Here is a 57,671-nt window from a genome sequence, read left to right as displayed (position 1 = left end):
GTACTCATTTGTTTCTAACTCACAGTATTCCCAATTCCGACAAACAACTGCATCATTAACGGCATAAGTTGTACGAGTATATACTCGATTGAGGCGTTTTGTTTAAGCGAAATGCCTTTTTTTATTTTAATTATCATGAACATGAGCGCACCTAACAGCAAGAACGCCTCGAGGATTTTCTCTTTCTCCTGCCCTTTCACATATATGTGCGTAATGATTAGCGTATTAGTCAAACTCGCCGCCCGTTAAGAAGGTCCGATATACTTCCCACCGTTTGTACTTTCAGTTGAAAAAAATTTTCGCATTGCTCCTTTATTAGAAGTCGTTAACCGCGAATATTTTCCACCGACTTACCTTCGCATTTTCGCTCATTGCTTTCGTCGATACTCTGTCGTCGTCACCCATACGAGGTTATATCAATGCCATTCGTTGAGGTCTTCACGTCGTCTAAAGATAATCGAATAGTCGCCGTCTTCTTATTGCTGTAGTATCTAGCAACAAAAGTAGTCCAATGACTTTTAAAAGTTAGCGAGTATTCATTTGTACTTCGGATATGCCCATGGAAAGCGAACGTTATCCCTATTTAATACATTTGATGACTGTCCGCTAATAATGCACGTTGAACAATTCGAGGCATTTGCTTCGATGAATTTACGTTTTTTTAAATACATTTATTCGTCCTCCTTCGTTAACCTATAAGATTCTTTTTCGTAAACCCAAGCACCCTTCAACCATATTTCATAATATAAAAAGACAATTTTTTTACGGAGGTGATTATTATGGAGCTAGGATTTGATATTCTCCTCGTTCTCTTACTTTTATTCCTTGTAACTATTTTCTTTTTCTCTGCTACTTTTGCCGTTATCTTTTTATTCCAAAGAGGTAAATGCGACAAAAAAGATAACTGCCTATGTTTTATCGGTCCATTTATAGCAATAGCTGCTGTAGCAATTGCTTTAGGACTCATAATTGCTGGGTTAGAAGTTGGCAATCCTCTACCTAATGAAGTTTCTAGCACTCTCATTCTCCAGAAATTTATTTAATATCATTTATTGAATCTCGGGTTAATTCCGAGTTTTTTTTGTATTAGAAATATCAACTCGTGCACCATTCGAATTCCACAATATCGTGCGGGATTAGATACTTTACTGTTTCTCTTATTTTCCGCGACTTTTGCCGTTATCTTTTTATTTCAAAGAGCCAAATGCGACAAAAAAGATAACTATCTATGTTTTCTTGGACCATTTTTAGCAATAGCCGTCGGAATCCTTATAGCTATTGTATTTATCATAATTGAGCAACAAGTTCAGATAGCCTCTGGCGTACATCTTCTTCAGCAATTTATTTAATAATATCTTTTAATCTTGGGCTCGCTCCAAGATTTTCTTATTGCATGCCTGCTTTCGTAAATAATGTGGGCATTAGCTACTGCCATATGATAGCTTAAAGTAGGCATGTAAGGGGGGATTGAGATGTGGCGAAAATGTGTATCAAGCTTATTATTATTTTCTGATGATGAATAGAAATAGTTTATTAGGGCGATAGAGCGTGATAACAGTACCAACAGAATCCAAATTATTCAAGATAAAGATATAAATAGATACGAAGCATTCCATTATTTCGCACAATCTGTCGTTACCGCTAAACACTCCAATCCGATAATTATCGCCTTATTAGCGTATAATAAACGAGTCAACATCAATAGTTAAATGTACAATTATCCTTATAGTACAAGCCGTTATAGCACTCTTTTCATATAATCTATTAATGCTGATTATGAAGAGAGGTTTACGAAATGGTATTACGAGTTGTACCTTCGGTTATACATCCAACCATGCAGGCTGCGATTGATGATTCAAGCTCAGGCGATAGTATAAAGATACTCGCTGGGACATTCGATGGATTTGAGGTAGACGTGGAAAACTTGAAAATCTTCGGTTGTGGAATAGGTCGGACGATTATTGCTGGAGCTCCTGCGCAGGGTAGTAACAACGGTGTAGTTGTGGATGCTGATTGAACAACATTACAAGGGTTTTCAGACAACTAAATACAGGTGTTAACACTAGTGGTATGTTGATAAATGGAAACAACAACGTAATTATCGAGTGTTCTACCTTGATGAATCAGAGTGAAGGAATTGTTATCTCTTCTGGACAAAATAACTGTGTAATAAAATGTGAAAGTAATAATAATAACAATGATGGGTTCTTTATTAATAGTTCACCTAATACAATATTCGGAAACATTTCTATTCAAAGTAAAAACAGAGGTATTCTAGTTATGGCTTTTACCAGTAATAATAATATTGTTAAGAATTTAATTTGTAATAACAGTAGAAGTGGAATTGAAATTGAAGGTTTTGCTGTTGTAAACGTCATCGATTCCAATATCGTAAGCATCAACGGTACAGATATGACAGATGCTGGTATCCTCGTTCAAGATATCGCAATCGACAACACTATCCGCTTTAACAAAGCGACAAATAACGTCGATTTTGATATCGAAGCTGAACTAGGTGCAGAACCACCAAAAATACTTTCGACGGCAACCAATGTGGAAATAGTGACCCGCCTGGACTGTGTACCTAAACAAACACTGGGTGTGTCAACTCGACGCGTACTCATTTGTTTCTAACTCACAGTATTCCCAATTCCGACAAACAACTGCATCATTAACGGCATAAGTTGTACGAGTATATACTCGATTGAGGCGTTTTGTTTAAACTAAATATATTTATCATACACATGAGCGTACCAACCGTCAGTATCACCTACGATATTGGATAACTCAACGCTTGAATTATATGGACTAACGGCATGAACGCCTCGACAATTTTTTCTTTCGCCTTTTAAGAAAAGCCCACGAAAAGCGAACGGTTTCCCAATTCAATACACCGTTTAAGCTGCCCGTTGACCGATTCGGGGCACTTGCGTCCATGATTTTGCGATTGTTTAACGCCATTTATTCGTCCTCCTTCATTAATCTATAAAATTCATTTTCGTAAATACAACTACATATACAGTTCATTAACCCAAACACCCTTCAACCGTATTGCATACTATAAAAAGACAAACTTTCCCACGGAGGTGAACATTGTGATTGGATTTGATATTCTCCTCGTTCTCTTACTTTTATTCCTTGTAACTATTTTCTTTTTTTCTGCTACTTTTGCCGTTATCTTTTTATTCCAAAGAGGTAAATGCGACAAAAAAGATAACTGCCTATGTTTTCTCGGTCCATTTATAGCAATAGCTGCTGTAGCGATTGCTATAGGAATTATTCTTGTTGGGTTAGAGATTGGTGGCCCTCAACCTGATACAGTCTCAAGTACTCTCCTTCTCCAAAAATTTATATAATCGTACTTTTTGAATCTCGGAATCATTCCGAGATTTTTTATATTATAAATATCAACTCTAACTTCAAACGCATTCAACAAATTCCCGATTTCGACCGCAATTAATACGTTGTCTTTAACCCAAGCACCCTTTAATTATATTGCATAGAATAAAAAGACACGTTTTCTATGGAGGTGAGCATTGTGTTAGGATTAGATATTTTACTGTTTCTCTTATTTTTCTTCCTCGTAACTATCTTCTTATTTTCCGCGACTTTTGCCGTTATCTTTTTATTTCAAAGAGGCAAATGCGACAAAAAAGATAACTGTCTATGCTTTCTTGGACCATTTTTAGCAATAGGTGCTGTAGCAATAGCAGTCGGAATCCTTATAGCTGTTGTATTTATCATCATTGAGCAACAAGTTCAGATAGCCTCTGGCGTACATCTTCTTCAGCAATTTATTTAATAATATCTTTTAATCTTGGGCTCGCTCCAAGATTTTTTTATTGCATTTTGAGCTCGAGCGTCAAACGCATTCAACATACATCAAACAAAAAAAGACGTCTCCTATTCACCAAATATAGACCTGTAAATAAAAGTCCTTCGTCGGCAATTCTCCGATATGTCTGTCGGTAAGTAGCGAAAACTTTTTAAGAAAAAAACTCCTAGCATTTACATAAATACACTCCACAAAAAGTCCAGCCTTGTGACATCTCTTTTTGATAAGGGGAACGAGAGGAAACGAGGGAAGAAAAAATTTAAATAAGTCTTACCCTCCTCATCATAGTGGAGGGGCTATTATTATTAACGAATATAACTATCGAAATTATTTGAGATAACGCTAAAAATAGATACGAAGCATTCCATTATTTCGGGCGTACTGTTGTCACCGCAAAACATTCCGACCCGATGATCGCAGCCTTATTAGCATATAAAAGACGAGCCAACATCAATAGTTAAACATACATTTACCCGCATAGTACAAGCCGTTTTAGCACTCCTTTCATATAATCTAGTAACTTTAATTATGAAGGGAGGTTTACGATATGGTATTACGAATTGTACCTTCGGTTATGCATCCAAACGTGCAAGCTGCGATTAATGATTCAAGCCCGGGGGATAGCATTAAAATCTTAGCTGGGACGTTTGATGGGTTTGAGGTAGACGTGGAAAACTTGAAAATCTTCGGCTGTGGGATTGGTAGGACGATTATTGCTGGTGCTCCAGCCCAGGGAAGTAACAACGGTGTGGTTGTGGATGCTGATCGAACAACATTGCAAGGGTTTACCGTGCAAGGGTTTGATCAAGATGGTATTCTCGCAAACTCAAATAACAACGTCTTAAAGGAGATCGAATCAAACTTTAATTTAAGTATCAATATCGCAGGGAACAATAATTTAATCCTGAATTGTCATTCAAAGTTCAGTGAAACTGGGTTCGACATAAATGGTGATTCTAACTGTGTAATTCGTTGTGAAAGTACTCAAAATGGGGATGGTTTTCAAATTTCTAGTATAATTAACAAAATTATTAATAACCATTCAATAAATAACGAATTTTCAGGGGCTTTAGTGCTCAGTAGTCAAATTATCCTCAACAACAAAATTATAGGTAATGGGGAAAATGGCTTATTCGTTGGTACTGAAAATAATATGATGATTGATAATATGGTTTGTAATAATGGAGACTCAGGTATCTTTATACCAAGTAATACAAATACAATCGACTCCAACATCGTACGTAACAACGGTACAGATATTAATAATGCAGGTATCCTTGTCTTAGCAGGCTCAACCGACAATATTATCCGTTTCAACAAAGCGAGAAATAACGTCGATTTTGATATCGAAGCTGATCCACCTGCTGATATGAATAACACCTTTGACGGCAACAAATGCGGAAATAGTGACCCTCCTGGACTGTGTACCTAAACGAACACTAGGCGTGTGGACTTAACGCGCCCTTCTCCGAATTCGCACCTTTATCCCGCAACTACTCGTCAGCACCTTCTTCGGTTGTTCCCGCTTCATCGAATTCACAAACTCCGAAAACAAATGCGCCTGGAACAATTGAATCGGATATTCACCGTCTAGCCCATATCGTTGTTCAGCGATTATCAACACAGCGGCACTATGTCGCCAAGAACGCCACTTCTATATAAATCGATCTTTTCATGCATCTGCTTCTCCTAGTAGATGCTTCTTTGTACTTCAATAAAAAACGGTGTACGAGGAAACACGCAATACACATCGGGCTCAGCCGTTCCCTTTCCACCATACTTCGGCTCAACTTGAAATTTTCGAACGTGCCTAACTTGCGACTCTCTTTGTACACGGTAAGAATAGCGAGAAAGTGGCCAACCTTTTGCGAGTTTTTCTTCATTGATGATTCTAACTCGAAGTACTGTTTGCCGAATAGACGGAATTCTTCACCCCTTCGAAGTTTATTTCTGCAATGGAATCCCGATCCATTACTTGAAAACGATTAAGGTCGTCTATAATCGCCTTGTGGCGTTTAGTTAATGACATCGTTGAACACATTTTTTCGGTTAATGGTGGCGTTGTTGATTTGACTCACTTGGCGTCCTTAGCTACGTAAAATGGTTCCAGTAATTTGCGTGCTTTGTCTTGCGTTAAGTATGGCGCTTGCAACTCCTGCAATTTGTCGCTGTTCAAAACGAACCGCCCTGCCGTTCTAACTCGTCAATACAAACGACTAGGTACGGAAGTCTGTGTATAATCAGCAACTCATCTACGTGCGACACTTCGAACGTTTCCGTTAAATCACTTTTTTAAATTTGCTAAAATATAGTTATATTCCCCTAAATTTCTTCAGTTTTTCATCTTATCCCTCTTTTTCTATTATAAGTCTTCGGAAATTAAGTTAATTTCTTCGGGATTTAGACAACCAAACTGTGTTATCTTCTTTCATGTTATTACCTCCAATCATAATACTTTCGGTTCCTTCATACAGTGTAAGAGTGTTATTTATTCGCAAATGGGGGATGTTATGAGTGCATCAAAACGAAACAGCTTTTTTCTGATTGCCATTGTTTTCACCACGCTCTTCTTTTTAACTATCCTCACCGTAATAGGTATCATAATCTTTAACGAAAAAACAATCGTTGTGCCAGATGAAGAAGACACGATATCAGGTGCAGTTGGTATGGCTGATCCTGGTGATATTATCTTAGTTAATGCTAAAGAGGATGGGACTCCTTATGAGGAAGAGGTTATGATTAATAAAGAAAATATTAAATTAATTGGAACTGGGAAGGAGCAACCTGAATTAGATGGTACTGGGTTTTTAAATGGAATAACCATTGAAGACACATCACGTGTACTGGTGAAAAATTTTATGATACGAGATTATAGTGGTGAAGGTATTTTCTTAGATAATTCTACAAAAAACATGATTATAGAGAATATTGTAATCGGTAACGGTGGAGATAGTTCATTAAATGCTGGAATTAGACTAATGGATGCTGATGAAAATATTATTAAAAAAAATAAAATCAATGATAATGTTGAGCATGGTATTCGATCATTTAATTCAACTAGCAATATGATTAAAGAAAATACTGTTAATGGGAATATTAATCAAGAAGGTATTCATTTAATTCTGTCAAATAACGACATGATTACAGATAATATAATTAATGTAAACGATTTTATTGGCATCCTTATAGAGGATTCATCTAATATAAAAATAAAAAGAAACACTGCTAATAATAATGGTGAGTTTGGTATTGTATTATTCGAATCGAATGACAGCCTGGTATATAGAAATATCGCCAACAATAATGGTGATGGCATTGGTGATGGCAATGGCATCACTATTAACGAATCAAACAGGAATGCGATTATAAAAAACAGCACAAACTTAAATAGCATTGTTGGTATTGATTTAGAGGATGGCTCTATTGATAATGATGTTTTCTTTAACAAGGCTTTCAGCAATGGAATGTTTGATATCATAGATGAAGACGGCAACAACCATAAAGGGAACGAATGTAACACAAGTAACCCTCCCGGTCTTTGTAATTAGTATTCTTCTGGAGGTTTTGTTAAAACTCGAATTGACTTGCCGCTGCCTCGCCCGTTGGAAACTCATTCAAAATGCCGTATTCAAATAGCACAATTACACAATTAGTTCGGTATAAAATCCTCGCCACCATTACGCCCTTTCTCCACGCCTAACATGGAGATCCCTTCTTTTGCTACGGAATCGAAGCCGACTAAATTGTCGCAATATCTAGGAGCCTTTTGCTCGTTTTTTCCTGATTGCGTGTCGGCAATTTGAGTTCACGTTTGCTCGTAACGTCATTTCGTTCTTCTTGACAGGGATTTACTTTCGCAACACATCATAAAATTATCCCCCTCCAAAAGCAAAAAAAGACGCCTCCTATTCACCAAATGTAGACCGGTAAATAAAAGACGTTCGTCGACAACTCCCCGATATATTTGTCGGTATGACTTGGACGTTTATCGGTAAATAGCGTAAGCTTTACAATTGCTAAAACTTCGAAAAATCCCGAAATACAAACGTTTAACTAGCGCGATGTTCTAGGCGTAGCTTGTCTGCAACCATTGCGATGAACTCGGAATTTGTAGGCTTTGCTTTTGACATACTGACAGTATAACCAAATAACGAAGAAATAGACTCAATATTCCCTCGACTCCAAGCGACTTCAATTGCGTGTCTAATAGCACGCTCGACTCGTGAGGCAGTCGTATTGTATTTCTTGGCGATATCTGGGTATAACACTTTTGTAATCGAACCTAGCAGCTCAATATCATTGTAAACCATTGAGATGGCTTCTCGTAAATATAAGTAACCTTTAATATGAGCTGGAACACCTATTTCGTGAATAATACTCGTGATGCTTGCATCTAAGTTTCTAGCTTTAGGCTCACTTTTTGGTATGGATGATTTTTTTACTAAAGGATTTGATTTTCCACTCATTTGACGAATATGATTAACTAAGTTCCCCATATCAAATGGCTTTAAAATAAAGTAAGCAGCACCTAAGTCCACGGCTTTTTTCGTAACATCCTCTTGGCCAAAGGCTGTAAGCATAATAACATTAGGAATATTCCCTTTTTCTCTTTCTCTTAAGCGTTCTAGCACAGCTAGCCCGTCTAAATGAGGCATTATAATGTCTAACAGCAGTACATCCGGCTCTACTTCAGCAAGAAGCTCTAAACAGTCTTGACCATTGTAAGCGACTCCAACTGTTTCCATATCATCCTGTGCTGCAATATATTCTTCAAGCAACGAAACAAGCTCACGATTATCATCCACAATAGCAACTTTCACTTTTTTCAATGCTATTTCCTCTCAATGTCCATTTTTATTCTCTCTATTTTTCATAATTGTACAAATTCGACAACGGAGCGAAATTTCCTCTAATTTTTGAAAATAACTAAAAAAAGACAAACTTCTCTCGTGTATTCTCTATATTCTTCTTATTTTCGACTTCATTCATCCCTCTACTCCATTTGTCGAAAAATATCTTGATATTTCTATTATATCATAAGAATTCAGGCGGTTACCCGCCTGATAAATTAACTCGCTTTGTTCCCTTTCTTATATATATCGATACCTGCTTCTGAAAGCATCCATTCAATATGAACACCATATCCTGATGTAGGATCATTTACAAAAACATGCGTCACGGCACCGATTACTTTTCCTTCTTGAATAATAGGGCTTCCGCTCATTCCTTGAACGATACCACCTGTTTTCTCAAGTAACTTAGGGTCCGTTATCTTTATAACCATTCCTTTCGTAGCAGGAAACTTTTGCGGGATTGTACTTATAATCTCTATGTCGTACAATTCTACTTCGTCTCCTTCTACTACGGTTAAAATTTGAGCTTTCCCTTCTTTGACTTGATGGGAAAGAGCAATAGGCATTGGTTTCGATAATAAGCCGTTGTTAATATCTTGATTCAATTTTCCAAAAATTCCAAACGGACTATTTCGATTGATGTCCCCAATGACTTTTCGGTCCTTTGAAAATCGAGCTAATTTTTCTCCCGGTTCTCCATTCGTTCCTTTCTCAATAGAAGTAACCGTTGAACGCACAATTTGTCCATCTTCGACCACAATTGGCTTTTTCGTATCCATATCTGATATAACATGTCCTAATGCACCATATTTTTTTGAAACCGGATCGTAAAAAGTCATTGTTCCTATTCCAGCAGCTGAGTCACGAATGTACAAACCTAACTTAAAATTACCGTCTTCTCCTTTAACTGGTGTTAAGTTCGTTTTTACTTCTTCAGATTCCCGAAGAAGAATAACTTCGACTGCACCTCTCGTTTCTGCTTTTTTCATTGCAGTAGCGACATCTTCTAGCTTTTCAACCTTCTCCCCTTCAATTTCAGTAATTAAATCTCCCACTTCAATCCCAGCTTCTTCTCCAGGAGATTGTTTTTTACCATCTTTCTCAACTAAATGATGTCCAACTACTAGTACACCGACTGTATTCAATTTCACTCCGATGGATTGCCCACCAGGAATCACTTTAAAATCTTTAATTACTTCTACATTGACCTTCTTTATTGGAAACCCTGCTAGTTCCAACATGACTTCTTCATTTCCAGTATTCATCCCTTTCATTGCTAATGTACTTTTCCGATCAGCAACTTGAAGGGTAGAAGAAGCAGTAACTGCGTCTATATTATAGGGTTTAGAGACTGAAATTTCGTCTCCTTCCATAATTACTATTTTTTTTGGAATGGCTAATACGTTAGAAAACGAATTATTCATTCCAATTAAGCATAGCGAAACAAGGAGAATTCCACCAAGCCATTTCCTTAGAGCTTCCCATTTCAAATTTTTTCACTCTCCTCGCTTCTAATCCACACACACTTTTTGAAATTGGCTACAGTTATAATTTAGCCTTCATTAGGCTGAAATATAAGTGTTTGAATAAGAAAAAAGCTACCCTATTATGGATAGCTTTTTCAGGTATTTTTAATGGAATTCGCAATTTGTAATAATTCTTTTGCATGTTCTTTTGTTAAATCGGTAATCTCAACACCGGAGATCATTCTGCCTATTTCTGAAATCTTCTGTGCAATTTCAAGCTTTGTAACCGAAGTACTAGTACGACCATTAGAAGTCTTTTTCGCAATAAACAAGTGTGAATCTGCCATTGCGGCAACTTGAGGTAGATGCGAAATACACATGACTTGAGAATGAACGGAAATTTGATGTATTTTTTCTGCAATAGCTTGAGCGACTCTCCCACTTACACCAGTATCTACTTCATCAAAAATGATTGAAGTAATCCCTTGATGTTTAGAGAAAATGGTTTTTAAAGCCAGCATAATGCGTGATAACTCTCCCCCAGAAGCAACCTTTGACAACGGTTTTAGTGGCTCCCCTGGGTTTGTTGTAATATAAAATTCCACATTATCCATTCCATCACTTTTAAACAAATCGTCTTTCGTTGGCAAAAAGCGAACATCAAAAACTGTTTTATCCATATACAGCTCTTTAAGCTGAGCTAGAATCTTTTGTGTTAGTTTTTTGGCCCATTTTTTTCGAATACTTGTTAAGTTTCTCCCTTCAAGGCGTAAATCTTTTTGAAGAGAAGCTATTTTTTCATCTAATTGACGTATTCTTGATTCTCGATTGGTAATAGATTCAATTTCCTCTTCAATTTGTGAAGCGTATTCTATTATCTCTTCAATTGTCGACCCATACTTTCGCTTTAATGCATTAATTTCATTTAACCGAGCTTCAATAGTATTTAATCGTTCTGGGTCAAATTCCAATTGATTTAACTGAGCACTTACTGAACGAGCCGCATCCTCTAAGATGTAAAATGAATGGGATACGCCTTCTAAGATTTTCTCAAATTGAGTATCAATTTCTGCAGCTGTTTCTAAATGACTCATGGCAAGACCTGTCCAATCGAGACCTTTTTGTTCTCCTTGTAAACTTTCGTAGGATGTTTTTAAAGCATCAAATAATTTCTCAAAATTGCTAAGCTTTTCTTTTTCGTTAAAAAGCTCTTCATCTTCATTTAACACTAGTTTTGCTTTTTGAATTTCATTTAGTTGAAACTGAATTAAATCTAGGCGATGTGCCATTTGTTGCTCATTTTCGTTTAGCTTCTGAATTTGCTTTGATGTTTCCTCATATTCGTTATATAAATCAAGATAGCTATCATGTGCCGTTTGAACCTCTTTGCCACCATATTGATCTAAAAGACCTAGGTGAAAGCGGTCATTCATTAATTCCTGATGCTCGTGTTGGCCGTGAACATCAATTAAGGCTGACCCAATTTCTCTTAATGTAGAAAGCGTAACTAATTTACCGTTAATTCGGCAGACGCTTTTTCCTTGAGAAGAAATTTCTCGTCGAAGAACAACCATTTCGTCTTCAACTTCAATTCCCACTTCCCGTGCTTTTTCATAGCAAGGATGGTCACTTCCGTCTAATAAAAACAGGCCCTCAATTTCTGCTTTTTTTTCTCCATGGCGGACAAACTCTGACGACCCACGCCCTCCAACAAGTAAGTGAATGGCATCAATGATAATTGACTTTCCAGCACCGGTTTCTCCTGTCAGGACCGTTAACCCTTCCTCAAATGATAACGAAAGGTAGTCAATGATTGCAAAATTACGTATAGTTAACTCTTTTAACAACTCTTATCACCTCAACCTTACAGCATATCTAAGAAACGTTGAGCGATAAGCGCCGTTTCATCCTCTGTACGACAAATAATTAAACACGTATCGTCGCCACAGATGGTTCCTAAGATTTCATCCCAATCTAAATTATCAATAAGTGCTCCAATGGCATTAGCATTGCCAGGCAGCGTTTTCATCACTAATAAATGACCTGCTTGATCGATACGGACAAATGCATCAATTAAGGTTCTCTTTAATTTTTGCAAAGGATTGAATCGCTGGTCAGCTGGAAGGCTATACTTATATCTGCCATCGACCAAAGGCACTTTGACTAAATGTAATTCCTTTATATCTCTGGACACAGTCGCTTGTGTTACGTTAAAATCAGCACTCTTTAAGTGATCAACTAGATCATCTTGTGTTTCAATATCATAGTTGGCGATAATTTCTCGGATTTTAATATGTCTTTGTCCTTTATTCACCATTGTGTACACCCCTAAAATTATTAACTTCTGTATATTTATACTTCTCCTCACATATTAGCGTAATATGGAACATTTGTACAAGTTCTAATCAAGGTTATATTACATTTTTTTCTCATAAATAACAAATTAAGATTATTGTGTATACGGAACGCTTCAACAGAGGTAAAAGCAGCAAAGAATAAAAGGAGCACGGTGACCATTTACACCGTACTCAATTAGTGAGTAAATCTATAGATTTATCTACTTTATAAAGCTTATTTTTGACTACGTCGACCCAGCCTACCCTTTATTTTCTATCTTTTTCTTTAATTCTGCCATAAATGCGTCTAATGGCATTTCTTCAGATTGTTCATGACCATATTTTCTAACGTTGACTGATCGATGATTACATTCTTTGTCGCCTACAACAAGAACATACGGTATTTTCTTCATTCGTGCTTCTCTCATCTTAAAGCCCAATTTTTCATCTCGCAAATCCTCTTCAACTCGGATTCCATCTTGTTTTAATTTTTTTGTAATTTCGTCAACATATTCCTTATGAACCGCATTGGATACAGCTATGATTTTAACTTGAATTGGTGCTAACCAAACGGGAAATGCTCCGCCATAATGTTCAATTAAAATTCCAAGAAAACGATCAATTGAACCGAACACTGCACGATGGATAACCACAGGACGCATTTTTTCGTTGTTTCTATCGATATAACTTAGATCAAATTTTTCGGGCAGTTGAAAATCTAACTGAATTGTTGCACATTGATGACTCCTTTTTAAAGCATCTTTTATATGAATGTCAATCTTTGGACCATAAAAGGCTCCATCTCCTTCATTTAACTTATAATCATAATGAAGTTTAGTTAATACATTCCGTAAAGCCCCTTCTGCTTTATCCCACAAAGCTTCACTACCTAAATAGTCATCCGGTCTAGTCGACAGCTCTACTTCATATTGAAAACCAAATGTACTATAAACCTCATGAACTAATCGTAGCGCTGAAGTGATTTCACCTTCTATTTGATCTGGTGTCACGTATAAGTGGGCATCATCCTGGCAGAATGTACGAACGCGTAACATCCCATTCAATGCACCACTAAATTCATGACGATGAACTTGCCCGAATTCAGCCATTCGTATTGGTAGATCGCGATAGGAATGCCGCTTATTTTTAAAGATAAGCATATGTCCCGGACAATTCATTGGCTTTAAAGCATAATTTTGATCGTCTACTTTTGAAAAATACATATTTTCTTTATAATGATCCCAATGTCCAGATTGCTCCCACAACCTTTGATTCATCATCATTGGCGTACGAACTTCTTGATAATCATAGAAACGCTGTATTTTTCGTAAAAAAGACTCTAATTCATTTCTAATAACTAGACCATTTGCTAAATAAAATGGCATTCCGGGTGCTTCCTCTGAAAACATAAATAATTCTAATTCATTTCCTAATTTACGGTGGTTTCTTTTTTGAGCCTCTTCTAGGAAATGAAAATACTCCTCTAAATCTTTCTTTGAAGCAAAGGCCACACCGTAAATTCTCTGTAATACTTTATTTTGATTATCTCCTCGCCAATACGCTCCAGATACATGAGTTAATTTAAATGCTTTCAAATACCTTGTTGATGGTAAATGGGGGCCACGACATAAATCAACAAACTCTCCTTGACGATACACGGATATGACTTGGCCTTGTGGAATTTCTTCAATCAACTCTAGCTTTAATGGCTCATTGGCAAAAAGTTCCTTTGCCTCCTTATGAGATATCTCTTCACGGATAATCTCAAGATCTTCAGAAATAATGCTATTCATCTCTTTTTCAATGAGCTTCAAATCATTTATAGTCAGACTATTTTCTATATCAATATCATAATAAAATCCGTTTTCAATAACTGGCCCTATGCCTAACTGAACATTCCCATAGAGTCGCTTTAACGCTTGTGCTAATACATGAGCTGCTGTATGCCTCATAATTTGTAAACCTGCTGGATTACCAAGATCAAATAACTCTATTTCTGCATGTTGCTCAATCTTTCGTCTATAATCATATGGTGCCTTGTTTACTAATCCCGCTACAGATTTCTTTTGCAAGCTTTTACTAACTGAGTTTGCAATTTCTTCTAAAGTTACCCCTTGTTCATACTCTTTTTCCTGACCATTTGGAAACTTAATCACAATATTTTTTGGAAACATGATTCAACACTCCTTATTTTTGAATATAAAAAACACACTCATCCCTGAAAACAAAGGGACGAGTGTGTGTACTCGTGGTTCCACCCAACTTCCCATCACACTTTTGCATGATGGCTTCATTGTCGCTGTATCGTAGCTCATACGGTATTGATTACTATGATTTCACCAATACTGCTCTAAGGCGGTAAGCTTTTCTGCTGCGTTAGGAAGGTTTCAGCCTTGCCTCCCCTCTCTGTGAACCGTTCAGAATTACTCATATCCTCTTCATCGCATTGCCTTGATTTTTTTGTAACAAAAAACACACACATCCCTGAAAACAAAGGGACGAGTGTGTGTACTCGTGGTTCCACCCAACTTCCCATCACACTTTTGCATGATGGCTTCATTGTCGCTGTATCGTAGCTCATACGGTATTGATTACTATGATTTCACCAATACTGCTCTAAGGTGGTAAGTTTTTCTGCTGCGTTAGGAAGGTTTCAGCCTTGCCTTCCCTCTCTGTGAACCGTTCAGAATTACTCATATCCTCTTCATCGCATTGCCTTGATTTTTTTGTAACAAAAAACACACCCATCCCTGATAAACAAAGGGACGAGTGTGTATACTCGTGGTTCCACCCAACTTCCCATCACACTTTTTTTCATGATGGCTTCATTGTCGCTGTATCGTAGCTCATACGGTATTGATTACTATAATTTCACCAATACTGCTCTAAGGCGGTAAGCTTTTCTGCTGCGTTAGGAAGGTTTCAGCCTTGCCTCCCCTCTCTGTGAACCGTTCAGAATTACTCATGTCCTTTTCATCACGTTCTTTTTTAATTCTTTATAATATATAAAATTATTAATTAATAGTCAATACCTTTTTTATATTTTTGATGAATTTACTCCTCGTAGTACAAGTTTTTTCAAAGTGGAATATATACAGAATTTTCTGTATATATTTACTTTACATCATGCAATTGCGGGTTATTTCTTTTCAAAACGCTTCATTGCATGATTTTCAATTGATTATCAAACTTTTTAAGGAGGGGAAATATGGAATTACATAAGGCTTTAAAGCCGAGCGTGTTTTTCATTATTTTATTCATCTGTTTGTTTTCTTACCTACCTGAGGCTAAAGGTGAAAGCGCTACCAACAAGAGTGACTTTGAATATTATGTTGGTGCTGGTATTTATGACATTACGGGACCACCAGCAGAAGTAGTAATGATGGGGTATGCTAACTCTTCACAACAAACAGAAGGTCTTCATTTCCGTTTAAGATCGAGAGCGTTTGTGATGAAAGAACGTAATACTGAGCAAAATGTGGTATTTGTTAATGCTGACTTAGGTATGGTATTTCATTCCGTCAAACAAGGCGTAATTGAAAAGTTAGCCCAAAACGGTTACGGAGATTTGTACAATTACGAAAATGTTATTTTAAGTGCCACACATGGTCACAGCGGACCAGGGGGTTATGCACATGAGGGATTGTACAATGTTTCTACTTATGGTTTTCATGAAGAAAATTATGAAGCCATTGTCAATGGAATATATGAATCCATTGTTTTAGCTCATCAAAATCTTGAGCCCGGTTATATAGAAATAATCGAAGGTACTGCAGAAGGCACAAGTTCCAACAGGTCTATTGACGCTTACAACAATAACCCAGAAAATGAAAGACAACAATACGACTCTAGTGTTGATAACACTATGACGCTTCTAAATCTTCGAAATACACAAGGCGAATTACTTGGCGTTATTAACTGGTTTGCGGTTCATCCTGTATCAATGAGCCAGGACAATCACTTAATTTCCGGAGACAACAAAGGGTATGCCTCGTATTTATTCGAGCAAGAGATGGGGACGGACTATACAGCAAGCAGTACATTTGTTGCTGCCTTTGCTCAATCGAATGAAGGGGATGTAACACCGAACATATTCGGGGACGGAAAAGGCTATGGAGATAATGAATTCGACAGCACGAAAAAAGCAGGGGAAATACAATTTACTCAGGCGAAAGCTTTAAGTGATTCAGCTTCTAAACGACTATCGGGATCTATCTCTTATAAACATCAGTTTACAGATTTTTCAACCCTCTCTATCTCGAAAGAATATACAGATGGGGAAGAAAGAAGAACGTACCCGGCTGTAATGGGGTATTCATTTGCAGCAGGTACAGAAGATGGACGAACTGATTTACCTATATTTAAGGAAGGAATGGTTCAAGACGATTACGCACTAGATGGCTATGATAATTTGGTGAGATATGTACAAAACTTACTGCCAATCATCCCGCAAATTGGCGAAATGAGCGGTGTGCTTTACCCTGACCTTTGGGAGCAGCACTATCCGAAGCCAGTTTTATTAGCTCCCTCACAAGTAACACCAGATCCATGGACACCAGAAATACTTCCATTACAAATGGTACAAATAGGGCAATTATCAATTGTTGCTGTTCCGGCTGAATTTACAACTATGGCTGGACGAAGAATGAAAGAGCTAGTGAAAGAAAAAATGGCGAAGCAATACGATGAGGAGAATTATGTAGTATTAGCAGGATTATCCAATTCTTATAGTAGTTATGTAACGACACCTGAAGAATATGACATCCAACATTATGAGGGAGCGTCAACCCAGTTTGGAAAGTGGACTTTAAGTGGATATTTACAAGAATTCGATAAACTATCCAATGCAATTATCAATAAGGAAGAAGTCGCTCTCGGTCCTATACCGAAGGATTTAAGTGATGAACAAGTATACTTTGATATCGGGATTATCTTTGATGCAGCACCTATTTTTAGAAGTTTTGGTGATGTAAAAAATGAAGTACTGTCCGATTATCAAAAAGGGGATGTTGTTAGCGTTAGCTTCTGGTCGGGACATCCGAACAATAATTTCAGAACACAGTCCACCTATTTGGAAATTCAAAAATTTGATGGTGAGAACTGGATTACAATCGCAAATGATGGTGATTGGGAAACAAAATTTAAATGGAATAGAGAATCGACCCTTTTAGGAACATCCTCCTCTTTAATTGAGTGGAGTATTCCTGAAGATACGGCAACCGGAACGTATCGAATTAAACATTTCGGAGCTTACCAAACACTATTAGGTAATGTATATGAGTATGAAGGAACATCCTCCACGTTCACAGTAAAATAGGGCGTTTGGACTGTCGTTTTACGGCAGTCTTTTTTTATTGGTCGTAATCCTATAAAAAAATGCACCTCCATTGTAACCAATAGAGGTGCTTGTCACCCTGCCAGATGAATTCTCTCATCAGGACGATCGAGTATACCATTCAAAACTATTTTGTTTCTTGTTGATCTAGTTCTTTCTTCGTTTTCAATTCTCGATGAGCTTCTTCCACCACTTCTTCTACTGAAGGGGAAAATAAGCTTTCACCCTTTTCCTTTTCACCACTCCAATGTAAATGAGCAAGAAATTCGATATTACCCTCTCCACCTTTTATCGGAGAAAAAGTTAGACCCTTTATATCGTAACCCTCATTTAATGAAAAGTGGATAATTTTATTTATCACTGCATGATGAACTTTAGGGTCCCTCACAATCCCCTTTTTCCCAACCTGATCTTTTCCTGCTTCAAATTGTGGTTTAATTAAGGCAATGACATCTCCACTTTTCGCCAATAACGTTTTTAATACTGGTAAAATTAACGTTAACGAAATAAAGGAAACATCAATTGAAGCAACATCAGGTACTCCTGCTTCAAGATCCTCAGGTTTTACGTAACGAAAGTTGGTTCTTTCCATCACAATTACTCGCTCATCCTGCCTTAATTTCCATGCAAGCTGATTGTAGCCTACATCTAATGCATAGGACCTTTTTGCCCCATTTTGTAAAGCACAATCCGTAAAGCCCCCAGTTGAAGAACCGATATCTAATAAGATTTTTTCATTAATCGTGATGTCAAAAAGCTGAAGCGCTTTTTCTAACTTATAACCGCCTCGACTAACATAGGGCATCACATTTCCTTTGATTGATAAAGGGATATTCTCTTTTACTTTTTCTCCAGGCTTATCTAACCTTTGTTCGTTACTATATACTAACCCAGCCATCACAGCTCGCTTTGCTTTCTCCCTTGTTTCAACCAAACCTCGTTCCACAAGTAGCACGTCTATCCGTTGTTTTTTAACTTTCATTCTTACGCCCTTTTTTGTTTTTTTGGTGTAATAGCATGAATTTTATCTACTACTGCTTCTTTTGTTAGTCCAATCTCATTTAATAACTCTTTTACACTACCATGTTCAATATATACATCTGGAATTCCCATTCTTTCAATCACATGGTTATGAGCACCATTGTTATGAGCAAATTCAAGAACTGCACTGCCAAAACCGCCTTGCAATACCGCTTCCTCTATAGTAAGAATTGGCATATTCTTATCTAAAATCTCACAAAGCATTCGTTCGTCTAAAGGCTTAATAAATCTCGCGTTCACCACTTTGACAGAGATCCCTTGAGCTTCAAGTTCATTTGCCGCTTCCATTGCCATTGGAATCGTTGTTCCAAAAGTTAATATAACGGCTTCTGAACCCTCCTTTAACACTTCCCACGTTCCAATTGATATTTCTTTTAAAGATTGATCCATTGGTACTCCATAGCCATTTCCACGAGGAAATCTCATCGCTATTGGGCCATCGTCATAATGCAAGGCTGTATTCACTAAATGCTGCCCTTCATTTTCATCCTTAGGCATCATTAATACCATGTTTGGAATATGGCGTAGAAAAGCAATATCAAACACACCTTGATGAGTTTCTCCATCCGCTCCAACTAGCCCTGCTCGATCAATCCCTATAAACACGTTAAGGTTTTGACGACAAATATCGTGGACTACTTGATCGTATGCCCGTTGTAAAAAAGTAGAATAGATTGCAAGGAAGGGCTTCATTTTTTGGGTTGCTAAGCCCGCAGCCATCGTTGCAGCATGCTGTTCAGCAATCCCAACATCATACATTCGACTTGGAAATTCTTCTGCAAAATCTGTTAATTTTGATCCTACCGGCATGGCTGGAGTAATTGCTACGATCCGCTCGTCCTTACGAGCGAGCTGCTGGACGGTATTTGAAACTAACCCACTCCATGATGGAGCTGTAGATACTGGTTTTATCAAGTCACCCGTTTCCATTTTATAAGGTCCTGTTCCATGCCAAGTACCTGTTTTATCAGATTCTGCAGGGTGAAAACCCTTTCCTTTTTTGGTAATCACATGAAGTAATACAGGGCCTTTTGTTTTCTTAGCATATTGGATATTCTCTTGAAGCTGTTCGAAATCATGTCCATCAACTGGACCTAAGTAAGTAAAGCCTAATTCTTCGAAAAAAACACCTGACACTAGAAGGTACTTCAAGGAATCTTTTACTTTCTCCGCAGTATGAGCAAGCTTACCACCAACCGCTGGAACTTTTTTCAGTAAATATTCTAATTCATCTTTAACCCAGTGGTATTTTCCAGCTGTTCGTAAACGACCTAATACTTTGTGAAGAGCTCCTACATTAGGTGCAATCGACATTTCATTATCGTTTAACACGACAATCATATCTTTTTGTTCATGCCCTATATGATTAAGCGCTTCAAGTGCCATACCACCAGTCAGAGCACCGTCTCCTATTATAGGGACTACAAATGATTTTTCCTTCTTAATATCTCGAGCAGCTGCCATTCCCATAGCTGCAGATAATGAAGTTGAACTGTGTCCTGTTTCCCAAACATCGTGTTCGCTTTCCACCATTTTTGGAAATCCACATAACCCTTGATATTTGCGAAGCGTATCAAATTGTGAAGCACGGCCCGTTAGAATTTTATGGACGTAGGATTGATGTCCAACATCCCATAAAAATTTATCTTCTGGACTATTGAACTGCTGATGAAGAGCAATCGTCAACTCTACTACACCTAAATTAGGACCAATATGTCCACCGGTCTTTGATAGCTTTTCAATTAAAAAATCCCTTATAGTTTGACTTAATCCTTCAAGTTGTTCATTAGACAACCCCTTTAAAAATGAAGGATCTTTTATAGCTGTTAGATCCAACTGGACCACTCACTTTCATGACAATGTATTTTTCCGTGTTTTTCCTCGTTTTTTCTTTTTTTTATCTTTAATCACAACGATATGAAATTTTTCCTCAAAAAATTGTAACACTTTTCCTACCTGAAAGATGATATCGCGTGAATATTGTATCGCTACAGTCTTGCCAAAAGCTTTTCCCCCAACGGTTAGAGCGGCAATTATACAGGTTAGTACGACACTTATGGCATACTCAGTTGTTGAGCCTTCATTAACGTCATAGCTGGTCGCCAATTGGATCACGACAATGGCAGAAGCAGTTCCACTAATAATTCCAGAGATATCGCCAATCACATCATTACAAAAGCTTGCAAATCGGTCTGCATTTCGAACAATTCTAATCGAATGCTTTGCACCATACACTTTTTTTGATGCCATCGAGTGAAATGGCATTTCATCGGCGGCTGTTGCCGCTATTCCAATCATATCAAAAAATATTCCTATTAAAACAATTATTATTACAACGAAGAAGCCCATAAACCAAGTAACTCCATTTAATACAACGCTAGAAGAAATGGAAAAAATAGCCGCTAACACAGATGTGATAACGGCAATAGTAATACTCCATCTTATTGATTTCTTTATTAATTCTCTCATAATTTATCCTACACCGTTTCTATTATATGTATACATTAGCTTTTAATAACATTGGATGGTCATATAAAGGGTAAAAATTACGGCTTAGGTCCAGTAGGTTTTCCCAGACGGATACTGGATGTCGCCATACCAGCGGTTTCCCTTTAAACCCATCTTAGTCGTGTCACCACTGACTAGACTGGATTACCACTTAGTCCGTACTATAATCCCCTTTATATGTCCTGACGGAACAGCCTAGGAGTTTTCCTCAACAGCCTTTAACCATTTCTTAGCCTCTTTTGCAAAGAAGATTTCATATGGACGTAAAAGCACATATCAATGGCCAACTAATGTGTACTTTGTTACCATAATCCCCTCAAACTTCACTCAAGGCAGGCTACGCTGTAAGTGCCAGTAGCACGTTACAGGTCTATCAATTGTGTTTCGATGCCCTATTAGTAACGAAACAACAAAAGCCTCCGCGGTGTAAGGGTCAACGCCCACATGCCATTGTGGATCGCCCTTACACCTTACTCCCAATTTCGACCCAAGGCTGGGCGCCTCAAGCCAAAAGCAGGAACTTCATCGATGTGCCCTTTTGTGGATTTTTAGGCCCACCTTCAGAAATGGAGGGCTGACTAGAATACAGCACCATCCTAATAATAATACTATTATAACATATAGTATTCAATTTTCTCAATGGTGATATTAATGATCTCTTTTTACAATGAGATCGACAATTTCCATTAATAAATGAGTATGAAGACCTGTTTTAGCCAGAATTTCTTTTGCCAATCTAGAATGCTCGGCCAACTTTGCTTTTGCTTCCTCTAACCCTAACAAAGAGGGGTAAGTGCTTTTCTGATTAATTTCATCGCTCCCAACTGGCTTTCCAATTTTCTCCTCAGACCCCTCAATATCTAAGATGTCATCTTGAATTTGAAAAGCAAGGCCAATATGTTTAGAAAATTCTTCTAATTCGTCAATCACCTGCTCAGAGGCACCACATAAAATGGCAGCACTTACGACGCTAAACGTTAGGAGGCGACCGGTTTTATTTTCGTGGATAGACATTAAGTCTTCAAGTGACAAGGATGTATCTTCGCCTTCTATATCCGCAACTTGTCCACCGACCATCCCTTCTGGACCGGCTGATTGGGCTAAGTATCGAATTAATCTAATCTTATCCGAAGCAGAAACACCGTTCATCTCAGACAAAACTTGAAAACTATAGGTTAATAATCCATCCCCTGCTAAAATGGCTAGGGCTTCTCCAAATACTTTATGATTCGTTGGCATCCCCCTTCTTAAATCGTCATCATCCATACTTGGTAAATCATCATGAATTAATGAATACGTGTGAATCATTTCTACTGCACAAGCAACAGGGTAGCCTTTTTGCACGTCTTGTTGAAATGCTTCCATTGTAGCTAACATTAATAACGGACGAATCCGCTTTCCTCCAGCTCTCAGCGAATAAAGCATCGCCTCTTTTAACGATTTGGGTGCATCAAGAATATGGATGGTACTTTCCAATTCATCTTCCACGACACGTTTTTGAACATTCATAAATTCTTGTAAAGAAGAGAGACTCACTGCCCTTCCTCCTTATTTATCGAGAATTCTACTTCTTTTCCATCCTCCGTAAGTACACTTGCTAATTCATCCTCTACCATTTGAAGCTTATCATGACATATTTTCGATAATTCCATACCATCTTTATATATTGCAATGGCTTCTTCTAAAGGAACATCTCCTTCTTCTAAACGTTGCACGATTTTGTCTAACTGTTCCATCGCCTCTTCAAAACTTTTTCCTTTTATTTCACTCATCTTCTACCCTTCTCCTTTACTTCGATTACTTTACAATCCAAAGCACCATCAGCCAGTTCAACCGTCACATTGTCCCCGATTGCTACAGACTCTTTGCTTTTTACGAGCGTTTCATTTTCCTTATACACGACACTATATCCTCGCTCTAAAATCTTTAACGGGCTCAAAGCATCTAAAGCAACGAGCAACCTTTCAAAATCATTGGAATAATTTTTCCACTGACTAGTCATGTTTTGATTCAATTGTTTATTCAGACGCTTGTACTCCTCGTTTTTCTGTTGGACTTGAGCACGTGGGTGCTGCATATATAACCTTTTTTGTAAATAGGACAAACTATCCCTCAACGTCACTGCTTTCCGCTGATACTCTCCATATAACTTTTCATTAAGACGATCAAGTCGTTCCATTTTCTGTTGGAACAACCGCATTGGATTTCGAAACACGTAAGATTTCTCAAGGTTTTCTAGTTTCACTTTATTTTCTTTAACCTTAATCGTTAATGCCTGAGCCAAACGGCGTTCTTTCTGTAACACCCGCTCCTTTAGCTCATCGATATGAGGTACAGCTATTTCAGCAGCTCCAGTAGGGGTAGCTGCTCTAATATCTGCAACAAAATCTGCTATCGTAAAATCCGTTTCATGACCTACTGCTGAGATGACGGGGATGCGAGAAGCAACAATCTCTCTCACAACTACTTCTTCATTAAAAGCCCAAAGTTCTTCAATAGAACCTCCACCACGTCCAACAATCAGAACATCAATTTCTTTTCTTTCATTTGCTGTTTTAATTCCTTTTACAATAGACGGAGCGGCCTGTTCACCTTGAACTAAGGCTGGAATTACTACTACTTTCCCAATTGGATAACGACGCTTTATCGTCGTAATAATATCCCTAACGGCGGCTCCAGTTGGAGATGTAATAACTCCGATAACCTTTGGAAATGGGGGGAGTGCTTTTTTTCGCCCTTGTTCAAACAGCCCCTCTTTCTCTAATCGTTCCTTTAGTTGCTCATAGGCTAAATACAATTCTCCAATACCATCTGGTTGCATCTTTTTTATATAAATTTGATATTGTCCACTGGATTCATATATGGAAATATCGCCTTGTACTAGTACATTCATTCCGTTTTCTGGAGCAAATTTTAACTGCCTATTTTGAGAAGAAAACATCACACTTAATAGCCTTGCCTTGTCGTCTTTTATCGTAAAATACATGTGACCACTAGAATGCTGTTTAAAGTTTGAAATTTCCCCACGAACATGAACATTTGATAAGTGAGGGTCCACGTCAAATTTTCTTTTTATGTATTTAGTTAAAGAATGAACCGATAAATATCGGTCATGCGACATTTTTTCCCATCCTTTCTATCAACGTACAACTTTTATACGCTACCTTTTTCATTAAAAAAGCTACCTCCCCTTAATATAACGGAAGGTAGCTTTGATTGCCAATATTGCTTTACTTTTCCAGTGTTGCTACTTTAGATAGAATAAAAGAATTTGAACGTTTGGCAGATATCAGTGTATTGTTCATTAACATGGTTATGGTCATCGGTCCTACCCCGCCAGGAACAGGCGTAATATAGGCTGACTTTTCCTTAACCGATTCATAATCAACATCTCCGCAAAGCTTCCCATTTTCATCACGGTTCATTCCTACATCAATCACAATCGCACCATCTTTAATATGGTCCTCTTTAAGTAGTTTTGCTTTTCCTACCGCCATGACGATAATATCTGCTCTTCGAGTATGTACTTCCAAATCTTTTGTTCTTGAATGACAATACGTTACGGTAGCATTTTGCTGAAGAAATAATTGACCTGCTGGTTTTCCTACAATATTACTTCTTCCAACAATCACTACATGCTTTCCTTCAACTGAAATATTTTCAAATTCAAGCATCTTCATAATTCCGAAAGGGGTGCAAGGTAAGAAAGTTTCTTGACCTGTCATCATTCGACCAATACTAATTGGATGAAGACCGTCAACATCTTTCTCTGGTGCAATGGACTCAATGATCTTAACTTCTGAAAGATGTTCTGGCAAAGGAAGTTGAACGAGTATACCATGTATAGATTCATCTTCATTTAATTCCTGAACTTTTGCCAACAATTCCTGTTCAGTTAATGATTCAGGGTACTCAAATAATATGGAATGCATTCCTAATTTCTCACAAGCTTTTTGCTTCATCGTAACATACGTTTTAGAGGCTTTATTATCTCCTACTAAAACGACTGCTAAGCCTGGAGTTACTCCTAGACGCTTTAGGTCATCTACTTCTACTGAAATCGACTCACGAATCTTTTCTGAGATTTTTCTACCATCAAGAATATTAGCCATTTTCTGCATCCCCCAATAAGAAATATTATTTATTTATTGTATTTTGAACCTTTGAGAGAACACCATTGATAAATTTACTTGATTTTTCATCTCCGAAGGTTTTTGCAATCTCAATCGCCTCATTGATGATGACTTTATTAGGGGTGTCCTCGTCAAATATCATTTCATATACAGCCAAACGTAAAACATTTCTATCCACTTTTGCTAATCGATCAAATGACCATCGTTCTAAATGTGTCTTAATCATTTCATCAATTTTTGAAAGGTTTTCATTTGTTTGAAGAACTAGTGTTGTTAAGAACTCATCCTTCTCTTCCCCTTCAGTAATATTAGCAAGTGCTTGTTGCGCATCTATTTCGCTCATGTCCATTTGAAAAAGAGCTTGTAATGCTTTTTCTCGTGCCGTGCGTCTTTTCATCTATAAATACTCCTTTGACTCTCATAATATAAGAAGATAATAGCACAATGAATGAATAGAATCACGATTTCTGACGAAAAATTAAATTTCAGAATTCAATCAATTTTCTTTACAATAAAAAAACCAAGGGGATAATCCCCTTGGTTTTAAAGTTCACTGTCATCATCGGTTTCATTTTTAGTGGTTTCAAAAGAAACACCAACGACGTGAATATTCACTTCTTTAGCATCTAACGCCGTCATATTTAAAAGTGCTTGACGAATATTATCTTGAACTTGATGAGCGACTGTTGGTATTGATACACCAAAGCCCATTACACAGTAGACATCAATAGAAATACCATCTTCTTCTAATTCTACTTTTACACCTTTACCATGGTTTTTCTTCCCAAGACGCTCGACTACTCCAGAAGCAAAGTTCCCTCTCATTTGAGCAACACCTTCAACTTCTGATGCTGCAATGCCAGAGATCACTTCAATAACTTCAGGAGCAATTTCAATTTTGCCAAGACCATCTTTGTTCTGGTTCATTTGTAATAATGCTTGTGTTTGATTTTCGGCCATGTCATTACACCTCCTATTGCAGGTTATGATTTCATTACTTCATACTTTTCGAGAAACTTCGTATTGAAGTTACCTTCCACAAAAACTTCATGATCTAACAGTTTTAAATGGAATGGAATGGTAGTGTGAACCCCTTTAATAACAAATTCACTAAGAGCACGTTTCATTCTTGCAATGGCTTCCTCTCGACTATCCCCATACGAAATGACTTTTGCTATCATGGAATCATAGTAAGGCGGAATTTTATACCCAGGATAGGCTGCTGAATCAACTCGAACTCCAAGACCACCTGGCGGAAGATACATTTCAATCTTACCAGGAGATGGCATAAAGTTTTTTTCAGGGTTTTCAGCATTAATTCTACACTCTATTGACCATCCAGTAAAGGAAACTTCCTCTTGTCTAAATCGAAGTGATTTACCTGAAGCAATAAGAATTTGCTCTTTAATTAAATCTACACCTGTAACCATTTCCGTGACAGGATGTTCTACTTGAATTCGCGTATTCATCTCCATAAAGTAAAATGAACGCTGTCTGTAATCATATATAAATTCTACCGTTCCAGCACCTGAATAATCAACAGCTTTTGCTGCTTTTACTGCAGCTTCACCCATTTTTTTTCGCATTTCACCATCAATTACGGGAGATGGTGTTTCTTCCAGTAGCTTTTGAAGACGACGTTGAATCGTACAATCTCGTTCGCCTAAATGTATGATATGCCCTTTTTCATCACCTAGAACTTGAATTTCAACGTGGCGGAAATCTTCAATAAATTTCTCAAGGTATACACCAGGATTTCCAAAAGCTGTCATCGCCTCTTGTTGCGTAATATTTATCCCATTTCGCAACTCTTCTTCGTCTCGAGCAACACGGATTCCTTTACCACCACCACCGGCTGTAGCTTTAATAATGACCGGATAACCGATCTCATTAGCAATCTCAAGACCTTGGTCGACATCCTTTAATATACCTTCTGATCCCGGAACAATTGGAACACCGGCTTCTTTCATAGTTTCTCTAGCAATATCCTTAGTACCCATTTTTGTAATGGCTTCAGGAGATGGACCAACAAATTTTATGTTACATTCTCTGCATAAATCTGCAAAGTCTGCATTTTCAGCTAAAAATCCATAACCAGGGTGAATGGCATCACATTCCGTTAACTTCGCAACAGATATAATATTGGTAAAGTTTAAATAACTATCTTTAGACGCTGTAGGACCAATACAATAGGCTTCATCTGCTAACTGTACGTGTAAGGATTCTTTATCTCCTTCAGAAAATACGGAAACAGTCTCTACTCCTAATTCACGACAAGCCCGAATAATCCGGACTGCAATCTCTCCTCTATTGGCAATGAGCAATTTTTTTATCATCTTGATCGCTCCTTTATTTCTTCACTAAAAAGAGTGGCTGATTGTATTCAACAAGTTGACCGTCTTCTACTAGAATCTCAACGATTTCCCCGTCTATTTCAGCTTCAATTTCATTAAATAACTTCATTGCTTCTACAATACATACAATGCTATCCTTTTTTACCTTATCACCAATCTTCACATAAGGATCCGCATCTGGTGATGAGGATTCGTAAAAAGTACCGACCATTGGTGATGTGATTTTATGTAAATCCTCAACATTCTCTACTTGCTTTTCTTGAACATTTTCCTGATTCTGCGCCGGTGCAGGTGCCTCAGTCACAGCTGCAGTAGTTTGAGGAATAACCTCTTTAACAGGCTCAGTAACAATTTCTGGTACAACCTCTACATGACGGGCAACTGTATTCATTTGTTTTTTCATTTTGACCTTGCTACCTTCATATTCGTAGACAAATTCATCAATGCTAGATTGATCAATGAGTTTAATTAGTTCACGAATTTCTTGTACCTTTAGCATTTTATACACTCCTTAGAAAGATTATCTGTTTAATTAAGAGGGTAGGAACCCTAGTCAATCGTAAAAGGATTTCAAAAAAGGTGTATAAAACACCAAAATCCCTTTTTTCAAGCAAATTTTCACAGTCACATTGTGACTAGATACTAACATCATACAGTAATATCTAGTCTAAATTCAATCTTGAATTTTTAAAGCGCTTTCATTTTATTCTATTTTAAACTTTTTTTAAACAATATTAAATAATAACGCAACATTATTTAAGAATAATGGAAAAGTTCGCTCATCTTACCTATCGTATTTATCCTATTAAGATGAATAGATACAAAACATCCAAATGGCTCGTCGTAAATAAGATAGCTAGTGAAGTACGTAAGAGCGAACACCGCAAAGCATCTTATTGAATAATCGAACTGTGTCTCTCTATCTTACTATAGTCAACTAGCTTGTTGTTTATTAAAGAAACCGCATATATTATAGAAATTCGAATGAGCTAATGATAATTTACTATTGAATAGCTTTTAATTACTAGACATGTGTAAAGGCCCGCATTTTTAGGTATTATTCACTTACGATAGATCCCTCCTTACGGCCTATTATAGTGATGGGAAATCAGAAATCATTTATGCACGAAAGGCTTATTGACTATTTTCTCCACGTGAAAATAGATTAAATCCGTCCACATATAAAAAAGCTGATTGCGCTCACAATCAGCTTTTTTTTCTTATTCACTTTCACTTGTAGGTTGAAATTCGACTGCTACTGTAGTACCGTCATTCCCTAGCTCTTCTCTTACCATCCTCATTATATTATTTGCCTCTTTTTTAGTATGTTCAGAACCATTCATTTTAATGGTCACTTTTATTTGATCTCCTACATTCCGAACAAGAACATCGCTATAACCTTTATCTTTAATAAAAGCTTCTAAGATTTTTTCTTGTTCTGTTAATTCCCTTATTTCTTTCATTTCTTCATACGCTTTATTTTTTTCAGTAGACGAAACATCTGTTGCAGCCACGATGGCTGTTAAGTCGCTTAATCTCTTGTCTCTTTCTTCTTGGATATCCATTCGTAAAGCGGTAAACATCTCATCATCTGTCACTTCTGTTATGATGTTTATTTCATCCTCAGTCATTGCTTCCCCGTTCTCTTCTGTCCCTGCATCTTCATTTAAATTAGCGTCATCCTCATCTGATTCAGAAGCAGTCAAACTAGCCGGATCTGTCGGTGGTGATGTAACGTAATATACAGATAAAACAACAACAAGACTTAACATCGTTAATAACCAAACGGTTTGTTTCTTTAGCAACATGAATGGATCCCCCTTTTATTGTTTTGGCATGACCGATACTTGATGGCTGCCAATATTAAACACACTAGTTACTGCTTCTTTAATCCATTTTTTCACTTGCACATTCTCCGCTCCTTTCGCAATGATTAAAACACCACGAATGGGAGGTTTTTTCGTTTCAACAATCAAAGGGACTTCCTTCTCCCCGTCTCGTATAATCACAATTTGATCGTCTCTCGATTCGTCCTCTATTTTCCTTTGGCCACCTTCACGATCGACTTCTGTTGTGGTTTGTTGTTGGGAATTTGAATTTTTTTCATATACTTTTAACTCTGTAGCATCCACATTTACATAAACCGCTACCTCACCGATGCCGATGACCTCTTCTAACGCTTTGGTCAACTTACTTTCATACTGATGCTCGTAATCTTGAATTGTTTTCGGTTGCTCTTTTGAAGAGGTCCCAAATGTTTCGACAGTGTCAACATCCTCTTCTTTCGTAACCACTTCAGCCTTGTCTCCATTTGCTCCTTGTGTCCATATATTGCTTATCAGCATAAACGCAATCCCGATTAATAAAATGATAGGCACGTAAAATTTTAAGTTTAGTTTCTTCCCTCCATCACGCTCATCGTTTGTTTTTAACGTTTTTTTTAACCATTCGAAAGGATCGTTTTTATGGCTCATTGTCTGGTTCTGCCCTCCTTTCCTCATAAATACTGATTTTCTCTGTCTCCACTTCCCAAATTTGAGCAAGCTCCTGAGATAACTCCTTCCATTTCTCTGTTGCTTTCTTCAAAGGGGTTGTTGTGTTAATAGAGACTGGTTGTACAGGGGCAATTTCATCATTTGTGTTGTTCTCTGATAAAAAGACTGAAATAGTAGACAATCCGTCTGGAATAGTGGACAAATCATGTACCTGTAATTCAATGTTCGTAATCACCCAGTTTTGTTCGTCGCCCAACACCCTTTGAGCTTCTTCTTTCATTTGGACAGCCATCTGTTCTAAAATATATGCATCTTGTGATGCTTGTATTTCTTTTTTCTTCATTTCAATTAAATTTTCTACTTTTTCCTCGTCATTCCCATTTTGGAATTGGACTTTTGCTATTACTTCTTCAAAATCACTAGCTAAAAATTGAAATAATGGTGTAAGAATAATCGTGATTAGTAGAAGTCCAACAACTATTTTGGTGTATTTTTTCATGACAGAGCTTGGCAAAAGCATATCCACGACCGTCGCAAGCAAAACAAATAAAATGATATTCGTTATCCACTCTGTCAAAAATGACATCATATCCCCCCTATCGGACCATTAAAGTAATATTTCCGGCAGCTATCATGATTGTAAGACTTAAAAAGAACATAAATGATACAATGGCTAACGCAGCAAAAACATACATTACACTTTTCGCAATGATATCTAAACAAAGGATGACAGGACCGCCACCAATTGGCTGTAATAGGGCCGCTGCAAATTTATATATAAAGGCAATCACCAAGATTTGTATAGCAGGAAATGCTGCTATCATAAGTAATATAACCACCCCTGCGATTCCCACTGTATTTTTTAATAGCACTGAGGCACTGATGATCGTATCGGCTGCATCTGTAAACATTCGTCCAATCACGGGTATAAAATTTCCTGTGACAAATTTAGCTGTTCGAATGGTGATTCCATCTGTTACGGCTGTAGTCGTTCCTTGGACAGAAAGTACACCTAAAAAAATGGTCATAAAAGCACCTAGCAAACCGATGCTCCACGTTCGGAGTAAATTAGCTAATTGCGTCACCTTGTATTCCTCATTAATCGTCGAAACGATACTTAACAAAGCGGATAAAAATAGTAAGGGGAGAACAACATATTGAACCATTAGACCACTCGTATTCATCAAGAAGATAATAACTGGGTGAAAAAATGTAGCTGACACTACTCCTCCTGATGAAGCAATTAAAGCTAGAAGCAACGGAATTAAGGCTAAAATAAACTGTATCATTGTGTCGATTGTCTCGATCGTATAATCAATCGCCACATGAAAGCTATTTAACGCAATAATAATCAGTACTAAATAGACAATCGCATAGGCCACTTTGCTTACTGTCCCATTCTCAAATGCAGATTGTAATGATTGTAAAAACATACTAAAAATAGTTAGTATGATTAAAGTTCCTAAGAGCTTGCTATTTAAGAGGACCTCTTGAAAAGTAAACCTCAGTATTCCTTTTATCCATTGATCGAAAGAAAACGTTTTTTCCCCTTTTATAAAATCTATTAAACTGCCTCTTTGGCTCTCCGGTAAGTACCCTCCATACTTTTGTAAAACATCCTCCCAAAATACTTTCAGTTCTTGAACTCCTAGCTGATCCAATTGTTCTTCTACTAGTTCATGCTCTTCGTTTTGTTCATCATTCTCTACAGCTTGTACACTTGAAGTGAGCAAGAGTAGAGAGGTAAGAACGAAGAGAACAGCGACTTTTACACGCAATGATCCCACCTCATTTTTCCAGCGATATTAACTATTCGGAATCATGTTGATTATCGTCTCGATAATTACTGTTAATATTGGCACAGCCATAGCTAAAATTAAGATTTTTCCTGCAAGTTCTACTTTTGAAGCGATTGCCCCCTGTCCTGCATCTCTTGTAATTTGTGAAGCAAACTCTGCAATATAAGCGATTCCTATGATTTTTAGAATCGTTTCTAAGTAAATCATGTTTATATTTGCGTTGACCGCTATACGCTGAATCATTGAAATGATCATATAAATTTGATCAATTAAAAACAGAAATATCGTACACCCAACAAATACAACGAGCAAGAAGGCAAAGTTAGGTTTTTCTTCCTTCACTATTAAGGCTAAAAATGTACCAATAAAGGCTAGTCCTACTATTTGAAGAATTTCAATCGCCTTTCCCTCCTTTACCCTTGAAAGAGGAATACTGATTTAATTTTTTGAAACAAATCGTCTACGATGGAAGCAACCATAAATAGAATGTAAATAAAGCCTAATAATGTGACCCATTGGGAATATTCCTTCTTCCCTACTTGGTCGAGAATAGTATGAAGAAAGGCCACCACAATTCCGACTCCTGCAATTTTAAAAATAATATCAACATCTAAACCCATTCTTCCCACGCCCTCCTTTATACCAGTAAAATGATTAACAATAACCCACTGAGAACTCCAAGACTTTTGGCCATTTTCTCATACCGAAACTGCTTGTCCCTTGCATCTTCCTCCTCACGCTCTAAATGGGTCAAAGCTAATATTATGTGTTTTTGCTGGGTGTGAAGATCATGGCGGCCTAAATTTTCACCAAACTGCTTCATCACTTCATACTCACCATGGCGAAACGCGGTTAGCTTCCAAACCTCATCTAAACTTTTTTCCCAAGCTTCTTTCACCGTTGTTTCTTCCGTTGTAAGCTTTTCAGAAAATGTTTCAAATATCCAAGAGACCGGCTTTTGAAGCTGTTTGGAGAGTTTTCTAGTCGCTTCATGTAATGGTGTATGCCCAAACATTATTTCCGCTTCTAAGGATTGAAGAGCGGATCTTAATAGTCGTAACTGTCTCGGTCGTTCACTCAAATATTTTGATGCTTCAAATCCAACCCAAGTTGTAGATAGGAGGATAAAAACAGCCCCTAGTAGTTTAAACATATTTATGTCACACTCACTTCTTTTAAGAAGCCTTTACCTTCATGATCCCGAATGGTCGAAATTGTACCAGGCCCTGTTTTTCTAGAAAGCTCAATATATCTGTCAATGATTCCTAAGTTGATGATTTCACGGAGTATCGGTCGCTTTTTTATATCGCTAAACGAATGGCCATGTGTCGTCATGAATAAGGTAATTCCCGCATTTACAGCTTCCAAAATAGCCCTGGCATCTTCCTCTCGACCAATTTCATCCACTACCAAAACATCTGGGCTCATGGAACGAATCATCATCATCATCCCTTCAGCTTTAGGGCATGCATCCAAAACGTCAACTCGAGGTCCAAAGGCTAATTGAGGGACGCCATTTACACACCCCGCAATTTCCGACCGTTCATCGACAATTCCCACTTTTTTTGCATCTAGCTGCTTCTCTTCAACTCCTGTAGAAAGAATACGTGCAATATCACGTAATAACGTTGTTTTACCTGTTTGAGGTGCACCAATAATCATGGTGTGCATCCATCTGTTCTCGTACAAGTAAGGGATAAGCGGCATTGCAATCCCTGATTTTTGTCTTGCTACACGTATATTAAATGAAGAGAGCTGACGAATTGCCTTTACCTCACCATGCTCTAATATTACTTTTCCAGCAAGCCCCACTCGGTGCCCACCTGCAATCGTAATATATCCCCTCTTAAGTTCTTCTTCTAACGTATAAAATGAATATTGTGCCAATCTATTAATCAGTGCCTCAGCATCCTCTTCGCGAATGATATAAGATAAGAAAAGAGGTTTTCCTTGAGAAATTACTTCAAGCGGTCGCTGAACTCTAATTCGAATTTCCTCAAGATGATCTAATACCGTTTGAGGTAATGTAGTAATGTATTCTTTAATGGCTTTAGGTAAAATAGCGTATATTTCCTCCATGTCCCTCCTCCTTTGACAAGCCTCCCGATACTTAAAATGTATTCTACTAGAGTAGATTTATGACAAAGAAAAAGGAGAGGCTACAATACAGCCTCTCCTTACATTTGATATTCATTTCATCTATTTTGCCTTCTTATGCTTTGGTCATAATAAAAAGGCTAGGAGTGATTTCTCACCCTAGCGCAAATATTAGATAATTTCGATTATGCTCTAGAAACATAGCTCGCATCTGTTGTATTCACGACAAGAACATCACCTTCATTTACAAAGAACGGAACTTGAACCGTTAAACCTGTTTCAACTGTTGCTGGTTTTGAACCACCTGAAGCTGTATCTCCTTTGATTCCTGGCTCCGTTTCTGTAACAGTTAGTTCTACTGTGTTAGGTAGCTCTATTCCAATCGTCTCTGCTTGATACATCATAATCTGAACTTCCATATTTTCTTTTAAAAACTTTAGTTCATACTCAATTGCCGATGAAGCAAGCTCGATTTGTTCATAAGATTGATTATCCATAAACACATGCATATCACCATTAGCGTACAAATACTGCATTTTCCGATTATCAATTTGGGCTTTTGCCACTTTTTCCCCTGCACGGAATGTCTTTTCTTGGATAGCTCCGTTGCGTAGGTTACGTAATTTCGAACGAACAAACGCTGCACCTTTACCTGGTTTTACGTGTTGAAATTCAATTACTCGCCAAATACCATTGTCCACTTCAATTGTTAAACCTGTGCGAAAATCATTTACTGAGATCATCGTAAATCCTCCTGTACCTATTACAATATAATTAAATCTTTTGTTGAGTGTGTCAGTGTTTCATTCCCATTTTCAGTGATAACGGTATCATCTTCAATTCTAACACCGCCGATTCCTTTTAGGTAAATCCCTGGTTCAACCGTTACAACCATTCCTGGTTCAAGCACCGTATTGGAACGGAATGACAGACCAGGCCCCTCATGCACTTCAAGTCCAATTCCATGTCCTAACGAATGTCCGAAATAGTCACCATACCCTTTTTCTTTTATGTAATCACGGGAAATAGCATCCGCTTCGATTCCCGTCATACCAGGTTTAATTTCATCCATGGCTTTTAATTGAGAATCAAGAACAACTTGGTATATTTCGACTAGCTTATCACTCGGTTGTCCAACAGCTACTGTTCGAGTCATATCTGACGCGTATCCCTTATAGTATGCACCATAATCAAGTGTGATAAAATCGCCTTTTTCAATCACTTTATTGGAGGCTACACCATGAGGAAGGGCAGAGCGTTTACCAGAAGCCACAATGATATCAAAGGAAGATGAAGTGGCACCGCACTTTCTCATAAAAAATTCAAGCTCATTAGAAACTTCCAGCTCTGTTTTACCAGGTGCAATAAAATCAAGAATATGCTTGAATGCTGCATCAGCGATATCCGCAGCTTCCTTTAATATCTTAATCTCTGAAGGAGTCTTAATCAAGCGTAAGTTTTCCACCATTCCAGAAACAGGAACTAGCTCTGCTTGAACCTCCTGATTATATTGAGCATACGTGGCAAACGTTACATGATCTTTCTCAAAACCGAGTTTTTTTACATCCAGTTCCTTCACTTGCTTGGCTACTTCTGCTACGATAGGACCACCTTTATGTTCGATAATATCAAAGCCTTCACACTGATCTGTAGCTTGCTCTGTATAACGAAAATCAGTAATAAATAACGCTTTACTTTTTGTAATAAGGGCTACACCTGTTGACCCTGTGAAATTCGTCATATATCGGCGATTATATGTACTTGTAAGAAGCATTCCATCAATATTTTCTTTATCGAACTGCTCTCTTAGTTTGGCTAATTTGCTCATTTTCTTACACTCCTTTAATAAATTGAATTAAGGCTTTTAATGCTAGTTCGTAACCAAATAATCCAAACCCAACAATCTGTCCCTTTGTGACCGGTGCCGTAACTGACTCATGTCGAAAAGGTTCACGGGCATGAATATTTGATATATGTACTTCCACGACTGGGATTGAAATAGAAGAAATCGCATCTCTCAGTGCATAACTATAATGTGTTAACGCACCAGGATTAATAATTACTCCCTTCATCTCTCTATCTTCTGCATCATGAAGTGCATCAATGAGATCTCCTTCATGATTAGATTGAAGAGACTCCAAATGATATCCCCATTGTAACGCCTGCTTTTCTACTGTTTTCTCCAGCTCTTTAAGCGTGGTAAAACCGTAAATCGTTGGTTCTCTTTTTCCTAACCGATTAAGGTTAGGACCGTTCAATAGTAACAACTTATCCATCGTATCACCCGAAAAAAAGAATGTTCATCAAGAACATTCTACCATAATCCTTTATTGAAGAACTAACAATATTCCCTTTTCTTTAATTCTGACTCACATCTTTTCCCTGTTGTTGCTCCTGGTTCATTCGTTCTTCTTCTTCATACGATATAGAAAAACCAATAAAAACTCCGTACAATAAATAGATACATACACACGTAATAAGTGTATTTATGTCCAACTCAGTCAAGGACTTCATGCTCTTAAATAAGGGATTTAGCAACAAGATGACGATCAAAAACAATCCGATTCCGTAGGCTGCTCCTACCCACATCGATCGTAATTTTCGAAAGAGGCCATAATAAATTAATGCTGCTCCTATTGATACGATTCCATAGCCAATAATCGATAATAGTATTCCAATCCAAGAGTCTTTCCACTCTCCTGCAGCCCAAGGTTCAAAGAAAATATTAGGACTAATTGTTGTAAAATGGAATATATACGTAAAATAGGCTATACCACTCCATAACACTCCACCAATAAAACCAGTTAATACGACGTTCAGCAGAAATGGTATTGGTTTTTCTTTTTGATTTTGCTCTAATTTATCTGTTTCTTTTTTTTCTGCCATCAGTACACCTCCTACCATCATTATGTCCAGTTTCTTAAATTCCTTCCGAAACTTTACTGAAATTCTTTTCCTAGTTTATTGAAACTTTTTTTAGTAGAATGGTAATAACTCTCTTAAAATTGAGAAATATAACAGTTAAGAATAACAATAGGTTGGTGTATAAAATGGACAATAAACAAAAACCTGTTTATGGTGGTCAGGCAGTTGTAGAAGGGGTTATGTTTGGTGGAAAAAAACATACCGTTACAGCGATTCGAAGGAAGGATGGTTCTCTTGATTATTTCCACTCTCCACGAAAGTCAAAACCACTTATTCAAAAGCTCAAAAAAATCCCTTTTTTACGTGGTGTCGTGGCAATAGTTGAAGCAAGTGCAAATGGTTCAAAACATTTAAACTTCTCAACCGAACGATATGACGTCGACCCGAAAGATGATGGAACCGTAAAATCCGAAGAGGTCAGCAAACTAACGATGATTCTCGGAGTAGCAGCAGTTGGTGTTCTTTCATTTATCTTTGGAAAAACGTTATTTACGCTCATCCCTTTGTTTTTAGCAGAGCTATTAAGTCCGATTTTCCCAGGTTACTACACACAAATTTTTCTTGAGGGCCTTTTCAAGCTGGTATTATTGCTTGTTTATATATACGCCATCAGTTTAACGCCCCTTATTAAACGGGTTTTTCAATATCATGGAGCTGAGCATAAGGTAATAAACGCGTATGAAAATAATTTACCTTTATCCGTCGAGAATGTTCAAGCACAATCTCGCCTGCATTATCGCTGTGGAAGCTCATTTATTATTTTCACTGTGTTTGTCGGAGTATTTGTTTATATGTTTGTTCCAATTGATCCACTTTGGGTCAGAATTGTGAATCGACTAGCGCTTATCCCTGTTGTTTTAGGTGTATCGTTTGAAGTTTTACAATTAACAAACCGCTTTCGGGAAGTACCTGTTTTACGATTTTTAGGTTATCCAGGTCTTTGGTTACAACTATTAACAACTAAAGAACCTGACGATTCTCAAGTAGAAGTGGCAATCGCTTCCTTTGAAGAATTAATAAAAATGGAAAACGGTTCTAAAACAAGATTAAATTCAGAAGAAATTGTCTAAAATGAACATATAGGAAAAATAGCAAATGATGATTTCCTATTAGATCAGGAGGAGGTGGCTTCTATGCCCTTTCGGTCCATTTTCCTTTACACTGTTATTATTCTAGCAGCGATTGGGTTTGGTTCAGTACTCATTGACAACCCTTTAAGCATCATCCGATATGCTTTCTTTGTAGCTATTAGTGTAGGACTCTTTTTTCTTATCTACCGTGTTTTTATGAAAAGAAAACCTAATTTTCAACAGCAACGTGCCTATTTGCAAGCTGCAAAATTTTCGAAAAAGCGCATGAAGTCTAAATCGGCGAAATCATCCATTCGACAACGGCCTTTACGAAAGCGTTCTGATGTAAAACTAACTGTAATAGAAGGAAAGAAAAACAAAAAGAAAAACAGGGCTAGCTTATAACCCTGTTAGTGCGACCATCTCATTAAAAATTTATTTGCCATTTTACGCCCTTGATTGATAAGGGCGATTTTTTTTTGTTCCGTTAATTGAAACTCTGTTGTTAATACTCCATCTGTTGGAATAAAAATGATATTCTTCTCATGCTTTCTAGAAATGTATCGTGCATCATGTGCACTTTTCATCGTTTCAAATAGTGCCTCAAACATATCTATCCCATTGTCAATTTCATGTTTAGGCATATCTTCATAACGATGACTTAATTTTACTCCTAAAACTGGTCGCGTTTTTTTTATGTTATCTTTATCAAACAACCATAATGGAAAGTTACTGAGCACACCTCCATCAATGATTACCGAAGTATCACCATTAGACTTCATTTTAACCGGTTGAAAAAAGTAGGGCAAGGCAGAACTCATGTAGATGGCTTTTGCAACAGAGAAACTTTCTGGATCAATTCCATAATGAATTAAATCGTCTGGTAAAACCAATAAGCGTCCGGTCGTTAAATCTGACGCAACTACACGCAATGCTTGGGGTGGCAAGTCAGCAAATGTCTTAATGCCTTTTTGATCTAATTTATCTTCAATCCAGTTCTCTATTTTCTTTCCTTTATATATTCCTAGCTGAAAATACAAAGACAACCATTTCCTTAAAGGACCTGGTAAAAAGCGAAAACTAGGATCAAATAAGTTTGATAACTCCACTTCAGACATAATAACCTTTATATCTTCACTTTTATACCCTGCGGCAATAAATCCAGAAATTATCGCTCCGGCACTGGTACCAGCTACTCGTTTAATGATATAGCCTTTTTCTTCTATTGCTTGATACGCTCCAATCAACGCAAAACCTTTAATACCCCCTCCAGAAAAAACCACATCTATCTGCACATAGACCATCTCCTCAGATGTTCGTTCCCTGATACATAAATAATGATATGGAGATGAAATTAGAACTAATTTTATGAATTATGCTTTAGACAGGTTTCCTTCACGGATGGCTAAATCATACTACCAATAAAAAAAGGACGACAATTGTCGTCCTCAACATTATAGTCCACACTTTAACTGTGCACCACAATTCGTACAAGTATTACAGCCGCCAACTTCCTTCACCGTTCCTTTTCGGCAGACAGGACAAGTATTTCCTACTTCTGATCCTATCGTAACATTTGTCGAGCGAATTTCTTGAATCGTATCAACTAACACCACTTTATGCTGATTTTCCTTCTTGTCATCTTTGTTTTCCGTGCCATTTTCCTCGGCTTTTAACGTGAGTACTTGGGAATCACGACTTCCATCTACATAAACGGTACCACCTTTAGCCCCGCCTTTGTAAAGACGTTCATATACCTTTTCCACTTGTTCCACGGCAAATCCTTGTGGTGCATTCACTGTCTTCGATATCGAGCTATCAATCCAACGCTGAATGACACATTGTACATCTGCATGAGCTTCCGGCTTTAAATCCATTGCCGTCACAAACCAATGAGGTAATTCAGATGGATCTGTATCAGGGTGATGTTGCAAATACTCTTGTACGATATCTGCTTTTACTTCAATGAATTTTCCTAATCGACCGCTTCTGTAATACGTAAAGGAGAAATAAGGTTCAAGACCTGTCGACACCCCTACCATCGTACCTGTACTTCCCGTTGGAGCAACAGTAAGAAGATGCGAATTTCGAATCCCATTCTCAAGAATCGCATTTTTTACTTCTATTGGCATCTGAGACATAAAGCCCGTTTCTACAAACCTCCGTCTTAAACGTAAAGTTTCATCATCGTTAGCTCCTTCGAGGAATGGAAAGCTGCCTTTTTCTTTCGCAAGATTAACAGATGTTTGATACGCTGTTACGGCAATCGTTTTAAAGACTTCCTCTACTAATTCATTTCCTTCAGGAGATCCGTATTCTTTCTCACAATATATTAATAAATCGGCAAGGCCCATTACACCAAGGCCCACTCGTCGCTCTCCAAGTGCTTGTTTTTTGTTTTCATCTAGAAAATAAGGAGTGGCGTCGATAACGTTATCTTGCATTCTGACACCCACCTCAACCGTTTGCTTTAATTTCTCAAAATTAACGGTCTTCGTTTCTTTTTCTGCGAATTGAGCTAAATTAATGGCCGCCAAATTACAAACAGAATAAGGTGCAAGTGGTTGTTCACCGCATGGGTTTGTCGCCACAACTTTTTGATCATAAGCTTTTGCATTCGTTTTATCGTTGGCATTATCGATAAAGAAAATACCAGGTTCAGCAGAATATGTCGCACAAATATTGATTAAATTCCATAACTCTCTTGCACGAATTTTTCGATATGAACGTACTTTATGACCCATCTTTTCCCACTCACGTACATCCCCTACTTTTTGCCACTCGTTATTGTACACTTCCATATCACGTTCATTATAGCTTTCAACATCTGGAAAACGCAGCTCGTACTCTCCATCATTTTCAACAGCTTCCATAAAATCATTTGTTAAACAAACAGATATATTAGCCCCTGTTAAAAACTCTGAATTATGAACACTGTAGTTACCGCCCGTTTGTAATTTTTCTTCAGCATTTGAAATAATATTTTCGTCAAACCCGCCAAACCCTTCAATGTGTTTGTAATTCACTATCCCTTGATACATCGCTTTTTCTTCTGAAGTTAGAGGCGTAAACTTCAACTTGTTGATCGCCACTTTTTTTATTTGTTCATCTTCTGTATTTTCTAACAAAAAGCGAAGAATTGCCGGGTTTTGCATTTTCGAAATAATAAACTCTATAATATCTGGATGCCAGTCCGCCAGCATAATCATTTGAGCTCCACGTCTTGATCCACCTTGTTCAACTAGATGTGTTAGTTTCGCAATATCATCCAGCCAAGAAACAGATCCAGAAGATTTTCCATTTACTCCTTTTGCTAAAGTGTTACGTGGTCTTAAAGTGGATCCGTTCGTTCCAACTCCACCTCCACGGCTCATAATCTCCATTACCTGTTTTCGGTGTTCAGAAATACCTTCTCTTGAATCTTGAACAAAAGGCATAACATAGCAATTAAAATACGTTACATCCGTTGCCGCACCCGCTCCGTATAGTACTCGTCCAGCTGGTACAAAGTGTAACTTGGATAGTTCATGATAAAATTTCTCAAACCACTCTTGGCGTTTTTCTTCCGTTTTCTCCACGGCAGCTAGACCAGTCGCATTCCGTTTGGCAATTTGTTCATAATACACTTCGAGAGGTTTTTCAATGACATCTAAATTTCTTGAAACGATTCCAGTCTTGGCTTCAAGTGGGTGATCAATTGCACTTCTGAATTCTTCCTCAATCCACACATCGGCCATGTTTTGTTCCCAATCAATCTTCTTTATAAACCCTAGCCCTCGTGCCGGAAACTTAGGATCATCTTTTATCGTTAGTACGACAAAATCTCCCTCAGATAACGTCATTTTTTCTGTGTCCTTGAAAGAGTAACGATCGATCATGACTAACCGTGATACACCTTTGTGAGTCGTATTCATTTCTGACGTAACAGGATGAACCTGTGGAAATAAAGAAATATCCTTATTTAACCGTTCCACATTTATCGACATTTTACTATTTGAAGCAACTAACATATGTACAACCCCTTTTATCGTAGTAATGGCTACCATGGTTTCAATCTTGCTGTTGCAAATTCCGTAGCTATATATAGAAAATTATAATTTGTACTTTTCTCTAATTACACAATATATAGTATGTTCAACACATAAGAATATACTATATATAGAAAAAATGGTCAACCACCAAAATGTTTGTCAAATGAAAAATTTGCTAGTAAAACGAGAAAATCGAAGAAATGGGGAGAAAAAAATGCATTTCTCCTATTAATAGAAAATGTTTTGCAGTTGCACTATTTCTTCTTCTCTGAATCCCCCAATAGAATAGAAAAAAGCGACATATTGTCGCTTTTTGTAAAAAAATTATCTTTTAAAATTCCACTCTTTTGAAGCATATTTTTGTAATGCTAGCTCTTCAACATAATCCTTTTCCGTTTTCGATAATTCATACGGCTCTAATGTAATGGAAAGCCCATCTTCAAACCCCTTATGAAAAGCTGTTTTAGCTTCTTCAATTGAAACTCTCCGTGAGGAAATATCATTAATGGCAACAGCCTTATTTTTAAATGCCCGCTGCATTCTTTCCTTCACACGATCATTTGGATACTTGAAAAGACTAAATAACTTATCTTCATCGAGGTCCAACAGAATCGATCCATGTTGTAAAATAACCCCTTTTTGACGAGTTTGAGCACTTCCTGCTACTTTTCTTCCTTCAACAACTAGCTCATACCAGCTTGGTGCATCAAAACAGACAGAAGAACGGGGGTCTTTAAGGCTTTTACGTTCCTCATTCGTTCTTGGAATAGCAAAATAAGCTTCTAAACCCAATTGGTGGAATCCATTTAAAATCCCTTGAGAAATAACGCGATACGCCTCTGTCACCGTTTTGGGCATCTCAGGATGGTCTTCACTTACAATCACACTGTAGGTCAGCTCATGCTCATGGAGAACGCCACGACCTCCAGTAGGTCTCCGTACAAATCCTAACCCATGCTCTTTTACCATGTCTAAATTGATTTCACGATCAATCTTTTGGAAATATCCTATGGATAAGGTCGCCGGGTTCCACTCATAAAAACGAATCGTTGGCGGAATCTTCCCTTCGCTATGCCAATTAAGTAAGGCTTCATCTAAAGCCATATTATAATACGGTGAACATTCACCACTATCTATAAATCTCCATACTTCTTTTCCCATCATTTCACCCTCAATTTCATATCATAATCCGTCTATAGTCTATCAAATCAGTCTACTTTTTTAAAGAAGATGCACTTCCGTAAATTTTTCTTTTGATTATAATCCAAAAGATGAATATAATAGAATGTATCGTATTAGTTTGAAAGGGGCAAGAAAGTTGGCAACTTGGCAGATTTTATTAGTTATTATTTTTGCTATTATTGTTTACTCAGTGGTTATGTATCTCAGACAAAAGCGCATTCTAAATGCCTTATCCGAAGATGATTTCCGCGCTGGTTATCGCAAAGCACAGCTCATTGATGTTCGCGAACAGAACGAATTCGAAGGAGGCCATATTTTAGGTGCACGTAATATTCCACTTTCGCAATTAAAAACGCGAATAGCGGAAATCCGTCCGGATAAACCAGTATACTTATACTGTCAAAGTGGAATGAGATGCGGACGTGCAGCTGGAATGCTTTATCGAAAAGGATATAAAGATCTCAATCACCTTCAAGGTGGTTTTAAAAAATGGACTGGGAAAATTAAAAAGAAAAACTAGATCTATTTTTGATGTGTAAAGCCTCGAAAGACAAGTTATGTTCTTTCGAGGCTTGTTTTTTGTCGACAAAGGATGACTGCTTTAAACAGACAGGGTCTCATCATCTATTTTATATATAATAGATTCATTATCGATGTCTCTATATGGAGGTAATTACAATGAGTGTTCATGATTGTACCAATCATGTTTTACATGCTAGAAGTAAGCACTTTTATTGGGAGGGTAGCGGTCAACTTTCCCTCAAAACATTCACAAATGGAAAAGCTCATTATAAAACAAATAGTGGTTTTTATGCCGTTGAAGAAAATCGTTACTTACTACTTAATGAAGGGGACTATACCATCTCAATTGAAGAACAAAACGAGGTTGAATCCTTCTGTGTATTTTTTCGCAAAGGATTCGCGAAGGAGATTTCCCACACACTCATTACTCCTACAGATAAGCTATTAACAGACCCTTCTAACAGTACACTCACAGTTGATTTCTTTGAGAAAACATATCCTACCAATACAACAATCTCTGCTTATTTAAGCCAATTTTAGAAGAATGTAACCACTCATCAAAATGATTCCATTGGATATGAAGAAGAATTTCATGGATTAATGCAACTGCTTTTATTGGAACACTTCACATTAAATAAACAAATAGAAGCTTTGCCTGCACTGAAAGCTTCTACTAGGGAAGAATTATTTCGAAGAGTTAGCATCGCTCATGAGTATATTAGAGCTTTTTATCATCAATCTATCCAATTAACTGAACTTGCTAAGGTTGCAAGCTTATCACCTAATCATCTATTAAGAAATTACTCACTCGTCTATGGAAAAACCCCTCATCAACATATTACAGCCTTTAGAATGAACAAAGCCAAACGGCTATTATCTAAGCTTGACTTCACCATCACCGAAATAGCCTACGATCTAGGATTTCACCATCCAGCATCCTTTAGTCGACTATTTAAGCAGCATGTCGGAATTTCTCCCCTCCAATATCGAAAAAAAGTGATATTGGATAAGAAATTTTAATGTTTCTTTATTATGATGTAAAAAAGGAAAGGAGAGATATATAAATGAATACAAATATGATTCAAAAAGTCGGTCAGATTGGGATACCTGTAATAGACCTAGAGAGAGCCACCCATTTTTATCAAGAAAAGCTTGAATTACCACTTCTATTTAACACAAGTAGTATGGCATTTTTCGAGTGTAATGGGCTACGACTTCTTTTAAGCATAGCGGAGAAAGAAACGTTTAAGCAATCAAGCTCTGTCATTTACTTTCAAGTAGAAAATATAAAAAAATCCGCTGATGAATTACTTGGAAAAGGGGTGCTTTTTCTAGATGAACCACATCTTGTAGCCAAAATGGGACAAACAGAGACGTGGATGACGTTTTTCCAAGATACAGAGGGGAATACTCATGCTTTAATGAGTGAAATAACGACTTCGTAAGTTACTAGACTCCTGCTACATAAATGATTGCAACCTATACAAGAAGTCACCATCCCCTACTCTCGTACCTTAATTTCTTTCAAACTAGAAAAAGCACATGACAGTAAATGAAATGTGCTTTTTCTTCGTATCTGTTTTTATTTTTGATAACGTAAAATCGGTTTACGAGCTGCTGTCGCTTCATCTAAACGACTGATAACCGTCGTATGAGGGGCTTCTTGCACCGTTTCAGGATTTTCTTCTGTTTCTTTAGCAATTTGGATCATCGCATCAATAAATGCATCCAACGTTTCTTTTGATTCTGTTTCTGTCGGCTCAATCATCATTCCTTCTTCCACGTTTAATGGGAAGTAAATGGTTGGTGGATGATAACCGAAGTCTAATAATCGCTTCGCCATATCTAGCGTTCTAACACCTAGTTTCTTTTGACGACGACCACTTAGCACGAATTCATGTTTACAGTGACGATTATAAGGAAGGTCAAAATAAGGCTCTAGTCTTCTCATCATATAATTCGCATTCAATACCGCATTTTCCGTCACCGCTTTTAAGCCATCAGGCCCCATTGTACGAATATACGTATAAGCCCTGACGTTGATTCCAAAGTTTCCATAGAAAGGCTTAACGCGTCCGATAGAATCTGGACGATCATAATTGAAGAAATAGGTTTCTCCATCTTTCTCGAGCGTAGGCTTTGGTAAATAAGGAATCAGGTCTGATTTCACTCCAACAGGGCCTGATCCTGGACCTCCACCACCGTGAGGACCCGTAAACGTTTTATGAAGATTTAAATGAACAACATCAAAGCCCATATCCCCCGGTCTAGCTTTTGACATAACCGCATTTAAATTCGCGCCATCATAATACAACTTGCCTCCTGCATCATGGATAATGGTCGCCATCTCCAAAATGTTCTCTTCAAATAACCCTAAAGTATTCGGATTCGTAAGCATTAAGGCAGCTGTATCCTCACCTACTACTCGTTTTAGATCGTCTAAGTCAACAAGTCCATTTTCATCTGACTTTACCGTTACGGTTTCAAATCCTGCCACAGTGGCGGAAGCTGGATTCGTACCATGAGCAGAATCGGGTACAATGACTTTTGTTCGGTTTACATCTCCATTTGCTTCATGGTAAGCACGAATCATCATAAGCCCTGTCCATTCTCCGTGGGCACCTGCAGCAGGTTGGAGTGTGACCTCATCCATTCCCGTAATTTCTTTTAAATGCTCTTGTAGGTCATACATTAACTCCATCGCACCTTGAGTAGATGATTCCGGCTGCAATGGGTGAACATGGGCAAACCCTGGATATCTTGCAACATTTTCATTGATTTTCGGATTATATTTCATTGTACAAGAGCCCAATGGATAAAATCCCGAATCAACACCATGGTTACGGTTCGATAAGGCGGTATAATGTCTCATAATATCTAGCTCAGAAACTTCAGGAAGCTCAGGTTCTTCTTCTCGAATATATTCTTCCGGTAAAAGCTGAGAAAGGTCGGCTACTTCAACATCTAGCTCTGGAAGACTATATCCAATACGTCCTTCTTTTGTTAATTCAAATATGAGTGGCTGATTTTCTTTATGCATGATGTTCCCCCACTTCCTTAACAAATACGTCAATTTCCTCTTTTGTTCTTAGCTCTGTAATCGCAACGAGCATATGGTTGTCTAGCTCGACGAAATCCCTACCTAAATCATAGCCAGCAATGATCCCTTTTGTAAGAAGCTTTTCATTTAATTGTTTTACTGAAGAATTCAGCTTAACAACAAACTCATTAAAGGAAGGACCGGAAAACACAATCTCAAATCCTTGTTTTTCGAAAGCTTTCTTTGCATAATGAGCTTTTTGAATATTTTGGACCGCCATCTCTTGAACCCCTTTTTTACCTAGTGCTGTCATTGCAACAGAAGCGGCAAGGGCATTCAATGCTTGGTTTGAACAAATATTTGACGTTGCTTTATCACGGCGAATATGCTGCTCTCGTGCTTGTAACGTTAACACAAAGCCTCGACGGCCTTCTTCATCTGTTGTTTGACCAACTAAACGACCCGGAACTTTCCGCATAAGTTTTTTCGTTACAGCAAAATAACCACAATGAGGTCCACCAAACGCAGCAGGGATACCAAATGGTTGTGCGTCACCTACTACAATATCTGCTCCAAACTTACCAGGAGGTGTCAACACACCAAGTGCTAAAGGATTTGAAGAAACGACAAACAGCCCTTTATGTTGATGGATAATGGATTCTATTTCTTGTAGCGGTTCTACACGACCGAAGAAGTTTGGATACTGTATGACAGCCGCTGCAATATCGTCATTCATTAATTCCTCTAATTTCGCTAAATCTGTTACACCATCTTTATGAGGAATTGTAACAACCTCAATATATTGTCCTTTTGCATATGTTTCCAATACAGCTAATGATTCAGGATGAACCGTTTCAGAGACTAATACTTTCTTGCGTCTCGTTTGACCACAACTTAACATCGCGGCTTCCGCTAAAGCTGTCCCTCCATCGTACATGGAAGAATTGGCTACATCCATTCCTGTTAATTCACAAATCATGGTTTGATATTCAAAGATGGCTTGTAGCTCACCTTGAGAGATTTCAGGTTGATAAGGCGTATATGCCGTATAAAACTCTGAACGAGATAAAACATGATCGACGATAGTTGGGATGTAGTGGTCATAAACTCCGGCACCTAAAAAGGATATATACTGTTTCAAATCAGCATTTTTACCAGCTAATGTTGAAAGTTCCTTCATTAAAGAAGTCTCTGGCTTTGCCTCTTTAATGTTATACTCGCCTTGAAAACGTACTTTTTCTGGAATATCTGAGAACAATTCATCCACACTCTCAACACCAATTGCTGATAGCATTTCAGCTTGATCTTTGTCGGTCATTGGTAAATAACGATGCTTCATACTTTTTCCCCGCCTTCCTTATTTCTTCGGTCGCTTATAAAATGGTGTAGGAACTACAATTGCTTTTAACGGTTTATTTCGAACTTCAACCGTAACCTCTGTTCCTATTGCTGTAAACTCTTCTTGTACGAGCGCAAGTCCTACATTTTTTTTCAATGTTGGAGATTGTGTTCCGGTTGTCACTTCTCCAATAACTGTATCCCCGCTATATACTTTGTAGCCATGTCTAGGTATTCCTTTATCAACCATTTCTATTCCTACAATGCGGCGGGCTGGCCCATTTTCTTTTTGAGCTACTAAAATATCTTTTCCAATGAAATCCTCAGGTTTTTGAGTTTTTACAGCAAAACTAATCCCTGCTTCAATAGGAGAAATGTCCTTTGTAAGTTCTTGACCATAAAGGGCAAGGTTCGCTTCAAACCGTAACGTATCTCTCGCACCAAGGCCACACGGAAGAAGCCCTTCTTCTTCCCCTTCACGAAGAATCGCAACCCAAAGCTTTTCAACATCTTCTGCCTTACAATAGATTTCGAATCCGTCTTCACCTGTATAGCCTGTACGAGAAACTAACGCTGTAATCCCATCAATGTTCACAGCTGGTAAAAAGCCGAAAAATGATATCTCTTGTAAAACGGTATCGGACACAAGTTTTTGCAGGATGATTTCTGCACTTGGTCCTTGTATCGCCAGCTGAGCTGTTTGATCTGAAACATTCGTTAAGACGACCTCTCCACTCACATGGCTTTCTAACCAATCGAAGTCTTTCTCAATATTAGAAGCATTGACGACAAGTAAATAATCTTCTTCTTCACGCTTATAGATTAAAAGATCATCTACAGTTCCACCGTTTTCATAACACATTGCCGTGTATTGAGCACGCCCTACTTTCAACTTACTCACATCATTTGTCATCATCTTATTTAAGAAAGTAAGACTATCCTTCCCTTTTACTTCAAATTCTCCCATGTGAGAGACATCAAACAATCCCGCTTTTGTTCGGACGGCTTCATGTTCACGTTTAATACTTGAAAACTGAACAGGCAGCTCCCATCCACCAAAATCAATTGTTTTCCCACCATACGCTTTATATGCGTTAAAGAGTGGAGTTCGTTTTAATTGAGCCACAATGTTTCCCCCTTCATTTCATCCCTACATACTTTCTACAATTTGAAAAATTAAAGCTGCCCTTTTTACATCAGGTGAATTCCTACCACAGCACTGACGATAAAAGAACAAATCGTTCTATTTATCATAAATAAGTGAGGAAATTTTTATAGATAAGGTGCATAACCTACATGCTCTTACTTTCGTAGCCACCCTTTTCCCTTTAAAAAAGGACAGAGGAATTCCATCGTAACGATGAGATTCCTCTGTCCTTTCACCTGAAAGTTTACCATAATGGTTTTCCCCTTGGGTGGTTTCAAACGAAACACTCTCCAGAGATGCGTCCAACAAGAGTCTTTTTGCCTGAGAGATTCACGAAGTATTTCGCTTGCTCCTTCGGCGCTGAAATGAGTTCAGTCTCTCCCCTTGCTATCATTCGCCTATATTCGGTTACACTATTGGACATACTAGAATAATAATGCAAAAGTTAAAAAGTAGAATGTTCGGGTTTTGGTATTTTATAAACTTTTCAAATCTTTACATACATCCTACCATCATTAACTTCTATTCGGCAATATTTTTATGCTTTCAAAGGAGATGTTTTTATGAATATCACGATAAAATTTGATAAAAACTGGACTAATGATTTTTTGGAGCGAATTGAAAATGATGGCCCTTGGGGAAATTGGGAGCTGTTCAAATTGGCATTAGAAGTGGAGAATCATACGGTAATTCCGAACTTTGAAGGGCTACAAGCCCCAAAACATTTGCCTAATTTGACCCCATTACCCCATCAACTTGATACGGCTAGACAAGTCGTTGAACAAATGAATGGAAAGGCCATTCTTGCCGACGAAGTTGGATTAGGTAAAACAATTGAAGCAGGTCTCATATTAAAAGAGTATATGATCCGTGGTTTAGTTAAAAAAGTCTTGATTCTCGTTCCTGCTTCACTTGTTTCTCAATGGACAAGTGAGCTTAATAGTAAATTCTTCATACCAGCTGTTCCTCAACGGAAAAGCTACGTTTGGGACCAATGTGATATCGTTGTTTCTTCTATTGATACAGCAAAGCGAAATCCTCATCGAGATAAAATTTACGAACAAAACTATGACCTAGTGATAATCGATGAAGCTCATAAGCTGAAAAATCCAAAAACAAAAAACTATGAGTTTGTCCAAAATTTAAAAAAGAAATTTTGCTTACTATTAACCGCGACCCCCATACAAAACCGATTAGAAGAAATATTCTTCCTAGTTTCTTTATTAAAACCTGGACATTTAGGTAGCCAATCAGGCTTTATGGATAAATATCAAAAAGGAGAACGCACACTAGTTAATGACCAACACTTAAAAGACCTTATCAATACCGTAATGATTCGACATCGCCGGAAAGATACTGGTATTGAATGGACGAAGCGACATGTTCAAACAGAAATCATTGAGTTTTCTAAAGAGGAACAGGAATTATACGACAGTATCTCCTCCATAACCCAACAATATGATGAGTACATGACTAGTTCTTTTTCCATACTCACTCTTCAAAGGGAAGCATGCTCTAGTCGGGAAGCGGTATTTTTCACCTTAAAAAACATGTTAGAAAAAGAGGAGATCACGTCAAACCTAAAAAATAGAATTCAATACATGATGCAGAAAGTAGAACAAGTTCAACAAAATTCAAAGGCAAAGAAAGCGATAGAAATTATTCAACAAGTGAACGATAAAGTCATTATTTTCACTGAGTATCGTGCGACCCAACTATATCTACAATGGTTTTTAAAGCAGCACGGGATTTCCTCCGTTCCTTTTAGAGGCGGTTTTAAACGTGGAAAAAAAGACTGGATGAGAGAGCTATTTAAAAATCACGCCCAAGTTCTTATTGCCACGGAAGCAGGTGGAGAAGGTATAAATCTGCAATTTTGTTCCCATATGATCAATTTTGATTTACCTTGGAACCCTATGAGACTCGAGCAACGAATTGGCCGTGTACATCGATTAGGTCAGACGGAGGATGTAAAGATTTATAATTTTGCAACAAAGAATACAGTAGAAGAACATATTTTAAAACTACTATACGAAAAAATCCACCTATTTGAGCGTGTCGTCGGTGAATTGGATGATATTTTGACGAAAATTGAATTCGGTGATATGGAAGAATATATGAATGATATTTTTACATCATCAAAATCAGAAGGAGAAATGAAAATTAAAATGGAAAATTTAACATCGATGATTCAGTTTGCACAAAATATGAAGGAGGGTCAAAAAGATGCAACAACAGGAAATACATCAATTTCTTCATAAATATTTCACCGAAAATGGCTGTGAAATTATAGAAAATGCCGCTGACTATTTGAATGTACAATTAACCATCGACCTTGATAAACAGCTAATGAACCGCCCTTTTTATTGGCATTACCTTGAGAAAACGGGCGGGACGCCAAACCCAATGCAATTAACCCTTATCACCAATCCAGAACATGTCTCGAATAAAGTTAAAGGTGAAGTACTACATTTCGGATCACCTCGACTTCACCAAATTTTCCAATCAACAAAAGCTATTTCTGCCTATATTCGCCTTTATGAACAAACGCCAATGATAGCTGGAAAACAATCTCCCCTATATCCTTGGCTATGTTTAAATGTAAAAATATCTTATCAATGTGATTTAAAGAAAGATACGCTACGTTCATTTGGACTGAATTTAATCAACGGTCAGCTTGATACAACATTTCATGATAAGCTCCTAAACAAAAAGTGGACGCCAAAAATTCCCGATTATTGTTTTACTTTAACTCCCATCATTAAACCCGTTAGCGGAATGTCTAGAATTGAGAATTATATTACACAAGAAATTCAACGTGAGAATCACCAATGGGCAGAAGATGCAAGAAAAAGATGGGACGCAGATTTAGCTTTACTTCACTCTTTTTATCAAGACATGGAGACAAAGCCAGAATCATTTATTGTTGAACAACGCGCGCTTCAAGATCAATACGAACCTTCCATTGAGGTAGAAATCATTAATGGTGGGCTCTTTTACCTTCAGTAATCTCTTTATTCATTCTGTCGGTCAACTAATCTTGCCTTGCATAAAAAAAGCAAGTAGAACGCTAATTATTCTACTTGCCCATCTATTTACGTTTAACTATCGCCATAATCACATATGGGATCACGCCAAACCAACGAAATAAAAACGTAGATTTTTGTTGTTTCCTTTTTCGACGAATGGATTTTCTCTCTTCCCTCGGTTTATCAAAATGTTGCACTAAATTTTCTGTTACAAATTTAACGTAATCATTTATTGACATGCTAGCACCTCTTTTCAGGCACTATTATAACCAGCTTACCTCTCTTTTAGACGTAAAAGAATGGAATCGACCGTCTTTTCAACGGGGTAATTACTTGTATTTATACAAATATGGGCTGCCTTTACATACTGTTGCTTTCTTGATTCGTAGAGTCTTTTTAGCGACTCTTTACTAGAAGAGGAAGCAAGGGGACGATTCGGATCTCTTCTAATTCGCTTCCACAATAAGTTAAAATCAGTCTCTAATAAAACGACAATCCCGCTTTCCCTCATATACTCTATATTGTCTTCGTTTAATACGATGCCTCCACCTGTTGTAATGACAGTATTAGGTTTCGAAAGACGCTGTAAAACAATCCCTTCCATTGTCCGAAAAGTCTCTTCGCCATCTTCCGCAAATATTTCCGGAATACTTTTTTGAGCTTGCTCAACGATAGCATGATCCGTATCTACAACAGGAATATCTAATTTTCTTCCTAATGCACTACCAATTGTCGTTTTTCCTACACCCATAAAGCCAATCAAATAGATTGTTTTCAAACTAATTCCCTACTTCCATTCAAATATCTTTCCATCCTTATTATACATGAATGACCTAGAGAAGGACTGTTCATTTCGCCATAACAATAAAGACATCCTCTCCTTCCCCTCTATCATATCCTTTCGATACGTAACATTCCCCTTCTCCCATTCTACAAACCCCTTTGTATCCGTATTTTGCATGGCTATTTCAGCGGTCAGCATAAGCATCACTTCATTTTCATAATCTTCTTTCATCATTGTCATTATTCGATGATGAGTACTTGAATAAGAAGCATAGGCTACTATCGTTGCACAGCAAATAAGAAAGAAGAAATACGTAAAAGGTAATATATACCCTTCCTCCTTATTCATCTATGTTCTCTATATAAGAATATACTTTAGCTATTCTCGTTTCTCCCGTTTTAAACGTCATGTTTAGCTCTACACCCCCATCTATTTTTACAAAAGTCGACTCTCTTACACCTTGTAAAATTACTTCATGCCCTTGTAAGTTGACTCTTCTTCTAATTAAATTGCTATATCGTTCGTAACGAATACTCTCTCCATCTCCTTGAAACGTGATGTAATGGTCATACACATCGATATGGTTCGCTGCTTTCATCTCTTGTTGTAATTGTTTTAAAAAAAGATGCCATTCATGTGGATAACCATATTGCCTCGTCTCCATCTGATACAATTGACTTAACAATAAACCAAAATAAGAGGTAATCATGAGGAAAATTGAAAATGAGATGAGATTCTCAAGAAACGTAAAACCCTTTTCATCTTTTACGTACACAAAGGACCACACCCTCTTGTTTAACGCATACACCCGTGTCGATTTCCCATATAAGTTGAAATCTACCTTCTCCCTTTTTTATCTCCTCGTTTTGCTTTTGAGCGGAAGTAAAAAATACATTCTCTACTTCTTCAAACATGACTCTTGCACTTTCAAGCTCACGTTCTTGTTGACGTTGTTTTTCATATTGAATATAGATTACTGGAAAAATCGATGCGACAAGAAAGAACAAGCTGAACAACGCAATTAAGCTTTCAGGTAAAGCGTATCCCCTATTGTTTTTCAACATAGAATCTTCCTTTGCCAATAAAAAAGGTGCATTTTATTGTTTGATTTTCTATTTGAAACTTTATCGTGCCGAAGCGGTTCGTGTTTCCATTTGGATAAAAGGTAAAGCTGTTAAAGCTATTTGATTGAACCGAACTATTTTCAGGTAACTGTCGAACAAATAAGAGCTTTCCTCCTTGTGTTTTCACATGATATTTGTGGGAATAAAATTGAACGTAAACCGCTGTCTCATAATGAATGGCATACGTCTGAGCTTCATACAAATCTATTGTTAACTGGTGAATAAATTGTCTTTGTTTTGACTGAGATTGGAAGGCTTGGAAGGAAAAGGTGGCGAGGGAAAAAATGATGGAAACCATAAAGAGCACAAAAAGTGTTTCTAGTAAGGTGAAGCCAGCCTGTGAATTATGGTGCTGCTTGTTCTTCAACTTTTCCATTACTAATCACATACGTCTTTCCATTCGAACAAACATTTTGATTCGTTTTTAAATACCCTTCATTGACAAGATCGTCGATTGATCCTGGTGTTGCATTAAAATCTAATTTATACGCTTCGACTTGTCCCTCAATCATCGTAACAAGCGCTTCACACCCTTTATCATTAATGCTGTCACTTCGATTGGTTAAGTTAGGAATGGCTAATAGTAATACGACTGAGATGACAAGTAAAACGATCATCATCTCTATCATCGTAAAACCCTTTTCATTGTTCCATTGTTTCATTATCCATCCTCCTATATCGTTTTCATCATTTCATACATCGGAAGCATAAGTGACAAATACATCATCACGACAAAAGCACCAATAAACCCAAAAACAATTGGCTGAATCCATTGTAAAATTTTCTCCGTCCTCTCCTCCATCTGTTCAAGGCAAAATGAGCTAAAGTAACGTAGCTCTTGCTCTAAAAGACTATTCTGTTCACCATGTCGAATGACAATGGGTAATTCAGGAAGATAAAATGGTAAATATTCAAGCGTACTCGGAAAGGACAAGCCATTGTCAAGATGTGCCTTAATCGAACTCCCCTGCTTCTGAAAAAATGGGCGAAAGGATTGTTCCTCAAAAACCGACATCGCTTTATTAATCGATAACCCACTTTTAAGGAGAAAACTTAATTCTCTTGAAAAGAAATGAGTAAGGTAGCTTCTCACATAAAACGAAACGACGGGAATCCTCAATAGCACGCTCACTTGCTTTTCAGGAGGAAGCCATCTTCGACATGTAAAGGCTACATACCCAGCGATTAAAAGAACCAAAGCGCTGACTAACAATACCATTGGAAATTGCTTTATTCCTTGTAAAAATAACGCTGAAAAGCCTTTTGGCTCATAACCCATTGTGTAGTAAAGTCTTTCAAATTGAGGAAGTAATACTACTTGAAGAAGCAGGAGAAGACCATTAAAAAACAAAAATAAAATGAGAGGATACTGGAGGGCTTTGAAAAGTTTTTTCTGTTCTTGTTTTCGCTGTTGCAGGAAATAACCAGCATCTACGAGTGCTTGCGACACGTTACCGTGAGCCTGCGCAAAGTAAATTTGAGCACAAATTTGATTTGAAAAACCTAATTTTTGTAACACTTCGTGAAGTGCAGCTCCACTTTTTAGATCTAATAAAATTCTCTTTGCGTCACTAGTCTCTTTCTTTTCTAAATACAAAAATAAAAATTCAATTCCTTCTGATAATGAAAAACCTTGTTGAAGCATTTCACCAAGTCTAATCAGAAAATCATCTTGATGTCGAAGGGATCGCTTCTTTTTGAAAAGCCCAGCGTTTATATTCTTTTTCAGAAATATAACCAAGTGCAACCCCCTTCCTTAACATATCTTGCAGTAACGGATAGGGCATGCTTACCTCTTGCCCCTTCGCTTCACGTATACACGTTTGAAGGGCTTTTCCTGACAATATTTCATACACACTCACCCGCTTATTATGATGCTGGTTCGTACAAGAAGATTTTTCTTGATGAACACAAAGAGGACATTGCAATTTCACTAACCTTTGAGCAGTCACCGCAATTAATGTTTGCTGAACTTCTTCCCATTTAACCCCAAATTCCATTAACCGGTAAATCGCTCCTTTAGCGTCTCTCGTATGCAAGGTCGTCAAGACTAAATGACCTGTTAGAGCTGCACGAATCGCAATTCCTGCTGTTTCTTGATCACGAATTTCTCCGACCATAATAATATCTGGATCATGACGTAGAATTGCGCGTAATCCATTTGCATAAGTAATACCAGCCTTTTCATTCACTTGAACTTGCAGTAATTCTTCATTTTGCTTTTCTACCGGATCTTCAAGGGTAATGACATGACGGTTTAACTTCTTGGAGCAATGCTCAATCAAGGAATAAAGTGTGGTCGTTTTTCCACTTCCAGTCGGCCCTGTAAAAATCATCAGTCCGTGAGAATGCATTAGAAGGGCATGTAGCTTTTTAGCTGAAGAAGGAAACAGAGACATTTGTCCAATTGGGAGGGCAGCTTCTTGAGGTAATACACGAATAACGAGGCTTTCTTTTTGATGAGCAGTAGGAAGTGTTGATAATCGAATGGCAAGAGGGCGTTTTTGAAACCGAAAATGAAGGGCACCAGTTTGCGGTTTACGCTTCTCTCCAATGTCCATAGAAGCTCTAAATTTAAAGTGTGAGATTAATCGCTCCGCTTCTTCAAAGGAGAGAATCTGACCTTTATACAAATGGCCTAAAATACGGAATTGGATGGAGTAATCTAGCTTTCGGGGAAGAAGATGAATATCTGAGGCATTTAATACAATGGCTTTTTCTAGAACTTCATTTGCAAGCTGTTCAATAATCATTACATTACTATTCCCACCTTTCTTATTTGGCTATTAGAAAAATTCAACGCACAAGGAGATATTCCTTCTTTTTTGAAACTCTTTTTGAAATTTTTTTCTTAATGAGAATTACTTGATCCTCCAATTGGAGGAATAATAATTGTCTATCGTCCATCATTGACAAGATAAACGGTAAGGATAAAACCATTAGTAATTTTCTATTTTTATTTATTATCATGAAAAGAATGGCGGTTTACGAATTTTGAAACACTTGCCCTCCCCATTCAGAGGAAAGAAAACAGAGAATTATTTAAAAAGAGGCTGGGACAAAACCCACCTCTGAGATGAAAAAGCCGGTGAAATTTTATGATGAGTAAAATTTCACCGGCTTTGTTTATTTTTTGAATTAAAATAAGGACCACTTCTGATAAAATAGAGTTCTCACACAAAATCTCATCGAAAGAAGGGTCCTTATGTTTAAAAATTATATCATGA

Annotated in this window: 59 protein-coding genes, 2 pseudogenes, 2 riboswitches and 3 other annotated features; of the genes and pseudogenes, 15 read left to right on the top strand and 46 right to left on the bottom strand. The window is 37.5% G+C overall.

From position 1 onward, the window contains the following. Positions 1-14 precede the first annotated feature (14 nt). Both WAK64_RS13895 and WAK64_RS22445 read right to left on the bottom strand, forming a co-directional pair. Positions 15-233, bottom strand: coding sequence for a hypothetical protein (locus WAK64_RS13895; RefSeq protein ID WP_336587588.1), 219 nt, complete (start codon positions 231-233; stop codon positions 15-17). Between the two features lie 306 nt (positions 234-539). After that, positions 540-671 (bottom strand): annotated as a pseudogene (locus WAK64_RS22445) (ribonucleotide-diphosphate reductase subunit beta); the annotation flags it as partial. 108 nt (positions 672-779) lie between these two features. Between WAK64_RS22445 and WAK64_RS13890 the strand changes: the two are divergent. The 3 genes from WAK64_RS13890 (at position 780) to WAK64_RS13880 (ending at position 2,634) form a co-directional block, all read left to right on the top strand. Continuing rightward, positions 780-1,043: a hypothetical protein gene (locus tag WAK64_RS13890; protein WP_336587587.1), complete on the top strand. Its 264-nt coding sequence runs from the start codon at positions 780-782 to the stop codon at positions 1,041-1,043. 752 nt (positions 1,044-1,795) lie between these two features. Next, positions 1,796-2,017 carry a hypothetical protein gene (locus tag WAK64_RS13885; RefSeq protein WP_336587586.1) on the top strand — a complete coding sequence of 74 codons (222 nt, stop codon included), beginning with the start codon at positions 1,796-1,798 and terminating at the stop codon, positions 2,015-2,017. Beyond that, positions 2,014-2,634: a right-handed parallel beta-helix repeat-containing protein gene (locus tag WAK64_RS13880; protein WP_473700448.1), complete on the top strand. Its 621-nt coding sequence runs from the start codon at positions 2,014-2,016 to the stop codon at positions 2,632-2,634. The genes WAK64_RS13885 and WAK64_RS13880 overlap by 4 nt, the downstream gene beginning before the upstream one ends. 174 nt (positions 2,635-2,808) lie before the next feature. Here the strand turns inward: WAK64_RS13880 and WAK64_RS13875 are convergent, their stop codons facing one another. Continuing rightward, on the bottom strand, positions 2,809-2,961 hold the full coding sequence (locus WAK64_RS13875) for a hypothetical protein (protein ID WP_336587585.1): 153 nt from the start codon (positions 2,959-2,961) through the stop codon (positions 2,809-2,811). Positions 2,962-3,095: 134 nt separating this feature from the next. Here WAK64_RS13875 and WAK64_RS13870 point away from each other — a divergent pair, with 134 nt between their 5' ends. The 4 genes from WAK64_RS13870 to WAK64_RS13855 all read left to right on the top strand — a co-directional run bounded on the left by WAK64_RS13870 (position 3,096) and on the right by WAK64_RS13855 (position 7,383). Beyond that, complete coding sequence (locus WAK64_RS13870; protein ID WP_336587584.1) at positions 3,096-3,356, top strand: hypothetical protein; 261 nt, start codon at positions 3,096-3,098, stop codon at positions 3,354-3,356. A 182-nt stretch (positions 3,357-3,538) separates the two neighbouring features. Next, positions 3,539-3,802, top strand: coding sequence for a hypothetical protein (locus tag WAK64_RS13865; protein WP_336587583.1), 264 nt, complete (start codon positions 3,539-3,541; stop codon positions 3,800-3,802). A gap of 580 nt (positions 3,803-4,382) precedes the next feature. Beyond that, on the top strand, positions 4,383-5,267 hold the full coding sequence (locus WAK64_RS13860) for a right-handed parallel beta-helix repeat-containing protein (protein WP_336587582.1): 885 nt from the start codon (positions 4,383-4,385) through the stop codon (positions 5,265-5,267). 1,078 nt (positions 5,268-6,345) lie between these two features. Further along, the gene (locus tag WAK64_RS13855; protein ID WP_336587581.1) at positions 6,346-7,383 is read left to right on the top strand and encodes a right-handed parallel beta-helix repeat-containing protein; all 1,038 of its coding nucleotides are present in this window, start codon (positions 6,346-6,348) and stop codon (positions 7,381-7,383) included. Positions 7,384-7,884: 501 nt separating this feature from the next. On the opposite strand, the gene spo0A is transcribed toward WAK64_RS13855, so the two are convergent. The 5 genes from spo0A to thrS form a co-directional block, all read right to left on the bottom strand. After that, positions 7,885-8,664, bottom strand: a complete 780-nt coding sequence (spo0A, locus tag WAK64_RS13850; protein ID WP_336587580.1) for a sporulation transcription factor Spo0A — start codon at positions 8,662-8,664, stop codon at positions 7,885-7,887. Between the two features lie 239 nt (positions 8,665-8,903). Further along, the gene (gene spoIVB, locus WAK64_RS13845) at positions 8,904-10,178 is read right to left on the bottom strand and encodes a SpoIVB peptidase (RefSeq protein ID WP_336587579.1); all 1,275 of its coding nucleotides are present in this window, start codon (positions 10,176-10,178) and stop codon (positions 8,904-8,906) included. A 131-nt stretch (positions 10,179-10,309) separates the two neighbouring features. Then, complete coding sequence (gene recN, locus WAK64_RS13840) at positions 10,310-12,001, bottom strand: DNA repair protein RecN (protein ID WP_336587578.1); 1,692 nt, start codon at positions 11,999-12,001, stop codon at positions 10,310-10,312. A gap of 17 nt (positions 12,002-12,018) precedes the next feature. After that, positions 12,019-12,468: a transcriptional regulator AhrC/ArgR gene (gene ahrC / locus WAK64_RS13835; protein WP_336587703.1), complete on the bottom strand. Its 450-nt coding sequence runs from the start codon at positions 12,466-12,468 to the stop codon at positions 12,019-12,021. Positions 12,469-12,750: 282 nt separating this feature from the next. Further along, positions 12,751-14,664, bottom strand: a complete 1,914-nt coding sequence (gene thrS, locus WAK64_RS13830) for a threonine--tRNA ligase (protein WP_336587577.1) — start codon at positions 14,662-14,664, stop codon at positions 12,751-12,753. Positions 14,665-14,715: 51 nt separating this feature from the next. Next, positions 14,716-14,941: a binding site (T-box leader), on the bottom strand. Between the two features lie 40 nt (positions 14,942-14,981). Next, positions 14,982-15,207 (bottom strand) — a binding site (T-box leader). A 41-nt stretch (positions 15,208-15,248) separates the two neighbouring features. Then, positions 15,249-15,476, bottom strand: a binding site (T-box leader). A 222-nt stretch (positions 15,477-15,698) separates the two neighbouring features. Between thrS and WAK64_RS13825 the strand changes: the two genes are divergently transcribed. Then, complete coding sequence (locus tag WAK64_RS13825) at positions 15,699-17,807, top strand: neutral/alkaline ceramidase (protein WP_336587576.1); 2,109 nt, start codon at positions 15,699-15,701, stop codon at positions 17,805-17,807. 145 nt (positions 17,808-17,952) lie between these two features. Here WAK64_RS13825 and WAK64_RS13820 read toward each other — a convergent pair whose 3' ends face one another. The 23 genes from WAK64_RS13820 to WAK64_RS13710 form a co-directional block, all read right to left on the bottom strand. After that, the gene (locus WAK64_RS13820; RefSeq protein WP_336587575.1) at positions 17,953-18,807 is read right to left on the bottom strand and encodes a TlyA family RNA methyltransferase; all 855 of its coding nucleotides are present in this window, start codon (positions 18,805-18,807) and stop codon (positions 17,953-17,955) included. 2 nt (positions 18,808-18,809) lie between these two features. Continuing rightward, a complete protein-coding gene (gene dxs, locus WAK64_RS13815; RefSeq protein ID WP_336587574.1) occupies positions 18,810-20,702 on the bottom strand; it encodes a 1-deoxy-D-xylulose-5-phosphate synthase in 1,893 nt (630 codons plus the stop codon). Between the two features lie 15 nt (positions 20,703-20,717). Then, complete coding sequence (locus WAK64_RS13810) at positions 20,718-21,335, bottom strand: hypothetical protein (protein ID WP_336587573.1); 618 nt, start codon at positions 21,333-21,335, stop codon at positions 20,718-20,720. A 687-nt stretch (positions 21,336-22,022) separates the two neighbouring features. Then, on the bottom strand, positions 22,023-22,883 hold the full coding sequence (locus WAK64_RS13805) for a polyprenyl synthetase family protein (protein WP_336587702.1): 861 nt from the start codon (positions 22,881-22,883) through the stop codon (positions 22,023-22,025). A gap of 23 nt (positions 22,884-22,906) precedes the next feature. Next, positions 22,907-23,146 carry an exodeoxyribonuclease VII small subunit gene (gene xseB, locus WAK64_RS13800; protein ID WP_336587572.1) on the bottom strand — a complete coding sequence of 80 codons (240 nt, stop codon included), beginning with the start codon at positions 23,144-23,146 and terminating at the stop codon, positions 22,907-22,909. After that, positions 23,143-24,495 carry an exodeoxyribonuclease VII large subunit gene (gene xseA / locus WAK64_RS13795; protein WP_336587571.1) on the bottom strand — a complete coding sequence of 451 codons (1,353 nt, stop codon included), beginning with the start codon at positions 24,493-24,495 and terminating at the stop codon, positions 23,143-23,145. The genes xseB and xseA overlap by 4 nt, the downstream gene beginning before the upstream one ends. 109 nt (positions 24,496-24,604) lie before the next feature. Continuing rightward, a complete protein-coding gene (gene folD, locus WAK64_RS13790; protein WP_336587570.1) occupies positions 24,605-25,486 on the bottom strand; it encodes a bifunctional methylenetetrahydrofolate dehydrogenase/methenyltetrahydrofolate cyclohydrolase FolD in 882 nt (293 codons plus the stop codon). 25 nt (positions 25,487-25,511) lie between these two features. Then, the gene (gene nusB / locus WAK64_RS13785; protein WP_336587569.1) at positions 25,512-25,904 is read right to left on the bottom strand and encodes a transcription antitermination factor NusB; all 393 of its coding nucleotides are present in this window, start codon (positions 25,902-25,904) and stop codon (positions 25,512-25,514) included. A gap of 146 nt (positions 25,905-26,050) precedes the next feature. Beyond that, on the bottom strand, positions 26,051-26,467 hold the full coding sequence (locus WAK64_RS13780) for an Asp23/Gls24 family envelope stress response protein (RefSeq protein ID WP_336587568.1): 417 nt from the start codon (positions 26,465-26,467) through the stop codon (positions 26,051-26,053). A gap of 23 nt (positions 26,468-26,490) precedes the next feature. Beyond that, positions 26,491-27,843 (bottom strand): acetyl-CoA carboxylase biotin carboxylase subunit, encoded by a 1,353-nt coding sequence (gene accC, locus WAK64_RS13775; RefSeq protein WP_336587567.1) that lies wholly within the window; start codon positions 27,841-27,843, stop codon positions 26,491-26,493. A 13-nt stretch (positions 27,844-27,856) separates the two neighbouring features. Then, positions 27,857-28,360, bottom strand: coding sequence for an acetyl-CoA carboxylase biotin carboxyl carrier protein (gene accB / locus WAK64_RS13770; protein WP_336587566.1), 504 nt, complete (start codon positions 28,358-28,360; stop codon positions 27,857-27,859). A 721-nt stretch (positions 28,361-29,081) separates the two neighbouring features. Continuing rightward, positions 29,082-29,669, bottom strand: coding sequence for a SpoIIIAH-like family protein (locus WAK64_RS13765; protein WP_336587565.1), 588 nt, complete (start codon positions 29,667-29,669; stop codon positions 29,082-29,084). Positions 29,670-29,684: 15 nt separating this feature from the next. Further along, positions 29,685-30,335 carry a stage III sporulation protein AG gene (gene spoIIIAG / locus WAK64_RS13760; protein ID WP_336587564.1) on the bottom strand — a complete coding sequence of 217 codons (651 nt, stop codon included), beginning with the start codon at positions 30,333-30,335 and terminating at the stop codon, positions 29,685-29,687. Then, positions 30,325-30,942 (bottom strand): stage III sporulation protein AF, encoded by a 618-nt coding sequence (gene spoIIIAF, locus WAK64_RS13755; RefSeq protein ID WP_336587563.1) that lies wholly within the window; start codon positions 30,940-30,942, stop codon positions 30,325-30,327. The genes spoIIIAG and spoIIIAF overlap by 11 nt, the downstream gene beginning before the upstream one ends. 10 nt (positions 30,943-30,952) lie before the next feature. Next, complete coding sequence (spoIIIAE, locus tag WAK64_RS13750; RefSeq protein ID WP_336587562.1) at positions 30,953-32,134, bottom strand: stage III sporulation protein AE; 1,182 nt, start codon at positions 32,132-32,134, stop codon at positions 30,953-30,955. 27 nt (positions 32,135-32,161) lie between these two features. Next, positions 32,162-32,554, bottom strand: a complete 393-nt coding sequence (spoIIIAD, locus tag WAK64_RS13745) for a stage III sporulation protein AD (RefSeq protein WP_336587701.1) — start codon at positions 32,552-32,554, stop codon at positions 32,162-32,164. A gap of 14 nt (positions 32,555-32,568) precedes the next feature. Then, on the bottom strand, positions 32,569-32,775 hold the full coding sequence (gene spoIIIAC, locus WAK64_RS13740; RefSeq protein ID WP_336587561.1) for a stage III sporulation protein AC: 207 nt from the start codon (positions 32,773-32,775) through the stop codon (positions 32,569-32,571). A gap of 17 nt (positions 32,776-32,792) precedes the next feature. Then, a complete protein-coding gene (gene spoIIIAB, locus WAK64_RS13735; protein WP_336587560.1) occupies positions 32,793-33,308 on the bottom strand; it encodes a stage III sporulation protein SpoIIIAB in 516 nt (171 codons plus the stop codon). 2 nt (positions 33,309-33,310) lie between these two features. After that, a complete protein-coding gene (gene spoIIIAA / locus WAK64_RS13730; protein WP_336587559.1) occupies positions 33,311-34,234 on the bottom strand; it encodes a stage III sporulation protein AA in 924 nt (307 codons plus the stop codon). Between the two features lie 203 nt (positions 34,235-34,437). After that, positions 34,438-34,995 (bottom strand): elongation factor P, encoded by a 558-nt coding sequence (gene efp, locus WAK64_RS13725; RefSeq protein WP_336587558.1) that lies wholly within the window; start codon positions 34,993-34,995, stop codon positions 34,438-34,440. 20 nt (positions 34,996-35,015) lie between these two features. After that, a complete protein-coding gene (locus tag WAK64_RS13720) occupies positions 35,016-36,080 on the bottom strand; it encodes a M24 family metallopeptidase (RefSeq protein ID WP_336587557.1) in 1,065 nt (354 codons plus the stop codon). A 4-nt stretch (positions 36,081-36,084) separates the two neighbouring features. Continuing rightward, positions 36,085-36,528 carry a type II 3-dehydroquinate dehydratase gene (aroQ, locus tag WAK64_RS13715; RefSeq protein WP_336587556.1) on the bottom strand — a complete coding sequence of 148 codons (444 nt, stop codon included), beginning with the start codon at positions 36,526-36,528 and terminating at the stop codon, positions 36,085-36,087. Between the two features lie 82 nt (positions 36,529-36,610). Next, entirely contained in the window at positions 36,611-37,138 is a 528-nt protein-coding gene (locus WAK64_RS13710; RefSeq protein WP_336587555.1) for a YqhR family membrane protein, read from the bottom strand. A gap of 164 nt (positions 37,139-37,302) precedes the next feature. Between WAK64_RS13710 and WAK64_RS13705 the strand changes: the two genes are divergently transcribed. Then, positions 37,303-38,247 (top strand): DUF1385 domain-containing protein, encoded by a 945-nt coding sequence (locus WAK64_RS13705; RefSeq protein ID WP_336587554.1) that lies wholly within the window; start codon positions 37,303-37,305, stop codon positions 38,245-38,247. A gap of 63 nt (positions 38,248-38,310) precedes the next feature. Next, positions 38,311-38,652, top strand: coding sequence for an SA1362 family protein (locus WAK64_RS13700; protein WP_336587553.1), 342 nt, complete (start codon positions 38,311-38,313; stop codon positions 38,650-38,652). 5 nt (positions 38,653-38,657) lie between these two features. Here the strand turns inward: WAK64_RS13700 and WAK64_RS13695 are convergent, their stop codons facing one another. The 3 genes from WAK64_RS13695 to WAK64_RS13685 form a co-directional block, all read right to left on the bottom strand. Next, entirely contained in the window at positions 38,658-39,542 is an 885-nt protein-coding gene (locus WAK64_RS13695) for a patatin-like phospholipase family protein (RefSeq protein ID WP_336587552.1), read from the bottom strand. 159 nt (positions 39,543-39,701) lie between these two features. Next, entirely contained in the window at positions 39,702-42,257 is a 2,556-nt protein-coding gene (locus WAK64_RS13690; RefSeq protein WP_336587551.1) for a vitamin B12-dependent ribonucleotide reductase, read from the bottom strand. A 345-nt stretch (positions 42,258-42,602) separates the two neighbouring features. Then, the gene (locus tag WAK64_RS13685) at positions 42,603-43,439 is read right to left on the bottom strand and encodes a lipoate--protein ligase family protein (RefSeq protein WP_336587700.1); all 837 of its coding nucleotides are present in this window, start codon (positions 43,437-43,439) and stop codon (positions 42,603-42,605) included. A 124-nt stretch (positions 43,440-43,563) separates the two neighbouring features. Between WAK64_RS13685 and WAK64_RS13680 the strand changes: the two genes are divergently transcribed. The 3 genes and pseudogenes from WAK64_RS13680 (at position 43,564) to WAK64_RS13670 (ending at position 45,427) form a co-directional block, all read left to right on the top strand. Continuing rightward, a complete protein-coding gene (locus tag WAK64_RS13680; RefSeq protein ID WP_336587550.1) occupies positions 43,564-43,980 on the top strand; it encodes a rhodanese-like domain-containing protein in 417 nt (138 codons plus the stop codon). Positions 43,981-44,138: 158 nt separating this feature from the next. Next, positions 44,139-45,002 (top strand): annotated as a pseudogene (locus WAK64_RS13675) (AraC family transcriptional regulator). A 44-nt stretch (positions 45,003-45,046) separates the two neighbouring features. Next, a complete protein-coding gene (locus WAK64_RS13670) occupies positions 45,047-45,427 on the top strand; it encodes a VOC family protein (protein ID WP_336587549.1) in 381 nt (126 codons plus the stop codon). A 137-nt stretch (positions 45,428-45,564) separates the two neighbouring features. On the opposite strand, the gene gcvPB is transcribed toward WAK64_RS13670, so the two are convergent. From gcvPB to gcvT, 3 genes are read right to left on the bottom strand one after another with little or no spacing between them, the layout of a single operon-like run. Continuing rightward, a complete protein-coding gene (gene gcvPB / locus WAK64_RS13665; protein WP_336587548.1) occupies positions 45,565-47,022 on the bottom strand; it encodes an aminomethyl-transferring glycine dehydrogenase subunit GcvPB in 1,458 nt (485 codons plus the stop codon). Beyond that, positions 47,015-48,361: an aminomethyl-transferring glycine dehydrogenase subunit GcvPA gene (gcvPA, locus tag WAK64_RS13660; RefSeq protein ID WP_336587547.1), complete on the bottom strand. Its 1,347-nt coding sequence runs from the start codon at positions 48,359-48,361 to the stop codon at positions 47,015-47,017. Before gcvPA ends, gcvPB begins: the two co-directional genes overlap by 8 nt. 18 nt (positions 48,362-48,379) lie before the next feature. Next, a complete protein-coding gene (gcvT, locus tag WAK64_RS13655; RefSeq protein ID WP_336587546.1) occupies positions 48,380-49,486 on the bottom strand; it encodes a glycine cleavage system aminomethyltransferase GcvT in 1,107 nt (368 codons plus the stop codon). A gap of 243 nt (positions 49,487-49,729) precedes the next feature. Continuing rightward, a riboswitch (glycine riboswitch) is annotated at positions 49,730-49,803 on the bottom strand. A gap of 3 nt (positions 49,804-49,806) precedes the next feature. After that, positions 49,807-49,901, bottom strand: a riboswitch (glycine riboswitch). Positions 49,902-50,070: 169 nt separating this feature from the next. On the opposite strand from gcvT, the gene WAK64_RS13650 reads away from it, so the two are divergent. Next, positions 50,071-51,768, top strand: a complete 1,698-nt coding sequence (locus WAK64_RS13650; protein ID WP_336587545.1) for a DEAD/DEAH box helicase — start codon at positions 50,071-50,073, stop codon at positions 51,766-51,768. Then, on the top strand, positions 51,734-52,516 hold the full coding sequence (locus WAK64_RS13645) for a YqhG family protein (protein ID WP_336587544.1): 783 nt from the start codon (positions 51,734-51,736) through the stop codon (positions 52,514-52,516). Before WAK64_RS13650 ends, WAK64_RS13645 begins: the two co-directional genes overlap by 35 nt. Positions 52,517-52,598: 82 nt before the next feature. Here the strand turns inward: WAK64_RS13645 and WAK64_RS13640 are convergent, their stop codons facing one another. The 9 genes from WAK64_RS13640 to comGA are packed head-to-tail and all read right to left on the bottom strand — an operon-like array spanning position 52,599 to position 57,197. Further along, positions 52,599-52,775 carry a YqzE family protein gene (locus WAK64_RS13640; protein ID WP_336587543.1) on the bottom strand — a complete coding sequence of 59 codons (177 nt, stop codon included), beginning with the start codon at positions 52,773-52,775 and terminating at the stop codon, positions 52,599-52,601. A 35-nt stretch (positions 52,776-52,810) separates the two neighbouring features. Further along, positions 52,811-53,314: a shikimate kinase gene (locus WAK64_RS13635; protein WP_336587542.1), complete on the bottom strand. Its 504-nt coding sequence runs from the start codon at positions 53,312-53,314 to the stop codon at positions 52,811-52,813. Between the two features lie 9 nt (positions 53,315-53,323). Further along, positions 53,324-53,668 (bottom strand): hypothetical protein, encoded by a 345-nt coding sequence (locus tag WAK64_RS13630; RefSeq protein WP_336587541.1) that lies wholly within the window; start codon positions 53,666-53,668, stop codon positions 53,324-53,326. Continuing rightward, positions 53,661-54,095: a competence type IV pilus minor pilin ComGF gene (comGF, locus tag WAK64_RS13625; RefSeq protein WP_336587540.1), complete on the bottom strand. Its 435-nt coding sequence runs from the start codon at positions 54,093-54,095 to the stop codon at positions 53,661-53,663. The genes WAK64_RS13630 and comGF overlap by 8 nt, the downstream gene beginning before the upstream one ends. Further along, positions 54,079-54,384 carry a type II secretion system protein gene (locus WAK64_RS13620; protein ID WP_336587539.1) on the bottom strand — a complete coding sequence of 102 codons (306 nt, stop codon included), beginning with the start codon at positions 54,382-54,384 and terminating at the stop codon, positions 54,079-54,081. The genes comGF and WAK64_RS13620 overlap by 17 nt, the downstream gene beginning before the upstream one ends. Continuing rightward, entirely contained in the window at positions 54,368-54,820 is a 453-nt protein-coding gene (gene comGD / locus WAK64_RS13615; RefSeq protein ID WP_336587538.1) for a competence type IV pilus minor pilin ComGD, read from the bottom strand. The genes WAK64_RS13620 and comGD overlap by 17 nt, the downstream gene beginning before the upstream one ends. Then, entirely contained in the window at positions 54,789-55,106 is a 318-nt protein-coding gene (gene comGC, locus WAK64_RS13610; RefSeq protein ID WP_336587537.1) for a competence type IV pilus major pilin ComGC, read from the bottom strand. Before comGC ends, comGD begins: the two co-directional genes overlap by 32 nt. An 11-nt stretch (positions 55,107-55,117) precedes the next feature. Beyond that, positions 55,118-56,185 carry a competence type IV pilus assembly protein ComGB gene (comGB, locus tag WAK64_RS13605; RefSeq protein ID WP_336587536.1) on the bottom strand — a complete coding sequence of 356 codons (1,068 nt, stop codon included), beginning with the start codon at positions 56,183-56,185 and terminating at the stop codon, positions 55,118-55,120. Beyond that, positions 56,112-57,197, bottom strand: a complete 1,086-nt coding sequence (gene comGA, locus WAK64_RS13600) for a competence type IV pilus ATPase ComGA (protein ID WP_336587535.1) — start codon at positions 57,195-57,197, stop codon at positions 56,112-56,114. Before comGA ends, comGB begins: the two co-directional genes overlap by 74 nt. Positions 57,198-57,671: the final 474 nt, after the last annotated feature.

Source organism: Bacillus spongiae (assembly GCF_037120725.1).
GTDB classification, from domain to species: Bacteria; Bacillota; Bacilli; order Bacillales; family Bacillaceae_K; genus Bacillus_CI; species Bacillus_CI spongiae.
The sequence above is the reverse complement of the archived record's forward strand: the minus strand, read 5'-3'. Positions and strand labels throughout refer to the sequence as shown.

What these genes read in the sequence shown, in the direction of transcription:
- WAK64_RS13890 (WP_336587587.1), top strand. Translation starts at nt 780, where the DNA reads ATGGAGCTAGGATTTGATATTCTCCTCGTTCTCTTACTTTTATTCCTT.
- WAK64_RS13885 (WP_336587586.1), top strand. Translation starts at nt 1,796, where the DNA reads ATGGTATTACGAGTTGTACCTTCGGTTATACATCCAACCATGCAGGCT.
- WAK64_RS13875 (WP_336587585.1), bottom strand. Translation starts at nt 2,961, where the DNA reads ATGGCGTTAAACAATCGCAAAATCATGGACGCAAGTGCCCCGAATCGG.
- WAK64_RS13860 (WP_336587582.1), top strand. Translation starts at nt 4,383, where the DNA reads ATGGTATTACGAATTGTACCTTCGGTTATGCATCCAAACGTGCAAGCT.
- WAK64_RS13855 (WP_336587581.1), top strand. Translation starts at nt 6,346, where the DNA reads ATGAGTGCATCAAAACGAAACAGCTTTTTTCTGATTGCCATTGTTTTC.
- thrS (WP_336587577.1), bottom strand. Translation starts at nt 14,664, where the DNA reads ATGTTTCCAAAAAATATTGTGATTAAGTTTCCAAATGGTCAGGAAAAA.
- WAK64_RS13825 (WP_336587576.1), top strand. Translation starts at nt 15,699, where the DNA reads ATGGAATTACATAAGGCTTTAAAGCCGAGCGTGTTTTTCATTATTTTA.
- WAK64_RS13820 (WP_336587575.1), bottom strand. Translation starts at nt 18,807, where the DNA reads ATGAAAGTTAAAAAACAACGGATAGACGTGCTACTTGTGGAACGAGGT.
- WAK64_RS13810 (WP_336587573.1), bottom strand. Translation starts at nt 21,335, where the DNA reads ATGAGAGAATTAATAAAGAAATCAATAAGATGGAGTATTACTATTGCC.
- WAK64_RS13805 (WP_336587702.1), bottom strand. Translation starts at nt 22,883, where the DNA reads ATGAATGTTCAAAAACGTGTCGTGGAAGATGAATTGGAAAGTACCATC.
- xseB (WP_336587572.1), bottom strand. Translation starts at nt 23,146, where the DNA reads ATGAGTGAAATAAAAGGAAAAAGTTTTGAAGAGGCGATGGAACAGTTA.
- xseA (WP_336587571.1), bottom strand. Translation starts at nt 24,495, where the DNA reads ATGTCGCATGACCGATATTTATCGGTTCATTCTTTAACTAAATACATA.
- folD (WP_336587570.1), bottom strand. Translation starts at nt 25,486, where the DNA reads ATGGCTAATATTCTTGATGGTAGAAAAATCTCAGAAAAGATTCGTGAG.
- nusB (WP_336587569.1), bottom strand. Translation starts at nt 25,904, where the DNA reads ATGAAAAGACGCACGGCACGAGAAAAAGCATTACAAGCTCTTTTTCAA.
- WAK64_RS13780 (WP_336587568.1), bottom strand. Translation starts at nt 26,467, where the DNA reads ATGGCCGAAAATCAAACACAAGCATTATTACAAATGAACCAGAACAAA.
- accC (WP_336587567.1), bottom strand. Translation starts at nt 27,843, where the DNA reads ATGATAAAAAAATTGCTCATTGCCAATAGAGGAGAGATTGCAGTCCGG.
- accB (WP_336587566.1), bottom strand. Translation starts at nt 28,360, where the DNA reads ATGCTAAAGGTACAAGAAATTCGTGAACTAATTAAACTCATTGATCAA.
- WAK64_RS13765 (WP_336587565.1), bottom strand. Translation starts at nt 29,669, where the DNA reads ATGTTGCTAAAGAAACAAACCGTTTGGTTATTAACGATGTTAAGTCTT.
- spoIIIAG (WP_336587564.1), bottom strand. Translation starts at nt 30,335, where the DNA reads ATGAGCCATAAAAACGATCCTTTCGAATGGTTAAAAAAAACGTTAAAA.
- spoIIIAF (WP_336587563.1), bottom strand. Translation starts at nt 30,942, where the DNA reads ATGTCATTTTTGACAGAGTGGATAACGAATATCATTTTATTTGTTTTG.
- spoIIIAC (WP_336587561.1), bottom strand. Translation starts at nt 32,775, where the DNA reads ATGGGTTTAGATGTTGATATTATTTTTAAAATTGCAGGAGTCGGAATT.
- spoIIIAB (WP_336587560.1), bottom strand. Translation starts at nt 33,308, where the DNA reads ATGTTTAAACTACTAGGGGCTGTTTTTATCCTCCTATCTACAACTTGG.
- spoIIIAA (WP_336587559.1), bottom strand. Translation starts at nt 34,234, where the DNA reads ATGGAGGAAATATACGCTATTTTACCTAAAGCCATTAAAGAATACATT.
- efp (WP_336587558.1), bottom strand. Translation starts at nt 34,995, where the DNA reads ATGATCTCAGTAAATGATTTTCGCACAGGTTTAACAATTGAAGTGGAC.
- WAK64_RS13720 (WP_336587557.1), bottom strand. Translation starts at nt 36,080, where the DNA reads ATGAGCAAATTAGCCAAACTAAGAGAGCAGTTCGATAAAGAAAATATT.
- aroQ (WP_336587556.1), bottom strand. Translation starts at nt 36,528, where the DNA reads ATGGATAAGTTGTTACTATTGAACGGTCCTAACCTTAATCGGTTAGGA.
- WAK64_RS13710 (WP_336587555.1), bottom strand. Translation starts at nt 37,138, where the DNA reads ATGGCAGAAAAAAAAGAAACAGATAAATTAGAGCAAAATCAAAAAGAA.
- WAK64_RS13705 (WP_336587554.1), top strand. Translation starts at nt 37,303, where the DNA reads ATGGACAATAAACAAAAACCTGTTTATGGTGGTCAGGCAGTTGTAGAA.
- WAK64_RS13700 (WP_336587553.1), top strand. Translation starts at nt 38,311, where the DNA reads ATGCCCTTTCGGTCCATTTTCCTTTACACTGTTATTATTCTAGCAGCG.
- WAK64_RS13690 (WP_336587551.1), bottom strand. Translation starts at nt 42,257, where the DNA reads ATGTTAGTTGCTTCAAATAGTAAAATGTCGATAAATGTGGAACGGTTA.
- WAK64_RS13685 (WP_336587700.1), bottom strand. Translation starts at nt 43,439, where the DNA reads ATGGGAAAAGAAGTATGGAGATTTATAGATAGTGGTGAATGTTCACCG.
- WAK64_RS13680 (WP_336587550.1), top strand. Translation starts at nt 43,564, where the DNA reads ATGTATCGTATTAGTTTGAAAGGGGCAAGAAAGTTGGCAACTTGGCAG.
- WAK64_RS13670 (WP_336587549.1), top strand. Translation starts at nt 45,047, where the DNA reads ATGAATACAAATATGATTCAAAAAGTCGGTCAGATTGGGATACCTGTA.
- gcvPB (WP_336587548.1), bottom strand. Translation starts at nt 47,022, where the DNA reads ATGCATAAAGAAAATCAGCCACTCATATTTGAATTAACAAAAGAAGGA.
- gcvPA (WP_336587547.1), bottom strand. Translation starts at nt 48,361, where the DNA reads ATGAAGCATCGTTATTTACCAATGACCGACAAAGATCAAGCTGAAATG.
- WAK64_RS13650 (WP_336587545.1), top strand. Translation starts at nt 50,071, where the DNA reads ATGAATATCACGATAAAATTTGATAAAAACTGGACTAATGATTTTTTG.
- WAK64_RS13645 (WP_336587544.1), top strand. Translation starts at nt 51,734, where the DNA reads ATGCAACAACAGGAAATACATCAATTTCTTCATAAATATTTCACCGAA.
- WAK64_RS13640 (WP_336587543.1), bottom strand. Translation starts at nt 52,775, where the DNA reads ATGTCAATAAATGATTACGTTAAATTTGTAACAGAAAATTTAGTGCAA.
- WAK64_RS13630 (WP_336587541.1), bottom strand. Translation starts at nt 53,668, where the DNA reads ATGAATAAGGAGGAAGGGTATATATTACCTTTTACGTATTTCTTCTTT.
- WAK64_RS13620 (WP_336587539.1), bottom strand. Translation starts at nt 54,384, where the DNA reads ATGTTGAAAAACAATAGGGGATACGCTTTACCTGAAAGCTTAATTGCG.
- comGD (WP_336587538.1), bottom strand. Translation starts at nt 54,820, where the DNA reads ATGGAAAAGTTGAAGAACAAGCAGCACCATAATTCACAGGCTGGCTTC.
- comGC (WP_336587537.1), bottom strand. Translation starts at nt 55,106, where the DNA reads ATGAAACAATGGAACAATGAAAAGGGTTTTACGATGATAGAGATGATG.
- comGA (WP_336587535.1), bottom strand. Translation starts at nt 57,197, where the DNA reads ATGATTATTGAACAGCTTGCAAATGAAGTTCTAGAAAAAGCCATTGTA.